The 49,194-nt window shown below is 65.1% G+C and carries 34 protein-coding genes, 3 tRNA genes, 2 pseudogenes and 1 riboswitch (1 of these 40 running past the window's edge); of the genes and pseudogenes, 22 read left to right on the top strand and 17 right to left on the bottom strand.

Annotated features, from left to right (window positions below; all coding sequences use genetic code 11):
- Positions 1-1,308, top strand: a pseudogene (locus tag DFR29_RS23485) (DUF11 domain-containing protein); the annotation flags it as partial.
- 327 nt (positions 1,309-1,635) lie between these two features.
- On the opposite strand, the gene DFR29_RS23480 reads toward DFR29_RS23485, so the two are convergent.
- Positions 1,636-2,505: a spore coat protein U domain-containing protein gene (locus tag DFR29_RS23480; protein WP_279571534.1), complete on the bottom strand. Its 870-nt coding sequence runs from the start codon at positions 2,503-2,505 to the stop codon at positions 1,636-1,638.
- A 639-nt stretch (positions 2,506-3,144) separates the two neighbouring features.
- Here DFR29_RS23480 and DFR29_RS23475 point away from each other — a divergent pair.
- The 3 genes from DFR29_RS23475 to DFR29_RS23465 are packed head-to-tail and all read left to right on the top strand — an operon-like array spanning position 3,145 to position 8,080.
- Entirely contained in the window at positions 3,145-4,623 is a 1,479-nt protein-coding gene (locus tag DFR29_RS23475) for a PAS domain S-box protein (RefSeq protein WP_208113693.1), read from the top strand.
- A gap of 14 nt (positions 4,624-4,637) precedes the next feature.
- Positions 4,638-5,000, top strand: a complete 363-nt coding sequence (locus DFR29_RS23470) for a response regulator (RefSeq protein ID WP_208113692.1) — start codon at positions 4,638-4,640, stop codon at positions 4,998-5,000.
- Positions 4,997-8,080 (top strand): GGDEF/EAL domain-containing response regulator, encoded by a 3,084-nt coding sequence (locus tag DFR29_RS23465; RefSeq protein ID WP_166654289.1) that lies wholly within the window; start codon positions 4,997-4,999, stop codon positions 8,078-8,080. Before DFR29_RS23470 ends, DFR29_RS23465 begins: the two co-directional genes overlap by 4 nt.
- A gap of 147 nt (positions 8,081-8,227) precedes the next feature.
- Here the strand turns inward: DFR29_RS23465 and DFR29_RS23460 are convergent, their stop codons facing one another.
- Positions 8,228-8,707, bottom strand: a complete 480-nt coding sequence (locus DFR29_RS23460) for a hypothetical protein (protein WP_133821073.1) — start codon at positions 8,705-8,707, stop codon at positions 8,228-8,230.
- A gap of 182 nt (positions 8,708-8,889) precedes the next feature.
- Positions 8,890-9,579 carry a hydrolase gene (locus tag DFR29_RS23455; protein WP_133821072.1) on the bottom strand — a complete coding sequence of 230 codons (690 nt, stop codon included), beginning with the start codon at positions 9,577-9,579 and terminating at the stop codon, positions 8,890-8,892.
- A 240-nt stretch (positions 9,580-9,819) separates the two neighbouring features.
- Between DFR29_RS23455 and DFR29_RS23450 the strand changes: the two genes are divergently transcribed.
- Positions 9,820-12,870, top strand: a complete 3,051-nt coding sequence (locus DFR29_RS23450) for a sensor histidine kinase (protein WP_166654288.1) — start codon at positions 9,820-9,822, stop codon at positions 12,868-12,870.
- A gap of 427 nt (positions 12,871-13,297) precedes the next feature.
- On the opposite strand, the gene DFR29_RS23445 is transcribed toward DFR29_RS23450, so the two are convergent.
- The 3 genes from DFR29_RS23445 to DFR29_RS23435 all read right to left on the bottom strand — a co-directional run bounded on the left by DFR29_RS23445 (position 13,298) and on the right by DFR29_RS23435 (position 15,590).
- On the bottom strand, positions 13,298-14,212 hold the full coding sequence (locus tag DFR29_RS23445; RefSeq protein ID WP_133821070.1) for an alpha/beta fold hydrolase: 915 nt from the start codon (positions 14,210-14,212) through the stop codon (positions 13,298-13,300).
- A complete protein-coding gene (locus DFR29_RS23440; protein ID WP_133821069.1) occupies positions 14,209-14,712 on the bottom strand; it encodes a cupin domain-containing protein in 504 nt (167 codons plus the stop codon). Before DFR29_RS23440 ends, DFR29_RS23445 begins: the two co-directional genes overlap by 4 nt.
- A gap of 248 nt (positions 14,713-14,960) precedes the next feature.
- Complete coding sequence (locus DFR29_RS23435) at positions 14,961-15,590, bottom strand: response regulator (protein WP_133821068.1); 630 nt, start codon at positions 15,588-15,590, stop codon at positions 14,961-14,963.
- A gap of 170 nt (positions 15,591-15,760) precedes the next feature.
- Between DFR29_RS23435 and DFR29_RS30575 the strand changes: the two are divergent.
- A pseudogene (locus DFR29_RS30575) lies at positions 15,761-16,147 on the top strand (helix-turn-helix transcriptional regulator); the annotation flags it as partial.
- A gap of 214 nt (positions 16,148-16,361) precedes the next feature.
- Positions 16,362-16,949, top strand: coding sequence for a LysE family translocator (locus tag DFR29_RS23425; protein WP_133821067.1), 588 nt, complete (start codon positions 16,362-16,364; stop codon positions 16,947-16,949).
- Between the two features lie 162 nt (positions 16,950-17,111).
- On the opposite strand, the gene DFR29_RS23420 is transcribed toward DFR29_RS23425, so the two are convergent.
- The 4 genes from DFR29_RS23420 to DFR29_RS23405 all read right to left on the bottom strand — a co-directional run bounded on the left by DFR29_RS23420 (position 17,112) and on the right by DFR29_RS23405 (position 20,916).
- A complete protein-coding gene (locus DFR29_RS23420) occupies positions 17,112-17,435 on the bottom strand; it encodes a hypothetical protein (RefSeq protein WP_133821066.1) in 324 nt (107 codons plus the stop codon).
- A 262-nt stretch (positions 17,436-17,697) separates the two neighbouring features.
- A complete protein-coding gene (locus tag DFR29_RS23415; RefSeq protein ID WP_208113691.1) occupies positions 17,698-18,513 on the bottom strand; it encodes an AraC family transcriptional regulator in 816 nt (271 codons plus the stop codon).
- A gap of 34 nt (positions 18,514-18,547) precedes the next feature.
- Complete coding sequence (locus tag DFR29_RS23410) at positions 18,548-18,850, bottom strand: hypothetical protein (RefSeq protein ID WP_133821064.1); 303 nt, start codon at positions 18,848-18,850, stop codon at positions 18,548-18,550.
- 131 nt (positions 18,851-18,981) lie between these two features.
- Positions 18,982-20,916: a right-handed parallel beta-helix repeat-containing protein gene (locus tag DFR29_RS23405; RefSeq protein WP_133821063.1), complete on the bottom strand. Its 1,935-nt coding sequence runs from the start codon at positions 20,914-20,916 to the stop codon at positions 18,982-18,984.
- Between the two features lie 473 nt (positions 20,917-21,389).
- On the opposite strand from DFR29_RS23405, the gene DFR29_RS23400 reads away from it, so the two are divergent.
- Both DFR29_RS23400 and DFR29_RS23395 read left to right on the top strand, forming a co-directional pair.
- Positions 21,390-22,151 carry a 2OG-Fe(II) oxygenase gene (locus DFR29_RS23400; RefSeq protein WP_133821062.1) on the top strand — a complete coding sequence of 254 codons (762 nt, stop codon included), beginning with the start codon at positions 21,390-21,392 and terminating at the stop codon, positions 22,149-22,151.
- Between the two features lie 84 nt (positions 22,152-22,235).
- Positions 22,236-22,961 carry a DUF72 domain-containing protein gene (locus DFR29_RS23395; RefSeq protein ID WP_133821061.1) on the top strand — a complete coding sequence of 242 codons (726 nt, stop codon included), beginning with the start codon at positions 22,236-22,238 and terminating at the stop codon, positions 22,959-22,961.
- A gap of 27 nt (positions 22,962-22,988) precedes the next feature.
- On the opposite strand, the gene DFR29_RS23390 is transcribed toward DFR29_RS23395, so the two are convergent.
- Positions 22,989-23,468, bottom strand: coding sequence for an MgtC/SapB family protein (locus DFR29_RS23390; protein ID WP_133821060.1), 480 nt, complete (start codon positions 23,466-23,468; stop codon positions 22,989-22,991).
- A gap of 252 nt (positions 23,469-23,720) precedes the next feature.
- Between DFR29_RS23390 and DFR29_RS23385 the strand changes: the two genes are divergently transcribed.
- Together DFR29_RS23385 and DFR29_RS23380 are read left to right on the top strand one after the other, a co-directional pair.
- A complete protein-coding gene (locus DFR29_RS23385; protein ID WP_133821059.1) occupies positions 23,721-24,617 on the top strand; it encodes a LysR family transcriptional regulator in 897 nt (298 codons plus the stop codon).
- A gap of 153 nt (positions 24,618-24,770) precedes the next feature.
- Positions 24,771-25,511, top strand: coding sequence for a type 1 glutamine amidotransferase domain-containing protein (locus DFR29_RS23380; protein WP_243746155.1), 741 nt, complete (start codon positions 24,771-24,773; stop codon positions 25,509-25,511).
- A 173-nt stretch (positions 25,512-25,684) separates the two neighbouring features.
- Here DFR29_RS23380 and DFR29_RS23375 read toward each other — a convergent pair whose 3' ends face one another.
- Positions 25,685-26,665, bottom strand: coding sequence for an asparaginase (locus tag DFR29_RS23375; protein WP_133821058.1), 981 nt, complete (start codon positions 26,663-26,665; stop codon positions 25,685-25,687).
- Positions 26,666-26,800: 135 nt separating this feature from the next.
- A complete protein-coding gene (gene gcvP / locus DFR29_RS23370; RefSeq protein WP_133821057.1) occupies positions 26,801-29,671 on the bottom strand; it encodes an aminomethyl-transferring glycine dehydrogenase in 2,871 nt (956 codons plus the stop codon).
- A gap of 39 nt (positions 29,672-29,710) precedes the next feature.
- A riboswitch (glycine riboswitch) is annotated at positions 29,711-29,806 on the bottom strand.
- A gap of 335 nt (positions 29,807-30,141) precedes the next feature.
- Here gcvP and DFR29_RS23365 point away from each other — a divergent pair.
- The gene (locus DFR29_RS23365) at positions 30,142-31,287 is read left to right on the top strand and encodes an ATP-binding protein (RefSeq protein ID WP_133821056.1); all 1,146 of its coding nucleotides are present in this window, start codon (positions 30,142-30,144) and stop codon (positions 31,285-31,287) included.
- 30 nt (positions 31,288-31,317) lie between these two features.
- Positions 31,318-31,872: a response regulator gene (locus DFR29_RS23360; RefSeq protein WP_133821055.1), complete on the top strand. Its 555-nt coding sequence runs from the start codon at positions 31,318-31,320 to the stop codon at positions 31,870-31,872.
- Positions 31,873-32,144: 272 nt separating this feature from the next.
- Here the strand turns inward: DFR29_RS23360 and DFR29_RS23355 are convergent, their stop codons facing one another.
- Both DFR29_RS23355 and DFR29_RS23350 read right to left on the bottom strand, forming a co-directional pair.
- Entirely contained in the window at positions 32,145-35,987 is a 3,843-nt protein-coding gene (locus tag DFR29_RS23355) for an EAL domain-containing protein (RefSeq protein WP_133821054.1), read from the bottom strand.
- A gap of 76 nt (positions 35,988-36,063) precedes the next feature.
- Positions 36,064-37,821, bottom strand: a complete 1,758-nt coding sequence (locus DFR29_RS23350) for a cation:proton antiporter (protein ID WP_133821053.1) — start codon at positions 37,819-37,821, stop codon at positions 36,064-36,066.
- 350 nt (positions 37,822-38,171) lie between these two features.
- Here DFR29_RS23350 and DFR29_RS23345 point away from each other — a divergent pair.
- From DFR29_RS23345 to DFR29_RS23335, 3 genes are all read left to right on the top strand, one after another.
- Positions 38,172-38,247, top strand: a tRNA-Ala gene (locus DFR29_RS23345).
- A gap of 43 nt (positions 38,248-38,290) precedes the next feature.
- A tRNA-Glu gene (locus DFR29_RS23340) sits at positions 38,291-38,366 on the top strand.
- A 79-nt stretch (positions 38,367-38,445) separates the two neighbouring features.
- Positions 38,446-38,522, top strand: a tRNA-Asp gene (locus DFR29_RS23335).
- A gap of 117 nt (positions 38,523-38,639) precedes the next feature.
- Here DFR29_RS23335 and DFR29_RS23330 read toward each other — a convergent pair.
- Entirely contained in the window at positions 38,640-39,137 is a 498-nt protein-coding gene (locus tag DFR29_RS23330) for a DUF1249 domain-containing protein (protein ID WP_133821052.1), read from the bottom strand.
- Between the two features lie 172 nt (positions 39,138-39,309).
- The gene (gene ppsR, locus DFR29_RS23325; protein WP_133821051.1) at positions 39,310-40,125 is read right to left on the bottom strand and encodes a posphoenolpyruvate synthetase regulatory kinase/phosphorylase PpsR; all 816 of its coding nucleotides are present in this window, start codon (positions 40,123-40,125) and stop codon (positions 39,310-39,312) included.
- A 325-nt stretch (positions 40,126-40,450) separates the two neighbouring features.
- Here ppsR and ppsA point away from each other — a divergent pair, with 325 nt between their 5' ends.
- The 6 genes from ppsA to DFR29_RS23295 all read left to right on the top strand — a co-directional run.
- Positions 40,451-42,826, top strand: a complete 2,376-nt coding sequence (gene ppsA, locus DFR29_RS23320) for a phosphoenolpyruvate synthase (protein ID WP_133821050.1) — start codon at positions 40,451-40,453, stop codon at positions 42,824-42,826.
- A 69-nt stretch (positions 42,827-42,895) separates the two neighbouring features.
- On the top strand, positions 42,896-43,354 hold the full coding sequence (locus DFR29_RS23315; RefSeq protein WP_133821049.1) for a YaiI/YqxD family protein: 459 nt from the start codon (positions 42,896-42,898) through the stop codon (positions 43,352-43,354).
- Between the two features lie 227 nt (positions 43,355-43,581).
- The gene (gene lexA / locus DFR29_RS23310; protein ID WP_133821048.1) at positions 43,582-44,217 is read left to right on the top strand and encodes a transcriptional repressor LexA; all 636 of its coding nucleotides are present in this window, start codon (positions 43,582-43,584) and stop codon (positions 44,215-44,217) included.
- Between the two features lie 4 nt (positions 44,218-44,221).
- Positions 44,222-44,845 (top strand): translesion DNA synthesis-associated protein ImuA, encoded by a 624-nt coding sequence (imuA, locus tag DFR29_RS23305; RefSeq protein WP_133821047.1) that lies wholly within the window; start codon positions 44,222-44,224, stop codon positions 44,843-44,845.
- A gap of 521 nt (positions 44,846-45,366) precedes the next feature.
- Positions 45,367-46,854: a Y-family DNA polymerase gene (locus tag DFR29_RS23300; RefSeq protein ID WP_166654287.1), complete on the top strand. Its 1,488-nt coding sequence runs from the start codon at positions 45,367-45,369 to the stop codon at positions 46,852-46,854.
- Positions 46,851-49,194, top strand: the 5' portion of a protein-coding gene (locus DFR29_RS23295; protein ID WP_133821045.1) for an error-prone DNA polymerase. The gene runs 920 nt beyond the window's last position; 2,344 of the gene's 3,264 nt are visible here — the first part of the coding sequence; it begins with the start codon at positions 46,851-46,853; its stop codon lies off the right edge, out of view. Before DFR29_RS23300 ends, DFR29_RS23295 begins: the two co-directional genes overlap by 4 nt.

Genomic DNA, 49,194 nt, shown 5'->3' with positions numbered 1-49,194 from the left:
GTGACGAACACGGCCACCGTCAGCGGCGGCGGCGACCCAAGCTGTCCGGCAGCCACCCGCTGCAGCGACACCGAAGGCCCGACGACGATCGATGCGCCGCAGCTGACGCTGACCAAGACCGCGAGCAGCGGAACCTGGGGCATCGGTATTGCGGCCAGCTACGCACTGCAGGTGACGAACACCGGAACGGCAGCGACCACGCTGGCAGCGACCATCACCGATCTGATTCCGGCAGGCCTGACGATCGGCACCTTGCCAGCCGGCTGCAGCGCGACCGGCCAGACCGTGACCTGCACGGTCGCCGCCGGCCTTGCCGCAGGCTCGAGCACGATCTTCGTGATTCCGGTGACACCGACCGCGGCAGCCGGCACCAGTTTCACCAATACGGCCACGATCAGCGGCGGCGGCGATGCCACCTGTCCGGGCGATGTGCGATGCACAGGCACGGCGGTGATCACGCTGGGAGCGCCTTCGGTCACAGTGAGCAAGACGTCGAATCCAGCCAGCGGCACGACCGTCACCGGTGGCGACGGCATCAACTATCAGGTGCAGGTGCAGATCGCGGGTGCTCCGCTGAGCCAGGCCCTCACCTTCAGCGATGCGCTTGATGCACAGCTGACGCTGGTCTCGGTCAATGCCGGCGTGTTCAGCTGCGTCCCCGCGAATCCACTGGTGTGCAGCCTTCCGGCCGGCACGGCGGCAGGGACTTATACGGTCGACTATGTGGCCCAGGTGGCGGCTATGGCTACGGGCGCGGTCGGCAACGTCGTCACTGTCACCAGCAATGGCGGCGACCCTGACCCGGTCTGCGCGACCTGTTCGACCACGCACCCGCTGGGCAGCGCCGACACGGAAATCATCAAGACCGTGGACAATGCCAGTCCCCTGGTCGGCAGCACCGTGAACTTCACGATCATGGTCCGCAACAACGGTCCCGACACCGCCACCGGCGTGGTCGTGACCGACGCACTGCCGTCGGGCTTCAGCTTCCTGGGGGCGAGCGGGACGCAGGGCAGCTACGCAGCACCGCTATGGAGCGTCGGCACACTGGCCAGCGGTGCCACGGCGACGCTGTACATCCAGGCGCGCGTCAACGCGACAGGCAGCTACACCAATGTGGCTTCGGTCGACGCGGACCAGAACGACCCCATCGGCACCAACAATGTGGACGATGTGATGCTGACGCCGCGGGCCGTACCTAATGCGGTGCCGGTACCGGCCGCCGGCCCCTGGATGCTGACGTGGCTGGGGCTGCTGATCGCACTGGTGGCGGGTCTCACCCTGTATCGGCGCCGCGTCGCCGATTGAATGGCGGCCCGGCAATTCCGACGGCAGGGCATCGGTTCACGGCGGGCGCTTTCTCACGGAGCGCCCGCCGCATATTGCGGCTGCAGCCGTTGCACTTCTAAATAGGGTGGAAAGAGCATCGTCATGCGTTCGGCGGTCATCCGACCACGGTCGCCGCGCTGGCTGCGCGCGAGGCACTTCACCCATAGAAAAATAGTAGAACTTATAGGGTCACAAGGTGGGCAACGGGGTAAGCACGTCGATGGACAGTTTGCTGGTCGCATACGGGGTCGAAGCCGGGCGAGGCCGATAGATCGCAGCAGCCTGCAGCTACCGCGACACGCACCTTCAGAAGTCGATGCTCAATACCACCGTATCCGAATAGCTGCCGACGTGGCCGTTCTGTCCCGCGGGTATCCGCCCGTAGATCGGCAGGCTGGAAACCGTTCCGCTGCCGCTGACCGTCGACGAGGTGCCCGTTCCGTCGCCCCAGACCAGGGTGCGGGATGCGTCGGTATACAAGTTGTATTCCAGGCTGTACGCGCCGGCAGTCATCCGGCGTTCGTTGAGCCGGCCCTGGCCACCATTGAGGGAAATGGTATACGCGATATCTTTGTCGCAATTGATGGATAGGTTTCCAGCGCCATCCAAGCTGCTTCGGTCAAAGGGATCGTAGTTGCCGAAGTTCAGTCCCTGCGCGTTGACGCTGGGGGTCGCCTTGCCGGCAACAATGAGTTCCATTACGCCGCATTCGCGCATGGTCAGCGTGTTCAGCCGCGCCAACACCTGCTGCCTGCTCCTGTCGTCGTCCAGCCGTTCGCCGCCGAGCGTTATGGCCTTGCGCACCAGTTCGAGCAGATATTCGCCGTCAAACGGCTTCTCGACGAAGTCCATCACGCCCGAACGCACGGCCGCAACGATGAACGGCACGTCGACGTACTCGTACAGAAATATCGCCGGCAAGGCCACCCGGCGTTCATTGAGACAAGCCTGAACGTCCAGGCCGTTCGTGCCGGAAGCGCTCGCGTCCAGCAACAGACAGCCAAAGCAATCCAACCCAGGCCGCTCAAGAAAGGCCATGCCGGAGGTGTAGAACTCGACGGCCAGTCCTGCGGCTTTCAGGATCTGGCTCAGCATTACGCGGACGGGCTCATCGTTTGTCACGACGAAGACCAATGCCGCGCGATTACCGCTACGAACGTCTGCTGCCTTTTGCATCGGCATTGACCTGAAGCAACCATGAGCCCGTCAGAACGCAACCTACGGCTGCCGGATGAGGAGGTTTGGCGGCCTTTCGGCCCCGACAACCTGGCTTCCCGATCGAATCGACAGATCCTCTCTGCCTGTCAGGCGTCAGCGCTGCCAAAAAGAACTGGCCACAGTCTTCGATCCGACTCAAGTCTTTGAAAATATTTATATTTATTGAGAATTTATACCAACTTCACAACAGCCAGGAACAACCTGGACGCCGGCCACAGCAAAAAAGCCGCTCAGACAAAAATCCAGAGCAGAAAGCGCATTGCGGCATATCTGTCTTTGCATCATGCGCTCAGGGTATGGGGAGCACAATGGGCGTGGAGCAACCAGCGACGGTCTTTTCTGTCCTGGCAAAGGAGGCGAGCGTTGTAACTCAATGTCCCGTCTCGCAATGCATTCGCGCGAGGCTCTTCAAGGGGCTTTTGGCGCGATTGACGCACGCGCTTCCGCAAGCATCGCCCGGCGCTCCGGTAGCCGACGAAGGGGCAATCTGGCGACGGTTTCTGCGAGGCGACGGCGCGCCGTCCTTCACAATTACAACGTGTCGGACGCGCTCAACACGGCGCATACTGAAATTTCAAACCCTGCCTGGACAACAAAGTGCACACCGGCTTGCAGCGTGAGGCGGTCCTGGCGCGTTTCAAGGATCTGCTCGAGTCCATTCCCGACGGCATCGTCGTGGTGAGCCGTGCGGGCACTATCGTGCTCTGCAACCGTCAAGCCGAACGCCTGTTCGGCTACGAAGGCGGTGAACTCCAGGGCAGGCCCATCGAGACCTTGCTGCCACCCGCAAGCCGCGATGCGCATGTTGCTCACCGCTCGATCTATTTTGCCGACCCCGGTCCCAGGGCGATGGGTCGCGAAATCGAACTGTTCGGCCTGCGCAAGAACGGCACTGACTTCCCGGTTGAAATCAGCCTCAGTCCCATAGAAACGGAAGACGGCACATTGGTGATAAGCGCGATCCGGGACATCAGCGACCGCAAGAAGGCCGAACTGAAGTTTCGCGGCCTGCTCGAGTCCGCACCGGATGCGATCATCATCGTCAATCGGGCGGGCGACATTGTCATCGTCAACACGCAGGCGGAAACCCTGTTTGGCTACGACCGCGCGATGATGACCGGGTCAAAGATCGAGATGCTGCTGCCCGAGCGATTTCGCCATACCCACCCGCAACGCCGCGACGGCTTCTTTGCCGATCCTCGCATACGTCCCATGGGCGCCGGGCTGGAGCTGTACGGGCGCCGCCAGGACGGAACGGAGTTTCCCATCGAGATCAGCCTGAGTCCGCTCGAAACCAAAGACGAAACCCTGGTATCGAGCGCGATCCGCGACATTACCGAGCGCAAGCGCATCGAGCTGCGGCTGCACCACGCCAGCCGGATGAAGAGCGAATTCCTGGCCAACATGTCGCACGAACTGCGCACGCCGCTGAACGGCATCATCGGTTTCTCGGAACTGCTCGTGGACGGGAAGGCAGGCCCGCTCAACGACAAGCAAAAGGAATTTCTCAACGACATTCTGCGCAGCGGCCAGCATCTGCTGCACCTGATCAATGACGTGCTGGACCTGTCCAAGGTTGAAGCAGGCCGGATGGAACTCTATCCCGAGTCATTCGATGTCGCGAAAGCGGTCGATGAGATCTGCGCCGTGGTATCGCCGATGTCGAAACACAAGGGCATCATGGTCACCGTGGAAGTGCTAAAGAATGCGCAGATTGCCGTGCTGGACCAGCAGAAATTCAAACAGGTACTTTATAATTTATTGTCCAATGCGCTGAAATTTACCGACGAAGGCGGCTCCATAACGGTTCGCGCCGAACGGGAGGGATTACGCACGCTGCGCCTTAGCGTGCGCGACACGGGCATCGGCATCGACGAGTCCGACCTGGAGAAGATCTTCCACGAATTCACCCAGCTGGATTCGGGCAGCACGAGGCGGCACGAGGGCACGGGCCTGGGATTGGCGCTCACGCGCAAGCTGGTCGAGTTTCAGGGCGGAACGATCGGCGTGGCGAGCCGCTCTGGCGAGGGCAGCGTGTTCACCGTCGAACTGCCACAGGGCGAGCCTGCCGAATGAACGCGTGCATCCTGGTGGTCGACGACAACGCGACCAACCTCAAGCTGGCATCCGAGGTGCTGCAGATCGAAGGCCATGAGGTGCTGCACGCGGCCGATGCCGACGAGGCGCTGGCGTTGCTCGGCAGGAAACGACCCGATCTTATTCTCATGGATATCGCGCTGCCGGGTATGGACGGACTGGAATTGACCCGGCTTCTGAAGGCCAGCCTTGACCTGCGCAGCGTGCCGATCATCGCCCTTTCGGCCTTTGCCATGAAAGGCGACGAGGAAAAGGCACTGGCGTGCGGCTGCGACGGCTATATCACCAAGCCGATCAACACACGCACGTTCCCGACGCAGATCCTCGCCTTCCTGCGCAAGGACCCAGCACCGTGAAGCTGCTCATCGTCGATGACCACGAGCTCAATCTCAAATTGCTCCGCGCGCAGCTGGAGGGCGAAGGCCACGTGGTCGAGCAGGCCATGGACGGTGTCGAGGCGCTCGATCTGCTGGAGCGGGAAACGTTCGACGGCGTCGTCTCCGACATCCTGATGCCCCGGATGGACGGCTACCGCCTGTGCATGGAAGTGCGCAGTCGTGCCGCGATCGCGCGCTTGCCGTTCGTGCTCTATACCAGCACCTACAATTCGCCCGGCGATCGCAAGCTGGCCGAATCCCTCGGCGCGGACGCCTACCTTGCCAAGCCTGCGCCGATCGGTCGGATCATCGCGGCGCTGCTGGCCGCCGGCGACGCGTCGCGTGGCGACGCGATGAAGCGCAGCCCGTCCGTCGGCGAGCCTGCCCCGCTCATGAAGCAGTACAACGAGGTGCTGATTCACAAGCTCGAGGAAAAGGGACTGGAGCTCGAGCGAACGCACGAGGGCTTGCTGGAAACCCAGGCACGTCTGTCGGGGCTGATTGCCTCCGCGATGGACGCCATAATTGCAGTCGACGAGTCGCACCGCATCGTGCTCTTCAATGCCGCCGCAGGACGCATGTTCTGCTGCGATGCGGATCAGGCGATCGGCCGGCCACTCGGCGATTTCATTCCGTCGCAGTCGCGTGATGCACATAGCGGCCACATGGCTGCATTTGCCCGGGAAGCAGACGTCGGACGGCCCATGGGTCCGCGCGAAGTTACTGCATTGCGAACGGACGGCACCGAGTTCCCGATTGAAGCCAACATCTCGCGCCTGCCCACCTCGCGCGGCCACCTGTTCACGGCATTCATCCGTGACGTCACCGACCGCCGGCTTGCCCAGGCAGCGTTGCAAGACAGCGAAGCAGGTCTCCGGCGCGCGCAGGACATGGCCAAGATGGCGCATGCGATCGTCAATGCGCAGGGCGAGGTGGAAGAACGATCGGAGTCGTTCGCGACGCTGCTCGGCGAGGCAGCGGATCGACTGCCGCGCACTGTGGCCGAGTGGATGGAATTCGTGCATGAGGACGACCGCGCCGGCTTGCAACGAGCCGTGGACGAGACCCGTCGCAACAGCCGCCGCTCCGATTGCGAATACCGGCTCCGACGCGCAGGCGAATGGAGGCGGATGCTGCATATCCTCGAACCGCTGGAGGCTCGCGCCAACGCAAGCGGCCTGCGGACGTTCAATACCATCCAGGACGTCACTGCCGAACGGCAGACCCAGGACAAGGTCCGGCAGTTGAACCGGGGCTACGCGGTGCTCAGCAGCATCAACAGCCTGATTGTGCGCGCCACCGATCGCGACGAACTGTTTCGACAGGCTTGCCGGATCCTGGTGGATACGGGACAACTCGCGAAAGCCTGGATCGGCCTGGTCGATGAAGGCATTGCTCCCCTGCGCATCCTCGCCTGGGCCGGCGCCCGCGACGAATTCTTCGAGGACATGCAGCATCGGCTTGTCGTCAATGCCGCCTCGACAGGCGGCGTAGTGGAGCGCGTGCTCGCCGGCCGCGCACCGATCGTCTGCAACGACATCGCGAACGACCCGACAGCTCCCGAACGAACGAAACTGCTGGATTCGGGGTCGCGTTCTTTCGCGCTTCTGCCTCTGGTCATCGAAGAGCGCACTGTCGGAGTCATCTCGATTCATTCCCCCATCGTGAACTTCTTCGACAAGGAAGAGACCGAACTTCTGCTGCGCCTGGCAAGCGACATTTCTTTTGCGCTCGATCACCTGCTGAAGACCGACCGCATCCGCTATCTCGCCCATCACGATGCGCTGACCGGACTGCCTAACCGGACTTGGTTTGCCGAGCTCCTGTCGCAGCAACTGGCCAAGACGTCCCAGAGCGCCCCCGTCGTCTGCGTGGCGCTACTCGATCTGGTGCGCTTTCGCCGCATCAACGAAACGCTGGGGCGGCGCGCGGGCGACGACCTGCTGGTTCAGGTCGCAACGCGGTTGCGCGACCAGCATCCGTTTGCTGCACGACTTGGCCCCGACCTGTTCGCCTTACGGATCGGCGATCGGCCTACCGCTCCGGAGCTTGCTCGCGATTTCGAACAAGTGGTCCGCCACTGTTTCGAGAAGCCGTTCTATGTCGGTGGCGAAGAGGTCCGCATGGGCTGTCGCATTGGTGCTGCTGTTTCACCAGGCGACGGCGACGACGCCGAATCGCTGCTGCGCAACGCCGAATCGGCCTTGCGCAAAGCGCGCGCCACCGTCGAGTCCTTGGTCTTCTACGCAGTGGGCATGAATACCACCGTCAACGCGGCGTTGGCGCTCGAGTCCAGGCTTCGGCGAGCTATCGAGCACGAGGAGTTCGTCCTCCAGTACCAGCCCAAGCTGCGTTTCGCCGACCGGCGGATCTGCGGTGTGGAAGCACTGATCCGCTGGCAAGAGCCCGGACAGCCGCTGGTGCTGCCGGCACGCTTTATTTCCGTACTCGAGGAAACCGGCTTGATCAGCACCGTGGGCAAGTGGGCGCTTCGGCGCGCACTCGACGATGCCAGGATCTGGCGCGATGCCGGAGCCGCCCCGATCCGGGTGGCGGTCAACGTATCCGCGCTGCAATTGAACCAGCCCACTTTCCCCGAGCAGATCGCGCGCCTGATCGCAGGAGACGATGGCAACACCCTGGAACTCGAAATTACCGAAAGCGTCATCATGGACGACGTCGACCACAAGATCAGCATGCTCGAAACGATCCGCAGCCTGGGCGTCAGCATCGTGGTGGACGACTTCGGCACGGGCTACTCGTCGCTCGCCTATATCTCACGCTTGCCCATTACGTCGCTCAAGATCGATCGCGCCTTCGTCATGGGCATGACCACTGGCCCGCAGGGCTACATCCTCGTATCGAGCATTATCGCGCTCGCGCATGCCCTCAAGCTCAAGGTCATCGCGGAAGGCGTCGAAACAGAGGAGCAGGCGCGTTTGCTCAATTTACTGGGCTGCGACGAGGCCCAGGGCTACCTGTTCAGCGAGCCTGTGAACGCCGGCCGATTGCTCGACATGCTGCTTGCGGATGGGGCTCCGGCGGGAAACCCGGCATAGGTCAGACACGATCCCGCTTTCATCGGTCGAACGTCGCGAACAACGTGTTCGAACGTGCTCCCGCCAAGTCCAGCCATTCCAGCGTGCAGCAGTTCCATTGCCTGACAAGCGGTCCGTGCAGGAACTGCTGCCGCGCCCGGCCATTGCTCAAGCCGCTCGCCACGCACCCCGCCGCCGCCGCATCCACGCCGCGCCCAGGCATAGCAGCACCGCCAGGAACGCCAGCATCGCCGGGCTGGCAGCGGGAACCGTTTCCGGTGCGCCGACCATGAATACGATATCGACCTCGAACGTGGTTACCAACGTGTGCGTGGCGCTGCCTTCGGTCACGTCGACACGGTAATGGCCGCTCGGGATGCCACGCATATCGACCGACAGGTCCCAGGGGCGGAAGGCGGAAAAGCAGACTGTCGGTTCTGGCGACAAGTGCACAGTGATGACATTGCCGGCGAGGCTGACACTGGCCTGCTCGGGAATGCAGCTGCTGGGGGACATGCCTACCAGCGTCAGTCGCGGGGCAATCTCCGGCGCGTAGTTCCAGCTCTGCACCGTCCAGTAGGCCTGGGCATCGCCGAGGAACAGGAACGCGCACAATGTCATCAGCAGGCGGGCAAGCAAGGGTTTCATGGACGGCTCCGTTGTCGTTTTCCACCAGAGCAGACGCGCAGGGACGGCGAATCCCCCTACCTGCAAGCCAGACCAGGCCGGTGTGCGCACGCCGCCTGAGTCCTCTTCACGGCGTCGCTGCCCTGCTCCGGTCCACGCCACCCGCTACGACGGCGCTGCGACCCACACCACCCCATAGCGCTTCATTCCGGCACGGTATACGCCGGAAACTGTGTCGGCGGCGCGCCGTGCACCATGGTGTAGGCGTATTCCACGCCGATGCCGTAGACACCGCAGTGCGCCTTGGCCAAATCCATTACCGCGTCGTAGGTGCCGCGATGCGCCCAGTCGCGCTGCCATTCGAGCAGCACCGACAGCGCCGTCACCGGCCTGGCGCCGGCCTGCAGCATCCGCTTCATCGCGTTGTCATGGGCCAGCGCGCTGACGTCGCCGCAGCAGTCTTCGACGACGTAGACCTCGAAGCCGTCGTGCAGCGCCTGGATCGTGGGCAGCGCGACGCAGGTTTCGGTCCACAGGCCGGCCAGCACGATTTTCTTGCGGCCAGTCCTGGCAATGGCGGCGACGAAGTTGGCGTCGTCCCAGGCATTCATGCTGGAACGTTCGATCGGTTCGTTGCCGGGCAGCACGGCGGTGACTTGCGGCCAGGTATTGCCGCTGAAGGATTTCGACTCGATCGTCGACAGCACCAGCGGTACGTCGAAGACGCGGCTGGCCTTGGCCAGCAGCACGTTGTTGTTGATGACGGTCTGGCGGTCGAAGTTGCAGACGCCGAACAGCATCTGCGGCTGCAGGTCGATCATCGCCACGACGCAGTTGGCGGGCGTGAGCAGCCCTTTCTCGCTCAGTGTAGGACGGGGTTCGGTGCGGGGCATGAGGCTCTCCTGGGTGGGTGCGGCGGGTGGACTGCCGCAGTGTCCGGCGAACCGGTCCGGCGCGATTGCATCTGCGTGCCGAATGCGGAGCGGCCACTGAATTCACGCAGCACGCGTCGCGCTGGCATGCGGAGCCTTGAGGACCTATAAGACTCCACTGGCCAGCGACGGGGCGGACAAGTCCTGGCCCCACGAATGTGCCAAAGCCAGGCCAGGGACACGTTGCGAGGGTCATGCCGGATGAAACACGGATCGCTGATTGCCTGGGCCTTGCTGTTGCTCGTGCTCGCCGACGCGGCGTTCGCACTGAACCCGCAATGGAAGATCTCCCAGTACGGCCACACCGCGTGGCGCCTGGAAGACGGCCTGCTGCCGGCATCCACTTATCCGATCGCCCAGTCGCTCGACGGCTACCTGTGGATAGGCACCCAGGCAGGGCTGGTCCACTTCGACGGCGTGCGCTTCGTGCCGCTGGATCCGGCGCTGGGCGAGCTGCCCGATGCGTTCATCACCTCGCTGCGGGCCACGCGCGACGGCGCGCTGTGGATAGGCACGGGGCGCGGGCTGGCCCGGCTGCGCAACGGTGTGCTCACGCGCTTTCCCGAGGCCAACCGGAGCATCAGCGCGACGTTCGAAGACAGCGACGGCGTGCTGTGGTTTACCAGCAGCGCGTCCAATCCGACCGGTACGCCGCTGTGCCGGGTGGTGGCCGAACGCGTCGAGTGTTTCGGCGCGGCCGACGGCCTCGACCTGCCGCCGAACAGCTGTTGCATCGGTTCGCTGCTGCAGGACAGCGACGGCTCGCTGCTGTTGAGTACCGATATTTCCGTGCTGCGCTGGAAGCGCGGCTCGAAGAGCACACAGATATACAACACCGCAAAAGCCACAGCCGGCATCCCGGGCGTGCTGGTACTGGCGACACGCGGCACGGCACCAGCCTGGGTAGGCGTCGACGCGACCGGCCCCGGCCTGGGCTTGAACCGCCTGGGCACCGACGCCTTTTCGCCCGTCGCCGTGCCGGGACTGGACGGTACGACGCTGTCGGTGCGCGCGCTCTACGTCGACAGCCACGACACGCTCTGGATCGGCACGCTGAACGACGGCATCTGGCGCCTGCGCGGCAATCAGTTCGATCACTTCCGCAGCGAACAGGGCTTGTCCGGCAGCAGCGTGTACTGGTTCTACGAAGATCGCGAAGGCAACCTCTGGGTGTCGACGTCCGGCGGACTCGATCGCTTTCGCGACCTGCCGGTCATCACCTTCTCCCACGACGAAGGGCTCAGCGCCGATGAGGCGGTGACGCTGCTGGCCACGCGCGACAGCGGCGTCTGGGTGGCCAATCCCGGCGCCATCGACCAGGTACGCGACGACGGCATCCGCGCACTGCGGCAGGGAGCGGGGCTGCCCGGCAACCAAGTCACTGCGATGCTGGAAGACCACGCCGGTCGCCAATGGATCGGCATCGACAATGCGCTGTATATCTACGACGGGAAGACATTTACGCCGGTGCCGGGACTCGACGGTGCAACGATCGGCATGGTGTACAGCCTGGCCGAAGACACAGACCGGAACATCTGGGCGCGCGTATCCAAGAAGCTCGTGCGCATCCGGGCGGGAAAGGCGCTCGACGAAGTCGTCGCGACCAGCACCAAGCTCGCTGCCGACCCCGCCGGCGGGTTATGGCTGGGCCTCAGAACGGGCGGGCTCGCGCGCTACCGCGACGGCGCGCTCGAAACCCTGCCCCTGGCCGACGGCGCTGACAGGCCGGTGCTGCAGCTGACGCTGGGGCGAGACAGCACGCTGTATGCGTCTACCGAGTCGGGCTTGCTGATCCATCGCGCCGGCCGGCAGCGCCTGCTGCGCGCGCGCGACGGGCTGCCCTGCGACGGGGTGACCGGCGCGCTGGAGCAGGACACGCAGGCGCTCTGGCTGTATACGCGCTGCGGGTTGGTGCGAATCGCGCTCGCCGACCTGCAACGCTGGTGGCAAGGCGAGACAGAGAGCATCGCCAGTACGACACTGGACCGGTTCGACGGCGTGCGTCCCGGCCGCGCGCCGTTTCGCAACACGGCGCAGACGGCCGACGGACGGCTGTGGTTCGTCAACGCCGTCAACCTGCAGACGGTCGACCCGACGCAATTGCCGCCGGTGCGCACACTGCCGGCGCTGATCGAGCGGGTCCAGGCCAACGAAACGGGGTTCGCACCCGCGGCCTCGCTGGTGTTCGGCCCGCAGACGACGGCGCTACAAGTGGATTACACCGCATTGGCGCTGGGCACGCCGCAGAAGGTGGCGTTCCGCTACCGCCTGCACGGCCTGTCGTCCGACTGGCAGGACGCCGGTTCGCGCCGCCAGGCGTTTTTCACCGCACTGACGCCGGGCGACTACCGCTTCGAGGTCGCCGCACGCTATGCGCAGGGGCCGTGGAGCGAGACGCCGGCCACGCTCGCATTCCGTGTGCTGCCCGCGTGGTACCAGACCTGGTGGTTCCGCGTTGCCCTTGCCTCGCTGGTATTGCTGGCCTTCTGGCTCGCCGTCGCGTGGTATTTCGGCCAGGCAGCCCGGCGCGCGCGCGCGCGCATGGAAGAACGCATCGGCGAACGCGAGCGCATCGCACGCGAGCTGCACGACACGTTGCTGCAGGGCGTGCAGGGCCTGTTGCTGCGCGTACACGCCGTGTCCGAAAGCCTGCCGCCGGCGCAGGCCACGACACGGGATGCCATCGAGCAGGCGCTGGACCGCGCCGAGCATATGCTGGTCGAAGGCCGTGACCGCGTGCGCGGCCTGCGCGCCCATGCCACGGGCGACATCGACCTGGCCAGCGAATTGCGCAACCTGGTGGCCGAGACAGGCGACCGCTGCGCGGTGGCAATCGCCCTGCTGATCGAAGGCGGGGTCTATCCGACCCAGGCCGCGGCCAGCGAAGAGATCTATTTCATCGCCAGCGAAGCGGTAGCGAATGCCGTAGCGCATGCGGCGGCGACGCGCATCGATGTCACGCTGTCGTATTCGCCGCGCAAGCTGCGCCTGCGCGTGCGCGACGACGGCTGCGGCGTACCAGCGCAGTGGCGCGAGGCGGAGAGCGAACCCGGCACCGCCGGTCATTTCGGCCTGCAGGGCATGCGCGAACGCGCGCGGCGCATCGGCGGAACCTTGCTGCTGCACTCGTCGGAGGGCGGGGGAACCTGCATCGATTTCCAGATCCCGGCCAGGCACGTGGCGGCACCGCGAGAAGGTTTGGTGAGACGGATTCTTGCTGCGCTGGGGATTTCGGCGCGTGCTCGGCTGTAAGAGCGCCTGACAACGTGGCGGACTACCGGACCTTGAGCCCGTCCCTTCACATGGGTGAAAGGCACTCGTCCGCAAGGGAAGGTGCTGACTGAATTGACCGGCCAACGGGCTGGCCGCCAGTACAAAGCAATTCGATGGCGTTGTAGATAGTCCGCGCCAAATACGAACGGCACCGCGCTACACCATCCCTGGCCAACCGTCCGGCCCGTTGGGCGTGAAGGGCAGCCAGAACCTGCGGTTCTGAAGGGCTGCCTTTCCCCCCTGGAAGCGGACGGCCATTTCTCGCCCCATTTACCATCTGCTGCTTTTTGCGGCGGGTTTTCGCACGGTATTGAAAACCCGGCCATCGACAATCGTCTGTCGCCCATCGTCGCAGCTGCCCCGTAAATTCGCTTCCACGGAACAGCTGCGCCGACAGTACGACGGATCAGTCGCCCAGGAATTTCACGAGCGCCGGAATGACCTGGTCCGGCGCTTCTTCCATCAGCCAGTGTCCCGAACCCTTCACGACCACGCCGGTCACGTTCGTCGCCACCAGGCGTGCCTGCTGGATCAGGAACTCGCCGGAGGCTTTCTCGCCGGTGAGGACGAGCATGGGCATGGGCAGCGCTGTCTTGCCCAGCGCAGCGAAGTCGACGGCATCCTGCTCGAAGGCGCGGAATACTTCGAAGCCGGCACGCATGGCGTTCGGCTTGGCATAGGCGGCGGTATACAGGCGGCGGTCGGCCTCGGGAACCGAATGCTGGGGATCGGCGGCGAAGTCGTTCCAGAAGTGTTCGAAGTAGATGCGTTCGCGCCCGCTGACCAGGGCCAGCGGTGTCTTTCCGTAAAAGTGGAAATGCCACAGGTCGCGCAGCAGCCAGACGTCCTTCCAGTTGCCGATGCCGGGCAGGAAGGCGTCCATCAGCGCAATGCGATCGACATCCTGCGGAAATTTCGCCGCATAGGCATAGGCGACCATCAGGCCGATGTCATGGCCGACGATGCGCACCTTGCCCAGTTTCAGCGCTTCGGCCAGGGCGTGCACGTCGTCGGCCATCACGGCCTTGGTGTAGTTGCTCTGGTCCAGCGACGAGGCGCCGAAGCCACGCAGATCCGGCGCGATGACGCGATGGTTCTTCGCCAGCTGTTTGATCAACGGCCGCCACATATGGCTGTTCTGCGTATAGCCGTGCAGCAGCACGACGGTGCTGCCCTGCCCCGCTTCCAGATAGTGCAGGCGCACGCCGTTGGCTTGCGCGAAGCGGCTCGCCGGTTCTTGCGCCAGCGCAGGCATGCACAGCAGCAGGGCCGCCAGACAGGCCAGCGAGGACAGCCAGCGTTTGAGTGTGTCGAGCTTCATGGGTTACTCCCGGTTGTATGGGTTTCTTTTGCCGAAGGGATAAGCCCGGTGGGGCCTATCCCGCTGAGGTGCAGGATCACTTCGCTGTCGCCGGTTTCGGCGAAATGCAGGCCGCCGGCCGGTTCCGTGTAGAAGCTGCCGGCGGGCAGTTCGCGCAGCGCCGCGGCATCGAAGCGCGCGCCGTAGCCGATGCGCCAGGCGCCGGCTACGACGGTGCCGACGCGCTCGTCGGGATGGCCGTGCGCGGCAATGCGCGTATGCGGCGGAATGCGCAGCATCAAGGTATACAGGCCGGGCTTGGACGGATCGCCGTGCACGACTACCGACTGCACCGCAGCCATGCCGGAGGTGCCCGGGCCGCCGCCGGCGGCGCGGGAGAAATCGAATTCGCCCGGTGCCAGGCGAAGTTCGCCGCGGCCCGGCGCCTCGGCCTGCGCGACAGGCGCGCTGCAAAGCCACAATCCTGCCAGCAGTACCAGGCTGCAACGGCATCGGTACATGGAAATACTCCTCTTTTCCCGGTTTGGACAAGGCAAGGCGGCAGCACGAGCGGTACCGGGCAGGCACCTTTCGCTATTACCACCTTTGGATAAAACAACAGGTTCTGTGCCGGCACCGGCCAGACCAGCCACCGGTGTCACCGGGCAGACTGCCCACGGCGCAGCGGCGCGGCTAGTACGCGAGTGCGCAATCGGCAGGCCGAAGCAGGAGACCGCATCGCCGCCGTGTCATGGCAGCCGCTATCCGCTCAGAACTCCAGGATGCCGCGCCGGATCGCAATGGTGACCGCGTGAGTGCGGTCGCGCGCCTGCAGCTTGGCCAGGATGTTTTTCATATGCGCCTTGACCGTGTCCTCGCTGACATGCAGCGCCATGCCGATCTTCTTGTTCGCATTGCCGGCCGCGACCAGGCGCAATACCTCGATCTCGCGCAGCGACAGCGCATCGGCTGCCATGTGCTCGGCCAGTTCCACGGCCACTTCTGCCAGGATGCAGCGGCGGCCCGCGTGCAGGTTGCGTATCGTGTCGACCAGTTCGCGCCGCAGCATGCTTTTGAGCAGATAGCCGCAGGCACCGGCCTTGATCGCGCGCAGTGTCTGCGCATCGCCTTTGTACGTGGTGAGCACGGCGATGCGTGCCTCGGGGAATTCGCGCCGGATCGCGACGATGGCATCCACGCCGCCCATGTCGGGCATCTGCAGATCCATCAGCGTGACATCCGGGCGCAGCGCGCGGAAGCGTTCGATCGCCTCGCCGCCATCAGCGGCCTCGCCCACCAGCTGCATATCGCCCTGGGCCTGCAGCACGGCGGCGATGCCTTCGCGCAGCAGCGGGTGATCGTCGACGACGAGGACGCGGATCGGCGCCGGCTCACTCATGGATTGGCCTCGTAGGCAACGCGACCAAGCGTCGGCGACTGCATTGTGGGCCAACACGCCGCGGGTATCGAGCGGCAGCATCGCACGGCACGCGGTCTGTGCGACTACCCGAAAGAGTGAGTGCCGGCCTGCGCGGAAGAAGATTCCGGCAACGGCCCGGGCGCCGCAGCATGCCGGCCACCATGCCGACACCTGCACGCTACCTTTCCCCTCGTACAGAAAGCGCTGCGCCGTGCAGCGAAGCACCGGCGCGCAGCGGACTGCAGCCGGCGGCGCTGGGCCGTGTACTGGCCTATATCGATGCGCATATCGGCGAACGCCATACCCTGGAAGACATCGCCCGCGTGGCCTGCGTCAGCCGCTTCCACTTCGCACGGCTGTTCCGCTGCAGCCTGGGAATAAGCCCGATGGCCTTCCTGTTGCAGGCGCGCATCGAACGTGCCCGGCAGCTGCTGGCGGCGCGCACCACCAGCATCGCGGATACCGCGGCAATGCTAGGCTTCTTCGACCAGAGCCACTTTACGCGCACCTTCAAGCGCCTTGCCGGAATCACGCCGGGCGAATACGCCGGACAGCAGGAGCGGCGTGCCGCCGTGTCGTCGACTCCCGCCGCCACTGGCGCGGCGGCACAGGCGGTTCGTCCGCATCGGCCCGCGATCCAGGCGATCGGCGCAGCGGTGCGCGCGCCAGGGCAATTTTCTTCAATAGCGCGGCGAGCGCCGCCGCTACCTTCGGCACCTGCATTTTCATTGCCGGAACCGAAGGAACCTCATGACCATCCTGCTTTCCATGGCCGCGTTCGCACTGGCGGCATCGATCTCGCCCGGCCCCGTGAACCTGGTCGCCCTGAGCGCCGGCGCCCAGCACGGCCTGCGCGCCGGCATGCGGCACGTCACCGGCGCGACGTTCGGCTTTACCGTGCTGCTGCTGTTGACCGGCCTGGGCCTGCACGAATTGCTCGCCCGCCTGCCCTATCTGACGGCCGTCATCCAATGGGCTGGCGTGGCGTTCCTGCTGTTCATGGCCTACAAGCTGGCGGCCGACGATGGCCGCCTGGGCATGGACAAACCCGCCCAGCCGCCGTCACTACTCTACGGCGCAGTGATGCAATGGCTCAATCCCAAGGCCTGGCTGGCGGCGCTGGCCGGCATGGGCGCCTATGCAGCCAACGGCGATGCCGCCCAGGTGTGGACATTTACCGCGATATATTTTGTTATTTGTTACATTTCGCTGGCCAGCTGGGCCTATGCCGGTGCGTTTCTTCGCCCGTATCTGCAGGAGCCACAGCGCATACGCCTGTTCAACCGCCTGATGGCCGTGCTGCTGGCCGCCAGCGCCGCTTTCCTGTTGCTGGCGTAGGTACTGCATCGGCCCGGCCGAAGACCGTCGCGATGATCGCTTCAACTGCTGGCCGGCGAACCTGCGGCGCTGCGGCGCCCTGGCAGGCCTTGCCGTGTCCACCACGAAAAACGCCCCGGCGCAGGGCCGGGGCGTTCGGTTGCGCAAGCGCGACCGGCGGGCTTACTTGATCACGAATTCCTGGCCGTCGATCTTGCAGATGTCGATGCCATATTCCTCGTACGGTTCCTTGCCGGAAACTTCGTAACGAAAGTCGTATTTGCAGACCGAAGTGCCGGTGATGCTGACCGTGACCGTGCCGCCGGTGGCGACTTCGCCGTCGAGCACGCTCTCGCCCCACTCGCCGCTGGAAGACGGGCCGCCGTACAAGGCTTCCAGCGTGCCGCCGGTCTTGTTGACAACGGTGAACGAGACATCGCGTGCCGCGCCCGCAACGCTGGAAAACAACGCCAATGCCGCTGCGGCGGCAATGATGATCTTACGCATGATAGGTCCCCTGTTTTGGCAAAATGCCGTGGGCAGAATAGCCGTCGCGCCGCCTGCCCGGCAATCGTTCGTCAGTGGGCAATGAAAGGAAAGCGCCGAGATGAACGATGCCCGGCAACGCAAGACACGGCCGCCAAGTGCTGCAGGCTTCTTCTAGCGCGATTCCTCACCGCGCCCTATCACGGCAACCTGCGCCGCGCTTCGTCATGCGCAGCCATCGCGGCCAAGTTCCGCACAGCGGAATCTGCGCCGATGCCTGCCGTCAGGACTGATACTGGCCCGGCGTTGCCGCGAAAAAACGCTTGAACGCGCGTTGGAAATGCGCCTGGTCGGCAAAGCCGGCTTCCAGCGCCACATCGACAATCGGCCGGCCGCGACGCAATTGCGCCTGGCCGTATTGCAGCCGGCGATTGACCAGGTAGGCGTGCGGCGTCATGCCATAGCGCTTGTTGAACGCGCGGATCAGGTACGAAGCCGACAGATCAGCCGCCGTGCAGATCTCGTCCAGCGTCAGCGAGCGTGTGCAGTTCTCGCGGATAAATTCCGCCGCCCGCTGCAGCTTGGCATTGCAGTCCTGCGGCAGTGCCCGGGACGGATTCAAACCCTGCTGCAGTTGCGTGAAGTAGGCCACCGCTGCCGCGTGTTTCTGCAACGGCTCGGCAGCGCTGTCCATCAGCAGCGCGCCCAGCCGCTCCAGCCCGGCATACAGCGCCGCATCGGTAGTCAGCATTGTGGAAAACGCCGAGAAATCCTGATTAGCGCTGAAACCGAGGCTGTGCTGCAGCGCGGTGAGCCAGGGCAGGTCTACATACAGCATGCGATACGACCAGCTCGCGTCGTCGATGGGATTGCAGGCATGGACTTCTTCCGGATTCATCACTACCACGGCGCCGGCGCCGACCTGCTCGCGCGCCTTGCCGTTGAGATAGGTGCTGCGTCCACCGGTGATGGCGCCTATCGAGAAGGTGTCATGGGAATGCGGGGAATAGCACACCGAGCGTCCGTCGGCGACGAACCGCGCCTCGATGAAGGGCAGCCTGTCGTCGCGCCAAAACAGGGGTGTTGCGCTATCCGGCATGGCCATTCTCTGGGGTGGTGGCGGAGACGGCGTCCTATTGCGACGCCGCCAGGCTCTTCTCGCGCCGTTCGGCAAATCCGGACATCGCTCCAAAAAACAGGGCGAGCGAGCTGCGCTCCATATACGCCAGCCACAGCGGCAGCGCCTCGCCGCCGCTGCGCCAGCTCGACTGAGCCAAGGGCATATCGCGGTCGAGCGTGAAAATTGCAACCAGCTCCGCGGTACAAAAGAGCACGGTAACCGCGATGCGCCAGCGGCGCGAAGCGATGGACAGGATCAATCCGCGGCCGACGAAAACACAGGCAATCATCACGATCAGCCAGATGGCCACCTGCATTGCCGGCTCCCGGTTTGCGCCAACCGCCAGTGTAGCCGCTCCGCCGTGGCTGCTGCTCTGGCAACAGCACGGCTCGCCGTTGCCTTCGCGGCCGGCTCGCCCTGCCCTCGCGCCTGCCAGGCGCCGATGGACTACTGCCCTGCCTGGAAGCCATCGCGGAACAGGCCGTCGTTCGATTCGATGACGAGATACAGGTGTCCCAGCTGTACACGCCGGGGATCGCCGATGGGCAGGCCCAGGGTTGGCCCTGCCCCCAGCAGCCCCGCGCTGGTGGTAACTACCGAGCCTGACAGCACCGTGTCCATGCCGTGGCTGTTGCGCCAGCTCGCCCAGTTCATGTTCATGGGCGAACCGCCGCATTCGGTGTCGTGCATGGCCAGGGTATTGCTGGTTTCGATCAGGTTATGACCGATGCTCAATTGCGTAGCGAAATTCGCCGGCACGGCACTCAGGCAGGAATGCCAGGAATACGCCGTGGCACTACCACTGGTGAAAATGTTGTGGGCAATGCGCGTGCCGCTGCTGCCGCTGTTGAACACGCCCCAGCCGAAGCGCAGGCCGATCAAGGTATTGTGGTGTACGTCGTGGTTACGCATGACGCAGCTTGCCGCGGTGCATTGCAGGCCGAGGCGGATGCCGGCGTTGACCAGCAGGTTGTGGTGGATATGCAGGTCTTCGGAACTGTCCTGGGCCGATACGTGGATACCGTGCGGATTCGGTGCGGCGAATGCGATGTAGTTCTCGCGATAGGTATTGCGCTGGGAATTGTCCTTGTCGTGGATGCCGCCGCTGATCGGGCCGACGCGGATCTGGTTGTTTTCGAACAACGAATCGCCCGCATCGAACAATGTGGCGGCATAGGCGCCGTTGCTGGTCATCTGCAGCGGGCCGAAATCGCTGTCCTGTACCAGCAGGCGATGGCGCGAGGCATGCACGCCGTCGCCATAGCCGTGAATGAAGGCCGGGTTTTCGTTGCTTCCCAGGCCGCCTTCGCGGCCGTCGGCAAAGCGCACGTTGCGCACGATCAGGCCGGAGCGGCTCGGGTCGCTGAAGATGCCGTACTGGCGCACCTGGGTGAAATCCAGGTCTTCGAACCGCGCGGCGGGAAAATCGTTGATGCCGACATTGATCCAGCTCTGATAATCCTGGTCCATCACGACCACTTCGTCGGGATAGGCGATGAATTGCTTGGCGCGGTTGTCGCGCACGGCGAAACCGCCGCTGAGGTAGCGGCCTTTGCGCAACATCAGCACCTGGGCCGGCGTGCTGCGCGCCAGCGCATAGGCCACGCTCTGGTAGGGCTGGGCCAGGCTGCCGCGGTCGGGCGCATCCACGCCACCAGGGGCGACGAAGACGAAGGCGCTGCGCGTCGCTTCGACAGTCACGCTCTGCGTGAGTATTCGCGGCGTGGGCGAGCTGTCGCGGATTTCCAGGCCGATGACGTAGCTACCTTCGGCAGCGGGCGTGAAACGCAGGGTGCCGTGGCGAAAATCGAGCTGCAGGCCCGCCGGGTTCTGGTTGCCGCCATTGAAAGTAAAGCCGGTGATGCGGAACTCATACGGAAACTGGCCACCGACGACGCCGGGGCGGCTTTCGTAGGGAAGGCCCGGATAGGCCGCCGCGCGCAGCGCCAGGTTGCCGAACATCAGGCTGAGCGGGCTGTTCGGCAAGGTCGCCGGCACCACCACACGCGGCCCTGGTACGTAGCGGCAGCGCACGAATAGCGGCGATGAGTCGGCCGGAACGCTGGCGCTTGCCAGTTCGGACACGGCACAGACCTGGCCAGCAGGTTGGCTGACAACCTGCAGATCCAGCGCCGCTCCGGCCAGTGCAGTCTGGGCGAAAGTGTAGTCATCGTTGAGGTTGGCCGTCAGGGTGGAACTGCCCTGGCGCAGGCGCAATTCGCCGCCCAGGGCGAGGCCACGTATGCGCACGACGACCGGAACCTGCGCGCTGATGCTGGTGACCGGCGCGGGCGGCGCCTCAGCTACAGTCGGAGCAGGCATGGCAGCAGCCATGCCGCTGCCGGCGAGCAGGACTAGCTTGAGAATGACGCTGGATGGCATGAGCAGACGCTCCCGTTGAATTTCTTGTTGTGTTTTTCTGGCGGCAATTCCACTGGTGCACACCTTTCTTTTGCTACATCGCTGCAGGCCGCACCGGCTGAGCACCGGACATTCTTCAGCAGTGCAGGCCCGACGGCAGCGCCGTGTATCGGCGCGACACGACCGGCTGCCCGGTCGGCGCCCGCCGCGACCGGGTGTGCCCGGCGCAGCAAAACGATGACCAGGCCGTGTTTCCCGCGCTTGTCCGCCTTGTGCCAGTACGCGCGCGAGCTGCTGTCACGTATCCGCGCCCTGTTCCGCCGCACCGAGAACACCGCCAATGCGGGCAGCTCGAAAACCCGGCCGGTGGGAGCGACGATGCGCGGCTGCCACGGCGCGGCACGTTGTTGCGCTAGCAACGCAAGAAACGGATGGCCGCAGCCGCCTGGCATGCCCTACCCTGGCTGCCTGTTGCACTCACTACGGCGATTTTCATGAGTACAGTTTCAGCGAGCGCCAGTGGCGCCGGCTTGCCGCAGGCAGTGCCAGCCCTGGCTGACCGCATTGGCGCACTGCCCTGGCCCAGCCTGCAGGCCGAACTCGACGCGCACGGCAATGCGCTGATTCCGGCCCTGCTCGGCGCCGACGAATGCACCCAGCTGCTGTCGCGCTATGCGGACGACACCTTGTTCCGCAGCCGCGTCACGATGGCGCGCCACGGCTTCGGTCGCGGCGAATACAAATACTATGCGTATCCCCTGCCCGATCCGGTACAGGCCTTGCGCGCTGCCTTGTATCCGCCACTGGTCGGCATCGCCAATCGCTGGAACGAAGCCATGGAAATTCCCGTGCGCTATCCGGATTCGCACGCCGACTTCCTCGCCCGCTGCCATGCCGCCGGACAGTCGCGCCCGACACCGCTGCTGCTGCGCTACGGCCCCGACGACTACAACTGCCTGCACCAGGATCTGTACGGCGAACACGTGTTTCCGCTGCAGGTCGCCGTGCTGCTGTCGCGGCCCGGCGAGGATTTCACCGGCGGCGAGTTCGTGCTGACCGAACAGCGCCCGCGCATGCAGTCGCGGCCGGAAGTCGTGCCGCTGCGCCAGGGCGATGCGGTGATCTTCGCCGTCAGCAACCGGCCGGTACATGGCAGCCGCGGCAGCTACCGGGTGAACCTGCGCCACGGTGTCAGCCGCCTGCGCTGGGGCCGGCGTTTTACACTCGGCGTCATTTTCCACGATGCGGGCGCCTAGAGAGGACACGCAGACAGCGGCAGGCGATGGCGCCGCCGGCGTATTTGCGCGACCATCGCCGCGGTCCGTCGCAGGAGCAATGCCATGCCGCTACGAATTCTGGCCGGTGCCAGCGGCTATTCGTTCAAGGAATGGAAAGGCGCGTTCTATCCACAGGTGATCAGGCCCGAGGCGATGCTGGCCTATTACGCCGAACGCCTGCACACAGTGGAGATCAACAGCAGTTTCTACGCCCTGCCCAAGGCCGAGATCGTCGCGCGCTGGGCTGCGTCGGTGCCAGAGGATTTCCGCTTCTCGATCAAGGCACCGCAGGCCATCACCCACCGCGCCCGCCTGAAGGACACTGCGGCAGACGAACTGGCGCAGCTATATCGCGTGCTGGAAGTACTCGGCGACAAGCGCGGCCCGGTACTGTTCCAGCTGCCGCCGACGATGAAGAAAGATCTGCCGCGATTGCGCGGTTTCCTGCAGCTTCTGCCGGCCGATCACCGCGCCGTGTTCGAGTTCCGCCACGACAGCTGGTTCGACGACGAGGTGTACGCCTGCCTGCGCGACTGCGCAGCGGTGCTGTGTCTTTCCGAGCGCGAAGACGCCAGCGCACCGCCGCTGGTGCAGACCGCAGACTGGGGCTATGTGCGACTGCGACTGGAAGCGTACGGCGAGAGCGATCTGGCCGAATGGCTACAGCGTTTTCGCGCCACGCACTGGAACACGGTGCATGTGTACTTTCAGCACAATGTCACCGCGCCAGGCTATGCGGCGGATCTGCTGCGGCTGGCGGCGAAGAAGCGTTCGAAGGCCGAAACGTAGTTGGGGTAAGCCGCAGGCGCCTCCAACCTATGTGTCTGCGCGCTTTTCCTTGTTTTTGTGCGGCTTGTGCTCGACAAAATTCAACACCGTGAGCACCAGCAGGGTGAGCAAGGTGATGGCCAGGGCCAGGAAGTAATAGCCGAAGCCGACCGCCACGCCGACGATGGACACCATCAGCAGCGACGCTGCCGTGGTGATACCGGCGACGGTCTCGCCGCCCCGGGTGGCAAAGATGGTGCCGGCACCGATGAAGGCCACGCCGGAAACCACGGATTCGACCAGGCGCAAAGGATCGATGGTGATCCCTTGCTGCGAACGGTAGTGCGTGTCGAACAGCAGCAGCTCGCCCAGCTCGACCAACAGTGCCGCCGCGCCGGCGACCAGCATATGCGTACGAAAGCCGGCAGGCCGGTCCTTCATTTCGCGCTCGTAGCCGACCGCGCCGCCCAGGACCATGGCATAGGCGACGCCGACAACCAACCACAATTCCCGCGTTAGATTCTCCATACTGCCGACGATGTCGACTGCGCTGTCAACTTGGCGTCAATGGAAAGCGGCAGGTATGCACGCCCAACGGCGAGGTCGCGGGCGTATGCCCGGGGAATGTGTGACGGCGCAGTTACCGCCACCGATGGTCTGCGCAAGCAAGACCAATGGCACTGACCCGCGCAGCCTGGCCGCTGAGCGGTGCGGTCAGCTTGATGCTGTTATTGAGAAAAACTACAGTCCAGGCAAACCATCGTTGCCGGTAGCGCAAGAATGAAAACCACGCTGGACGAGCTGCAGGCGTTTGCCACCGTGGTCGATACCGGCTCCATCACTGCGGCGGCCGAGCAGATGGGCCAGACCGTGTCCGGCGTCAGCCGCAGCCTGAGCCGGCTGGAGGAAAAGCTCGCCACTACCCTGCTCCGCCGCACCACGCGGCGGCTGGAACTGACCGAGGAAGGCGCGCTGCTACTGGCGCGGGCGCGGCAGATCCTCGACGCGGTGGAAGAAGCCGAAGACCTGCTGTCGGTACGCCGGCAGCAACCCGCCGGCCGCCTGCGCGTGGATACCGCAGCGCCGTTCATGCTGCACGTCGTGGTGCCGCTGGTGGCCGGGTTCCGCCAGCGCTATCCGGATATCGAACTGGAACTGCATACCAGCGATCTGTTCACCGACCTGCTGGAACATCGCACCGACGTGGCCTTGCGCATCGGCAGCCTGCGTGACTCGACCTTGCATGCGCGGCCGCTGGGTACCAGCCGCCTGCGCCTGCTGGCCAGCCCGGCCTACCTGGCCGCGCATGGCAAGCCGACGTCGGTGAAGATGCTGCACAAGCACAGCTTGCTCGGCTTCAACCAGCCGGAATCGCTGAATCATTGGCCGCTGCGCCATGCCGGCGGCGAACGCCTGCATATCAAGCCCAGCCTGTTCGCCTCCAGCGGCGAGACCTTGCGCCAGCTGGCCCTGGCCGGCGCGGGCATCGCCTCGCTGTCGGACTTCATGACCTGCGGCGACCGCGAACGCGGCGACCTGGTGCAGGTGCTGACGCGCGATACGGTGGAAGTGCGCCAGCCGGTGAACGCGGTCTACTACCGCAATACCGCGCTGGCTTTGCGCATTCGTTGCTTTCTGGATTATTTGAACGAGCAGATCCAGGGCGGCTGGAACTGAACCTCACGCAACGGCGACACGCTGTCCGCTTGAATTCTTGCCGGCGCGGCAACGATCTATTGCCCGGCCGCGGCTGTTTCGCTGTCGCACTGCCGGCTACTGTGCGCAGCCTTCAGCGCTATGCCACGCCCCTTCCCGCAAAGGACCAGCCCCATGAATTCCCTGCTCGCTTCCCTGTTGCTCGGCATGAATACCACCGCTACGCCGCCAGCCACGCCACCCAAGCCCGTGCTGATCGTGCTGACCAGCCATGGCAGCAAGGGCAAGACCGGCAAGCCGACCGGGTTCTATCTCGGCGAGCTTACCCACCCGCTGGCCGTGCTGGAAGCCGCAGGCATTCCGGTCGAAATCGCCTCGATAAAGGGCGGCGAACCGCCGGTGGACGGCGTCGATCTGGACGACGCCACCAATGCGCACTACTGGAAGAATGACGAATTCCGCACACGTATCCGCAGCACGCTGCCGCTGGCCGATGCAAAGCCGGAGCGCTATTCGGCGATCTTCTTCGCCGGTGGCCATGGCGCGATGTGGGATTTTCCGGACAGCCCGGCGGTGCAGCGGGTCACGCGCACGATCTACGAGCAGGGCGGCGTGGTCGCCGCCGTGTGCCATGGCCCCGCAGCACTGGTCAACGTGACCTTGAGCAACGGCGACCACCTGGTCAAGGGCAAGCAGGTCAGCGCCTTTACCGACGACGAAGAACGCGCGGTACAGCTCGCCGACACGGTGCCCTTCCTGCTTGCGAGCAAACTGGCCGAACACGGCGCGCTGCACCAGCCCGCGCCGAACTGGACCGCCAAGGTCGTTGTCGACGGACGCCTGGTCACCGGGCAGAACCCGCAGTCGGCCACTGGCGTGGGCGAAAAGCTGCGCGATCTCGTGTTGGCAAAATAAGCGCACGCGCCTTCGTAGGGTACGGTGAGCGAACGCAAAATTTCGACGCGAGGTATTGCTGTCAGGCCATGTCGCAGGACCGTGCGGCGCAATTCGCTGCGCTCATCGGCGCCCTACGAATCGACTTCGTCGGGTGCGATGAGCGAACGCGAATTACACCGTGAGGTGCCTGCTCAATAGCGATCGAACAGATCCTGCAGTTGCGCCGTCGTCGCGCCGCGCGCCAGGCCCAGCAGCAACAGCAGCCGCGCCTGCAGCGGCGTGAGGTTGTCGGCGCTGACAAAGCCACAGCTGTCGTCGTCGACTTCGCCGTTGCGCACGGTGGTGCCGTTGGAGACGCGGCTGGCGCGCACGATGCGCACGCCGCGGGCCGCCGCAGCCGCCAGCGCTTCGCGCCAGTCGGGGCGCAGGTTGCCGTTGCCCACGCCAGCGAAGACAAGGCCGTCGGCACTGCGGCTGGCGGCGTCGATGAGATCCGGGGCCAGGCCCGCATATGCCGTCAGCAGATTCACCCGCGGTGCCTGCGCCGGTACGGCAAAGCCGCCGCGGTCGCGCGTCGGGCGCTGGTATATGAATACATTTCTGTCTTTTACCAGGCCAAGGCGGCCGTACTGGTCGGCGCTGAAGGCGCCGGGCACGCTGTCGCGCTTCTGCAGGCCGCGGGCAGCCAGCAGCACGTCGCCGAAGACCACGACCGCGCCCAGGCCGCGGCAGGCCGGATGCGCCGCAGCGGATACCGCGTGGTAGATATTCATTGGCCCGTCGGCACCCAGCGCCGTGGCCGGACGCATGGCACCGGTCAGCACCACCGGCTTGTCGCTGGTAGTGGTCAGATGGAGGAAATACGCGGTTTCTTCCAGCGTATCGGTGCCGTGCAGCACGACCACGCCGTCGATGTCCTCGCGCGCCAGCACGGCCTGCACGCGTGCCGCGAGTTTCTGCCAATGGCCGAACTCGATATAGGCGCTGTCGATGGCAAACAGCTGCTCGGACTCGACCGTGGCCAGGCCGTCCAGACCCGGCACGGTGGCCAGCATGCCCTGTACGTCGATGGCACCGGCGCGATAGCCGAGCTGGCGGGTCGGGCCGTCCGCGGCACCGGCAATGGTGCCGCCGGTGGCGATCAGGGCGATGCGCGGTAACGCTGCGGACATGCGGCGGAAACTCCTGGGGAAAAGCGGATCAGTGGTGGCGTCGTCGAGCCCATTCGGCAACAAGGCTCCTTGCGGAGCCTTGTTGCTTTTTTACTTTGTTTCTTTTACTGCATCAACGGCCAGCCGCACCGCGTACTAGGCTTCCGCTTCTTCCTTGTACGCATCCACCGGAATACAGGCGCACATGATGTTCTTGTCGCCGTAGACGTTGTCGACGCGGGCCACCGGCGGCCAGTACTTCTGCTGGCGCAGCGTGGCCAGCGGGAACGCAGCGAGTTCGCGCGGATAGGCGTGGTTCCACTCGCTGCCGCAGACCATGCCGGCGGTATGCGGCGCGTGCTTGAGCGGGTTGTCCTCGCGGTCGAGCTTGCCCTCTTCCACTGCACGGATTTCCTGGCGGATCTCGATCATCGCGTCGATGAAACGGTCGAGTTCGTGCTGCGATTCCGATTCGGTCGGCTCCACCATCAAGGTGCCGGCCACCGGGAAGCTCAGGGTCGGCGCATGGAAGCCGAAGTCGATCAGGCGCTTGGCTACGTCTTCGGCGCTGATGCCGGTGGTGTCCTTGAGCGGGCGCAGGTCGAGGATGCACTCGTGCGCGACCAGGCCGTTGCGGCCCGTGTACAGCGTTTCGTAGTACGGCGCCAGACGCTTGGCGATGTAGTTGGCGTTGAGCAGGGCGACCTGGGTCGCCTTGCGCAGGCCGGTCGCGCCCATCAGCGTGACGTACATCCAGGAAATCGGCAGGATCGAGGCCGAACCGTAGTTGGCCGCGCTGACCATGCCGACCGCGCCTTCGCCGCCGAGGGTGCGCGGCAGGAACGGTGCCAGGTGCGACTTGACTGCGCAGGGACCGACGCCAGGGCCGCCACCGCCGTGGGGAATGCAGAAGGTCTTGTGCAGGTTCAGGTGGGAAACGTCGGAACCCCACTTGCCCGGCTTGGCCACGCCGACCAGGGCGTTCATGTTGGCGCCATCGGTATACACCTGGCCGCCGTGCTGGTGCACGATTTCGCAGATCTGCACCACGTCTTCCTCGAACACGCCGTGGGTCGAGGGATAGGTGATCATCAGCGCGGCGAGGCGGCTGCTGTACTTCTCGGCGGCGCGGCGGATGTCTTCCACATCGACGTTGCCGTTCGCATCGCACTTGGTCACCACCACCTGCATGCCGCACATCTGTGCCGAGGCCGGGTTGGTACCGTGGGCCGATTCGGGAATCAGGCAGATGTCGCGGTGCGCTTCGTTGCGCGAGCGGTGGTAGGCGCGGATCGCCAGCAGGCCGGCGTATTCGCCCTGGGCGCCGGAGTTTGGCTGCAGGCTGACCGCGTCGTAGCCGGTGCATTCGACCAGCATGGCTTCCAGGCCGTCGATCAGTTCCTTGTAGCCCTGGCTCTGGGTGGCCGGCGCCAGCGGGTGGATATTGCCGAACTCGGGCCAGGTGACCGGAATCATCTCGGCGGTGGCGTTGAGTTTCATGGTGCAGCTGCCCAGCGGGATCATGGTGCGATCCATGGCCAGGTCCTTGTCGGCCAGCGCACGCAGGTAGCGCAGCAGCTCGTGTTCGCTGTGGTGGGTATTGAACACCGGATGCTGCAGGAACTTGCTGGTGCGCTTGAGGCCGGCCGGCAGCGCTTCGGCCGCGGCGCCGTCGAGGGCATCGATGTCGGCGATGTTGGCGCCGAACAGCTGCGCTACGGCGATGACGTCTTCGCGCGTGGTGGTTTCGTCCAGGCTGATGCCCAGGCTGGCCGCATCGATGCGGCGCAGGTTGAGGCGAGCGGCCTCGGCCTTGGCATGGATCGCTGCGGCGTCGACGCCGACCACGTGCAAGGTATCGAAGAAATCCGGTCCCACGGTGACGCCGGCGGCACGCAGCGCGGTGGCCAGGATGGTGGCCAGGCGGTGTACGCGCGTGGCGATGCGCACCAGGCCGTCGGGGCCGTGGTAGACCGCATACATGCTCGCCATCACCGCCAGCAGCACCTGGGCGGTGCAGATGTTGGAAGTGGCTTTTTCGCGGCGGATATGCTGTTCGCGCGTCTGCAGGGTCAGGCGGTAGGCCGGCTTGCCCTGGCTGTCGATGGACACGCCGATCAGGCGGCCCGGCATGGAGCGCTTGAAGGCGTCGCGGCAGGCCATGAAGGCCGCATGCGGACCGCCGAAGCCGAACGGCACGCCGAAACGCTGGCTGTTGCCGACGACGATGTCGGCGCCCCATTCGCCCGGTGCAGCGATCAGGGTCAGCGCGAGCAGGTCGGTGGCGACAGCGACCAGGCCGCCACGGCCGTGCACGGCCTGGGCCAGCGCGGCGTAGTCGTGGATCTGGCCGAAGGTGTTCGGGTATTGCAGCAGTGCGCCGAAGGCATCGACGCCGGCGGCTTCGCTGTCGTCGCCAATGTGCAGCTGGATGTCCAGCGGCTCGGCGCGGGTCTTGAGCAGTTCCAGCGTCTGCGGGTGCACGCCGCTGGAGACAAAGAAGGTGTTGGACTTGGACTTGGCCGAGCGCTTGGCCAGGGTCATCGCCTCGGCCGCGGCGGTAGCTTCGTCCAGCAGCGAGGCGTTGGCGATTTCCATGCCGGTGAGGTCGGCGCAGAGGGTCTGGAAGTTGATCAGCGCTTCCATGCGGCCCTGGGAGATTTCCGCCTGGTACGGCGTATACGCGGTATACCAGGCCGGATTTTCCAGGATATTGCGCAGGATGACGTTAGGTGTGTGGGTGCCGTAATAGCCCTGGCCGATAAAGCTCCTGAACACCTGGTTGCGCTGGGCGATCGCGCGGATCTTGGCGATGGCTTCCACTTCCGAGATCGCGCCGGGCAGGGCCAGCGGGGCAGCGGACTTGATCGAAGCCGGCACGATGGCGTCGGTCAGGGTCTCGAGGGAGTCGTGGCCGACAACACCGAGCATATGCGCGATTTCGGCATCGTTGGGGCCGATATGGCGTTCGATAAAGGCGTCGTGGTGCTCGAGTTCGCGCAGGGAGGGTGTGCTGTTCTGGCTCATGATGGAGACGTCCGAATACGACGCGCATGCCGCACGTCGGGGCGCCCCTCTGTCCTTTTGCCTGAGAGTTTGGAAGCGCGGACGCTTCGTGCCCCTTCGGCGCCGGATCCAACCGGTCTCTCCAGAGTGTTCGCGCGCGGTGGTTGGGGAGCCTGAGCGATTACGGGCGTTGCGCCTTCGGCAGCGGGGCGGAGCCCGCTTCTCCCACCGGGTGCGTAGCCGGCGAGTATAGCGGCCGGGCCGGCCCAAGGCGACGGGGGCCGAAACACCCTGCCCGGCCAACGGCAGGGCCGTCGTGACCGCCGCCGCCCGGCGGGCAGAAAATCCCGACCAGGCGGCGGCAGGGCTTATCCGTCCCCTGCGCCTGCAACGGTCAGGCACACGGGAATTTCACTTTCTACGCATTTCCTTTTCTGGACAAATCGCTAAAACTCGGGTCATTGCACTCGTCGCAAACCGGGCCAGCGTCCATGCCACAGTCGAGTACGCCACGCCTGCACGCCGCACTGGATGCCGTCGGTACGCCACTGCTGCTGTTGCAGGGCAGCCAGGTCGCCCATGCCAACCCGGCCGCGCTGCGCCTGGCCGAAAGCCTGGCAGGCGGCCAGGGCGATCCGGAGCTGCGCCTGCGCGAACTGGTGGATCGCTGCCGCAGCGAGCACGGCAATGCCCTGCCCGGCCGCTCGCTGCTGTTGCCGCTGGCCGGCGAGGATGCCGCGCTGGCCCTGCTGCTCGACTACGAGCCGCTCGCTCCCGCGGCGCAGCCGGACGGCAGCGAACTGGAACTGGCCCTGGCTCGCCTCAACACGGTGCAGGAACAGCTGGTGCAATCGGAGAAGATGGCCTCGCTGGGCCAGCTTGCCGCTGGCATCGCGCACGAGATCAACAACCCCATCGGCTACGTGCATTCCAATCTCGGCACCCTGCAGGAATACCTCAACAACCTGTTCGGCCTGATCGAGTGCTGCGACAGCGTGATTTCGCAACAGGGCGTGATGACGCCCGAGCGCCGCGCCGAAGTCGCCGAGCGCAAGCGCGCCATCGATTTCGGCTTTCTGGTGCAGGACTTGCCGCAACTGCTGGCCGAGTCGCGCGAAGGCATAGACCGGGTACGCCGCATCGTGCAGGACCTGCGCGATTTCTCCCGCGTCGACCGGCTGGAAACCTGGTCGCTGTACGACCTGCACCGCGGCCTGGACTCGACCCTGGGCATCGTCTGGAACGAGGTCAAGTACAAGGCCGAAGTGCGCAAGGAATACGGCAACCTGCCGCTGGTCGAATGCCTGCCGTCGCAGATCAACCAGGTGTTCGTCAACATACTGGTGAACGCGGCCCAGGCGATCGAGCAGCGCGGCGAGATCGTGGTGCGCACGGGGACGCTCAACGATACAGTGTGGATCGAGATCGCCGACAACGGCAGCGGCATTGCGGCCGACAACCTCAAGCGCATCTTCGATCCGTTCTTCACCACAAAACCGGTCGGCAAAGGCACCGGCCTGGGCCTGTCGATCTCCTACGGTATCGTGCACAAGCACCATGGCGACATCGCCGTGGAAAGCCAGCCGGGCCGCGGCACCACCTTCCGCATCGTGCTGCCGCAGCGGCAGGCAGCCTGAGTCCTGCGCCAGCGACAAGGAATCGCATCCATGTATCGCGTACTTATTGTCGACGACGAACCGAACATCCTCACCGCGCTGCGGCGAAATTTGTCCAATATTCCACCCAGCATGCTCGACGGCGAGCGGCTGGAGCTGATTCCCGCCAACAGCCCCGAGGACGCGCTGCAGCTGGCAGTGGCGGAAAATTTCGACCTGGTGATTGCCGACCTGCGCATGCCCGGCATCAGCGGCGTCGACCTGCTGGCCGAGATCGCCGCGCGCCAGCCCTACGTGGCGCGCATCCTGATGAGCGGCTATGCCGACCTGGAAGCGATCATCACCGCGGTGAACCAGGCGCGCATCTTCCGCTTCATCCCCAAGCCCTGGAACGACAACGACCTGCGCATGGCCGTGGTGCAGGCGCTGCATTACCGCGCCATCCTGCTGGAAAACCAGCGCCTGGCCGATCTGGTACGCGCCCAGCGCGGCCAGCTCGAACGCCAGGATGCGGAATTGCGCCGGCTGGAAATGGAACATCCGGGACTGACGCGGCTGGAGCGCGACGAGTCCGGCGCAATCTTTATCGACGAGGATGATCTGTAGCGAAGCCGCAGGCGATCGCCGCGGCGTGTTCGGTTCCTGCGCGCAACCGGCTTGATGGGATAGCCATTACGGAGTTCCGCCATGCCACCATCACGCCCGCCATCCTTTGCGCCATCGCCGCCGCCGCGCTGTCGTGTACTGCGGATTTCGTCGTCACGCGCATGCTGTTCGATCCTTGAAGCCAGCACCGCAGGCTGCGATCAGGGTTTCGCCATGACGCGCGCGGCCGGCACAGTGCCCGCACTGGCCGGGCGCTCTTTTCCACCCTTCCACTAACCCGTCGCCGCCATGCGAAATGCCTCGCGCACCATGCGGCGCAGTTCCTCGTCGTCCCAGGGCTTGGCCACGAAGCGGTAGACGGCGCCACGGTTGACCGCTTCGGTCAGCGAGGCGAAATCGCTGTAGCCGCTCAGGATCAGGCGCACGGTGGCGGGATACATGTCCTTGACCCGGCTGAGGAATTCGGTACCGCTGATATCCGGCATGCGCTGGTCGGAAATGATCACCTGCACCGGCTGCGCGGCGAGGATCTCGAAGGCCTGGCGCGCGCTGGTCGCGGTCTCGATGCGATAGCCGTCGCGGCGCAGCAGGCGCACCAGTGCCCGCAGCACGTTTTCCTCGTCGTCCAGCAGCAATAGCGTGCCGCCACCGCCCCGCTCCTCCAGCACGCCGTTCATCGCATCCTGGCGCAGGTAGCGCCGACGCAGCACGTCGAAGGTCTGCGCCTCGGGCATGGGCACGCAGAAGTAGTTGCCCTGGAACTGGTCGCATTCGTTGCGCCGCAGGAACGCGGCCTGGCCCAGGGTTTCCACGCCTTCGGCGCTGACCGTCATGCCCAGCTGATGGCCTAGGGAGATGACGGCCCGGCAGATGCCGGCCGAGCCCGGGTCGGTGATGATGTCGCGTACGAAGGACTGGTCGATCTTCAGCTTGTCGATGGGAAACCGCCGCAGATAGCTCAGGCTGGAATAGCCCGAGCCGAAATCGTCCAGCGACAGGCTGACACCCAGCGCCTTGAGCGAACGCATCGCGACGATGACGCGCTCGACTTGCGCCATCACCATGCTTTCGGTCAGCTCCAGCTCCAGATAGCGCGGCGGCAGACGCGACACTTCCAGCGCGCGCTGTACGCGTTCGAGAAAATCGGGCCGCTGCAGCTGCACGGCCGATACGTTCACCGCGACGGTGAATTCGGCCAGGCCGCTGTCGAGCCAGCCGCGCGCGCGGCGGCAGGCCGATTCCAGCACCCATTGGCCCAGCTCGACGATGATGCCCAGTTCTTCGGCCACCGGAATGAAACGCCCCGGCGCCAGCAAGCCGTGCTGCGGATGATTCCAGCGCACCAGCGCCTCCACGCCGCGCACCTGCCAGTCGTGCGCACCGATCTGCGGCTGGAAATGCAGCACCAGTTGGTCGTTGAGAATGGCCTCGCGCAGACCCAGGCCGAGTTCGCGCTTGTCTTTCAGTGTCTGCGAATAGTCGTTGGAGAACGAGGCCACGGCGTTACGGCCATCGTCCTTGGCCTGGATCATGGCCGCTTCGGCCTGGTGCATGAGTTCGCGCGCCTGTGCGCCGTTCTCCGGAAAGCAGCTCACGCCGACGCTGCAGGTGAGATAGATCTGCTGCGTACCCAGAGTGATGGGCTGCTCGATCAGCTGGCGCAGCGCTTCGCCCAGCTCCTGCTGGTCGGGTCCGTCCAGGCTATCCACGCGCACCAGCAGGAATTCGTCACCGGCGATGCGTGCGACGCGGCCCTGCTCGCCCAGCGACTGCAGCAGGCGCTGCGCCACTGCATGCAGCACCTGGTCGCCGACGACATGGCCGCGGGAATCGTTGATCAGGTGAAAGCGGTCCAGGTCCAGATAGAACACGCTGACGCGCCCTTCGCGCAGTGCGGCCGCGGCGAGCGCGGCATTGAGAAACGCCTCGATCTGCTCCGTGCGCGGCAGGCCGGTGGTGGCGTCGTGGCTGGCGTAGTGGGCCAGTTCCTTCTCGTAGCGGCGCCGCACGGTGATATTGCGCGCGACGGCGAAGATGCGCTGGTCCGGCGACAGCGCCGCCGCCCATTCCAGCCAATGTACTTCGCCCTCCGCATCGACCCAGCGATTGACGAAGGCGTCGACGCGGCCCTGGGCCAGCACCTGGGCGGTGAAGGTCGCGGTGGCCGCGACATCGTCGGCATGTACGTAGGCGCGCCAGTCGCTGTGCAGCACCTGGGCCGGGCTGCGCTTGAGCAGCAGATGCGTGGCCGGGTTGAACTGCGACAGTCGCCCCTGCGCATCGACAATGACGAACAGTTCCGGCGACAGGGAGAAGAAGCGATCGCGCTCCAGGCGCGCCTCTTCCGCCTGCAGGCGCTCGCTGATGTCGCGGAATACCACTACTGCACCGGCGACTTCGCCGTCGAAATTCAGCGGCGAGGCGATCAGGTCTACCGGCATGGGCCGGCCGTCGCGCCCGGCGAACTGGGCGTGCTCGGCGATGCGCGCATCCTGCTGCATCGCGCGCATGGCCGGGCCGCCAAGGGCCGAAGCGGCACTCAGCTGCAGCGCCTCGCCGGCCTGCGGCAATTCGCTGCCATCCCAGCCCAGCATTTCGCGCGCGGCCTGGTTGACGAAGGTAAGGCGGCCGCTGCGGTCGATCGCGTACAGGCCTTCGCCGATGCTCGCCGCCATCGCCCGCACGAAGGCCAGCTGCTGCGCCACGCCGCGCTGCGCCTCGCCCAGATGCAGGTGCATCCAGCAGCGCTGCACATTGCTCACGGTGAGGCGGGCGAACTGCTGCAGCAGCACCTCGTCATCGTCGTCGAACACGCCGTCGCGCAGGCCGAACCACTCCAGCGTACCGATGACGATGCCGCGGTCCGAACGCAGCCCCATGCCCAGCCAGTGGCCGTTTTCCGTGGCGGCTTGCCCATCGTCCGGCACGGTTTGCCAGCTCTGGCGTTGCGGCTCGGCCAGGCCCATCGCCTGGCTGCGCAGCGCGGACGGCAGGCGGTCTGCCTGGCAGAACCGGGCCGGCCGCGTCACCACGCAGATCACTTCGCGGCCGCGCTGCTGTACCGCGGCAGGTTCAAGGCCGACGCGGACGAAATCGACGCCGTCGATCTGTGCCATCGAACGCGCCAGCTGCAGCAGCAGCGCGTGTACGTCGTTCAAGGCGGCCGCGGCGAGCGCTACCTGGTTGAGGTCGAGCAACTGGTCGCGGCGCAGCAGCGATTGTTCGTAGGTGCGGCGCAAGGCCTGCTCGGAGGCGCGAAAGCGCGTGACATCGCGCGCAATCAGGAACAGCCCGCTGGTGCGGGCGCGATCGCGCAGCGGCACCAGGATCAGTTCGAGTTCGCGCGCGCGGGCACCCGGCCGCGGCACCGTCGCCTCCATCGACTGGGCCGTGCCGCGCAGCACTGAGGGCAGGCGCACCTGCAGCGCGGCATAAGTGGAGTCGTCGAACAGCTGCTGCAGCGGCACGTCGTCGAGTTCGCCCTTGCTGCGGCCGAAGACCAGGCGTGCGGCCTCGTTGGCGCCGCGGATGCGGCTTTCCGCATCGAGGTAGAGCACCGCGTCCGGATGATTGTCCAGCAGCGAGCGGTACAGTTCCCTGCCCTGCTGCAGCAGCGCCACGGCTGCATCGCGCTGGAATACGAGTTCGGCAATCGTCGCCGCGACGCGGGCCATGGTCTGGGCAGAAGAATCCGCCTCACGGCGATCATTCAGCGCAATCAGCAACTGGCCCATGCGCAGGCCGTCGACTTCATGCAGTGGCTCTACCCACAGGCTGCTGTAGCCGTCGGCAATGGCCAGCTCGCTCCAGCGCACCAGGGAAGTCGTCGCACTGCGCAGATCGAACCAGCCTTCCGCGCGTGCCAGCTCGCTGGACTCGGCCAGGGCCGCGAACAGCGCCGCGGTGACTACGTCGCTGCTGCCGCTCCAGCAGCAGGTCCGTCCGTCCTCGCGCACGACCACGCCGATGGCCGCGGTCGGAAATTCCAGCCGCAGCAGTTCCGCCAATTTTTCCAGCACGCGTTCGCGCGGCGCGCCCAGCGCCAGCAGGCGCAGGATTTCATTCTGCCGCCGCAACCATTGCGCACCGTGATGCAGGCGACGGGAATCGCTCATGCCTGAGATCGCTCTCCGGGGAAATGCAGCAAAGCGCACGATGCAAAGAAATATACACGCTCACCCTTGCCAGGATTCAACCGTCGCTGCGCGAAGACTGCATCACGTCGCGCAGCGCCGCCTGCAGGCGTGCATGAACCTGGATGAAAGAGCGCCAGAGAAACGCCGCCAGCGCCGCCGCCACCAGCAGCAACAGCAGCAACACTTCGCGCGAAGGCAGGATGGCCGAGCCCAGCGCCATGACGAGCACAGCCAGAATCACCAGCACAGCCAGTGGAATCATTTTGCCCAGTACGCGGCGCAGGGCGAAGGTGCGTGCACCGGCAGCACCGTCGCGTATGCCCAGTTCGGCCAGCACCATGCCCAGCGCATCCGCCTTGCGATAGGCCGCGATCAGCATGGGCATGGAGACGAACAGTGCCAGCGACCACAGCAGGCTGCGGCGCAGGGTTTCGCCGGCCGTCCATTGCGGCAGCCATTCCAGCATGCGTGGCTTGAGCCAGGCCGCGCCGAGGAATACCGCGACCACCAGCGCCATGTTGATCACGATATGCAGCACCAGGCGGCGCAGCATGTGGGCGATCGCGGCGTTCTCTTCCACCGGCCCGAGGCCGGCGATCCAGTGCGCGTAGGCGATCATCAGCGAACGCACTTTGCGTGGCAGCAGACTGTGCAGGCGATCGGCAATGCGGTCGGACGAGCGCAGCAGGATGGGCGTGACGAAGGCTGTCAGCACCGAGGCGGCGACCGCGATCGGATAGAGGAAATCGCTGATTACGCCGCTGGCCAGGCCGACACCGGCAATGACGAAGGAAAATTCGCCGATCTGCGCCAGGCCCAGGCCCGCGCGCAATGCCGTGCGGCCGTCGTTGCCGGCGATGACGCCGCCGAAAGTCACGGCCAGAGTCTTGCCGATCACCACGACGGCGGCGACCAGTACCACCGGCACGATGTACTGGAACAGCAGACCGGGCTGGATCAGCATGCCGATGGCGACGAAGAACAGCGCGCCGAACATGTCGCGCACCGGCTCGACCAGATGCTCGACGCGCTTGACCGACGCTGCCTCAGCCACGATCGCGCCGGCGACGAAGCCGCCCAGGGCCACCGAGAAACCCGCCTTCGCCGCCAGCAGCGCCGCGCCGAAGCAGATAGCCAGCGACGTCACCAGCAGCATCTCGCTGCTGCCTTCGGCCGCGACATGGTCGACCAGCCGCGGCAGCAGCAACAGGCCCAGTATCAAAGCCACTACGATGAACAGACTGAGCTTGCCGACCGTGGCCAGGGCCATGCCGGGCTCCACCGAACCGGTGATGGCGATACCCGACAGCACCGCAATCAGCACGATGGCAAAGATGTCCTCGATCACCAGGATGCCGAAGACCAGCCGGGCAAAGCGCTCCTGCTTCTGGCCGGCCTCGTGGATTGCCCGCAATACCAGCATGGTCGAAGAAATCGCCATCATCGCGCCGAGGAACAGTGCATCCATGGTGCGCCAGCCGAACCAGCGGCCGAGTTCGTAACCGGCCCAGAGCATCAGCATCACTTCCACGCCGGTGGCGATCAGCGCCGCCGCACCGACTTCGCGCAGGCGGGCCAGACTGAATTCCAGCCCCAGCGAGAACATCAGCAGCACGACGCCGAGATCGGCGAAGCCGCGGATGCTTTCTTCGTCGGTGATCAGGGCGAAAGGCGGCGTATGCGGCCCGATCAGCAGGCCGGCCAGGATATAGCCCAGCACCACCGGCTGGCGCAGCTTGTGGAAGATCAGGGTCGTGCACCCGGCGACGACCATGATGACGGCGAGATCGGTGAGAAATTCGATTCCGTGCATGGCCTACGTGTACCGTGCTGCCCAGGGCGACAGCAAGCGTCGATTACAGCGGCCGCTGTCGCCACACGGAACGCCTGCGATCGGGCAGGCACGGTGTCGAATCCTGCCTTTTGTTCTCTGTCAGCAGCCTCTCGTACCTGTAGAGGTGATCGGCCCCGCATGACGTGGCTGCGAAAACGCCAGGCGAACAGCGCCACGACGCCGGCGTCGAAGGCCGCTTGATCACTGCATAGACAGTTTTTGCTCACAACTTCGCCAAATGCCGCTCAATGACGGCGGGCGCAAAAAAAATTTCATCAAAGGGGTTGACGGTCGAGGTCGCCCTCCCTAAGATTCCGCTCCTCCGCAAGGGGGCCATAGCTCAGCTGGGAGAGCGCTACAATGGCATTGTAGAGGTCGTCGGTTCGATCCCGACTGGCTCCACCAGGATTCATACGCAGTACGTTTTTCAACAGTCAGAAGAGGTTACGTCCCCATCGTCTAGAGGCCTAGGACATTACCCTTTCACGGTAGCGACCGGGGTTCGAATCCCCGTGGGGACGCCAATCAAAAGGAATGCAGGATGCATTCCGCTCCAAGTGAAAGTTGGAGCAAAATCAACAAAAGGAATTGTTGTAGTTTTATGGAGTGGTAGTTCAGTCGGTTAGAATATCGGCCTGTCACGCCGAGGGTCGCGGGTTCGAGTCCCGTCCACTCCGCCAACTGTCAAGGAACCCGCCTACGGCGGGTTTTTTGTTGTCTGCGTTTTGCCGCCTCGCGGCTGAAGATGCAGACGGCTCCTGCGATGAAACAACAGCGGAAATTTCAACGCCGGCGGATCAGCCCTGGCGGCGCTGCAACGGCTGCTGGCTGTCCGGCGGCATGGGTCTGAGCGTACCGACGGAATGCCCCTGCTCGCCAAGGTATTCCAGCCAGCGCGTGAGGAACTGGTTCATGCGCAGGCGATGCTGGAATACCGTCTGCGCCGGCGGATACGGCCCCAGCACATCGATCAGATGACGGCCCGGATGGCAGTGGGTGGCCTCAGCAAGGCGTGCATCCTGGTACAGGCGCAGCCAGGCTGAGGGGGAAAGTTCGCCGCTGGCACTGTCGCGCAGGCAATAGTTGAGGCGCAGTTCCACCGTATAGCGGTGCTGTTCGATCAGATCGAGGCGCACGTCCAGGCCATCGTCGATGCTGGACAGATACGTCCCGGCGGACAGGCGCTGCGGCGCGAACAGCCGCACCAGGCGCCGATGATTTTCCGCGTACAGGCCCATCAGGTAGGCAAAGCGGCCCGGGAACAGATTCAAGCGTTTGTCGGCAACTGTCGTCATGCGCAGAATCATAGCAGCGGGCCGTGACACGACCAGACTGCCCAGAATCGGCCGGCGCTGTTAGGATGGGGCTCCACTGCCCGCAGCCGGCGCGACGGATTTTCCGCCCCGGTGCCGGCGCCTTCCCGAGTGCCCCGGCCCTTGCCGCACGCTGTTGCGCCGCACGGCGCGCTCAGAACATGTGCCGCTCTATGCCCAGCGCCGAGAGGATCTTGCTGGCAATTTCCTCGATCGAGGTATGCGTGGTGTTCTGCACCGGAATGCTTTCGCGCTTGAACAGCTTGTCGGCCTGGGCCAGTTCCCAGCGGCATTGTTCCAGCGTGGCGTAGCGGCTGTTGGGACGGCGGTTCTCGCGCACCTGGGCCAGGCGCACCGCGTCGATGGACAGGCCGTACAGGCGATGGCGGTACGGCCGCAGCTGCGCCGGCAGTTCCATCTTTTCCAGATCGTCGTCGGTCAGCGGATAGTTCGCCGCCTTTACGCCGTAGTGCAACGCCATGTACAGGCAGGTCGGCGTCTTGCCCGAGCGCGACACGCCGACCAGGATCATCTCTGCATCGGCATAGTTGGTCGACACGCCATCGTCATGCGACAGGGCGTAATTGGTCGCGTTGATGCGCGCCTCGTACTCGGCGAAGTTGACCAGGCCATGGGCCTTGTTCACATGCCGCGAACGCATCGTGCCCAGCTCGGCTTCGAGCGGGCCGATGAACGGCGCGAACACGTCCACCATCAGCGCACCGCTGGTGGTAAGCACTTCGGTCAGGGCCGGATCGATGACGGTATTGATGACGATGGGCCGTTGCCCGGTCTGGGCATGGCAGGTCTTGATGCGGATCGCCGCAGCGGCGGCCTTGATCTCGTCGTCGACGAAGGGAATGCGGAAAGTGTCGAATTCGATGCCGTCGAACTGGGTCAGCACCGAATGGCCTATGGTTTCGGCGGTGATGCCGGTACCGTCGGAAATGAAGTAGATCGTTCTGCGCATGGGCGTCCTGGCAACGGCAACGGAACAAAACGGCGGCCTTGTCCAGCCGGGCCCGGCAGGCGAAGCGTCTGGGCAGGCCGGAAAACGGCGCGAGGCGTGGAAGTGTAGGCGATGTATCTGCGATGTCGCAGCGCACAACTTGTTTCATCGCGCGCGAACCCGGAAAATTGACCGTCTTTTCTGACGCCGACGCCCGTCGGCGGATCTGCACCACCGCGCTACCGCCCTGCCCTTGCCGCTCGCCGCGGCCAGCGGCAATGGTCGCGCCGCCGGCAGGTTGCGCAGGGCCCGGTGTCGCATCCTTACCGCAATCCGGAGATTGACCTTGAGCGACCTGGTGCTTTGGCTGGACAACCTGCGACTTGCCGATCTGGGCAAGGTCGGTGGCAAGAATTCGTCGCTGGGCGAAATGATCGGCAACCTGGCCAAGCTCGGTGTCTCGGTGCCGGGCGGCTTCGCCACCACGGCCGATGCATTCCAGCAGTTCATTGCCCAGAGCGGCCTGGCCGATCGCATCCAGCAGCGCCTGGCCGGGCTGGACGTGGAAAACGTCGATGAACTCAACCGCGCCGGCGCCGAGATCCGCCGCTGGGTGATCGAAACGCCGCTGCTGCCCGAGTTCGATGTGGCAGTGCGCGGCGCCTACGCCAAACTCTGTGCCGATGCCGGTGGCAGCGACGTTTCCGTCGCCGTGCGCTCTTCCGCCACCGCCGAAGACCTGCCCGATGCATCGTTTGCCGGCCAGCAGGAAACCTTCCTCAATGTCACCGGCGCGGACGACGTGATCCTCAAGGTGAAGGAAGTCTTCGCCTCGCTGTACAACGACCGCGCGATCGCCTATCGCGTCCACCACGGCTTCAAGCACGAAGACGTGTTTCTTTCCGCCGGCGTGCAGCTGATGGTGCGCTCCGACGTCGGCGCCTCCGGCGTGCTGTTCACGCTGGACACCGAATCGGGTTTTCGCGACGTGGTATTCGTCACCGGCAGCTACGGCCTGGGCGAAATGGTGGTCCAGGGCGCGGTGAATCCGGACGAGTTCTATGTCTACAAGCCCACGCTGAAAGCCGGCAAGCCGGCCATCCTGCGGCGCCAGGTCGGCGCCAAGCAGCAGCGCATGGTGTATTCCAGCGTAGCGGGCGAGCGCGTGCGCATCGAGGAAACGCCGGCGGCCGACCGCACGCGCTTCTGCCTCAGCGACGAAGACGTGCATGAGCTTTCCCGACAGTCGCTGGTGATCGAACAGCATTACGGCCGACCCATGGACATCGAGTGGGCCAAGGACGGCATCACCGGCAAGCTGTATATCGTGCAGGCGCGCCCGGAAACGGTGAAGTCCCGCGCCCGCGCCACGCAGATCGAGCGCTATCAGCTCAAGGGCAGCAGCAGCGTGCTGACCGAAGGCCGCGCCATCGGCCAGAAGATCGGCGCCGGCACGGCCAAGGTGATCCGCTCGCTTGCCGACATGAGCCGCGTACAGCCCGGCGACGTACTTGTCGCCGACATGACCGACCCCGACTGGGAACCCGTGATGAAGCGCGCCGCCGCCATCGTCACCAACCGCGGCGGCCGCACCTGCCACGCCGCCATCATCGCGCGCGAACTGGGCGTACCGGCCGTGGTCGGCTGCGGCAATGCGCTGGACACGATTCCCGACGGCGCCGAAGTCACTGTCTCCTGCGCCGAGGGCGATACCGGTTTCATCTACTCCGGCAAGCTCGATTTCGAGCGCATCACGGCTGACCTGGATGCCATGCCGCCGGCGCCGCTGAAGATCATGATGAACGTGGCCAACCCCGAGCGCGCCTTTGACTTCGCCATGCTGCCGCATGCAGGCGTGGGCCTGGCGCGTCTGGAAATGATCATCAACAGCCATATCGGCATACACCCCAAGGCACTGCTGGAATACGCCAGGCAGGATGCGGAGACCAAGCGCAAGATCGACGAGCGCATTGCCGGCTACAGCGATCCGGTCGCGTTCTACGTCGACCGCCTGGCCGAAGGCATCGCCACCATCACGGCGGCATTCGCGCCGCATCCGGTCATCGTGCGCCTGTCCGACTTCAAGTCCAACGAATACGCCAACCTCATCGGCGGCGCACGCTACGAGCCGCACGAGGAAAACCCGATGATCGGCTTCCGCGGCGCCGCGCGCTACGTCGACCCGAGCTTCCGCGACTGCTTCGCGCTGGAATGCCGCGCGATGAAGAAGGTGCGCGAGACCATGGGCCTGGACAACGCCTGGGTCATGATTCCGTTCGTGCGCACGCTGGAGGAAGGCCGCAAGGTGATCGAGGTGCTGGCCGAGAACGGCCTCAGGCGCGGCGAGAACGGCCTCAAGCTCATCATGATGTGCGAACTGCCGTCGAATGCCCTGCTGGCCGAGGAATTCCTTGAAATCTTCGACGGTTTTTCAATCGGCTCGAACGACCTGACCCAGCTCACCCTGGGCCTGGACCGCGATTCGGCCATCGTTTCGCACCTGTTCGACGAGCGCAACCCGGCGGTGAAGAAGCTGCTGTCCATGGCCATCCAGACGGCCCGGGCCAAGGGCAAGTACGTCGGCATCTGCGGCCAGGGCCCGTCCGACCACCCCGACCTGGCACTGTGGCTGATGGACCAGGGCATAGAATCGGTGTCGTTGAACCCGGACACCGTAGTCGACACCTGGCTGAAACTGGCCAAGGCCAAGAGCGCCACCTGATCGTGTGCGGCGCAGGCGGCCCGGTGCCGCCTGCGCCGCTGCGAACGCCATCGCACAGCAAGGATAGAAATGCGCCTCTGGGTCGATGCCGACGCCTGCCCCAACGTGATCAAGGACATCATCTTCCGCGCCGCCGACCGGGTCGGCGTGGAAACCATCCTGGTCGCCAACCAGTACATCCGCACACCGCCCTCGGCGCATATCCGTTCCATGCAGGTTCCCGGCGGCTTCGACGCAGCCGATACGGCCATTGTCGAACGCGTGGAACCGGGCGACCTGGTCGTCACTGCCGATATTCCGCTGGCTTCCGCCGCGATCGACAAGGGCGCCCTGGCGCTTAATCCACGAGGCGAATTGTATACAGCCGACAGCATCGCCCAGCGCCTGAGCCTGCGCAATTTCATGGACGAGCTGCGTGGCGCCGGCGTCGACACTGGCGGCCCCGCCGCCTTCCACGCGCGCGACCGCCAGGCCTTCGCCAACCAGCTCGACAGCTGGTTGGCGCGGTACAAGAAAAGCCAACCTTAGAAACGTAGGCTGGGGTAAGCCGCCAGGCGCACCCCGACATCGAGGTGTCCCACCCGGCAAAAGCCCATGCCGAAGAAATCTCCACCGTCACGCGGTGAGAAATTTCTTCGGCATTTTTTGTTGCGGAAATACCTCGATGCCGGGGTGCGCCTGGCGGCTTACCCCAGCCTAGGCCGGCTTCGCAGGGACACTTGCGCACCTGTGCCGATATACGTACATTCGTACGTATGCACTCCGACCTCACCCAGAACCAGCAGCGGGTACTCGACTATATCGCCGGGTACGTGGCCGAGCACAGCCAGGCGCCCAGTCTGCGCGAAATCGCCGAGGCACTGAGCCTGCGCAGCCACAGCTCCGCCCAGGACTATGTCGAGGCGTTGGTGCGCAAGGGCGCGCTGGAGCGCCTGCCGCAGCATCGGGGCCTGCGCCTGGCCGGAGCTGGCCAGGCGCGCCAGCGCGCCAACGCGCGGCCCGCCTTGCGCGAACTACCGCTGGTCGGCCGTGTCGCTGCCGGCACGCCCATCCTCGCCGACAGCAATATCGAAACCAGCTATGCCATCGATGCCGCGCTGTTCCGGCCGCGTGCCGATTTCCTGCTGCGTGTCGTCGGCCTGTCCATGCGCGACGCCGGCATTCTCGACGGCGACCTGATCGCCGTGCACCGCACGCCGGATGCCGACGACGGCCGCATTGTCGTGGCCCGGCTGGACGACGAAATCACGGTCAAGCGCCTGCAGCGCCGGCACGACCGCCTATTGCTGCTGTCGGAAAATCCGGATTTCGCGCCGATCGAAGTCGATCCGCGGCGCACCAACGCCTTCGCCATCGAAGGTCTGTATGTCGGCGTGATTCGCCAGGGGTAAGCCCATGTCTGCTGCAGGTTTGCACGAAGTCTTGCGTCATCCCGGCGTCTGGCGCCGCTCCTCCAGCGCCGGCCCGCTGCTGCGTACCCAGGCCACCGGCTGCGCAGAGCTCGATGCCATCCTGCCCGGCGGCGGCTGGCCAGTCGGTGCCCTGTCGGAAATCCTGTTCAGCCAGGACGGCCTGGGCGAACTGAGCCTGCTGATGCCGGCACTGGCCGACCTGACCCGCCGCCGCCGCCGCGTGGTGTTCGTCGCCCCGCCGTATATCCCGTATGCACCGGCCTTGCGCGCCCACGGCGTCGATCTGAGCCAGGTAACGCATATCGAGGCCGACGGCAGCGACAACGCCTGGAGTACCGAGCAATGCCTGCGTTCCGGCGGCTGTGGTGCCGTGCTGACCTGGCTGCACAAATCCGACTACGCCCAGTTGCGACGCTTGCAGCTGGCGGCAGAAACCGGCGGTTCGCTCGGCTTTGTGTTTCGTCCGGCGGCGATGGCGCATAACCCCAGCCCATCTGGCCTGCGCCTGCTGGTCGACAGCGTCGGCGAGGACACGCGCATCGAAGTAGTGAAGTGTCGCGGTGGTCTGGATACCCGGCGCGATACGCGTTTGCGCTGGAACGGTTGATTTTTTTTGCAGTCCTCCGCGCGCGACGGTGACGCCGCCGGCAGTCGGCGTCCTGGCGCGGCGCGCGCGGGGGTCTGTAAATCAGTACACCGGGTTTTCAAGGAAGACACGCGCACAGGGATGTGCGACCCGATGTCCTTCTCCATGCCTGCCGCCGCTGCGCTGCAGCGGCCTGGAATTGTGCCGCTCCAGTCCCTGGCTTGGTATCGCACCGCAACGGCTTGTAGTGATGCAACCGCAACGAATTGCACTGCAGCAACGTGTGTAGGATGCAATGAGCACGACGAATTGCACCGCAGGCGCGACCAGACGGCACAGGCCACGCCGGCCAGGCCAACCCTCCATGACGGTCCGCTGCATGCATCAACGCCGCCCGCCGAAGTTTTCACGCCCTGTACAAGCCTTTCCTCACGGCGATGCGGTAGTTCACTGAACAACGGATTCGCCATACCCGCCGCCAGTCCTGTGCAGCGGAACCGATTTCCTTCAACCACCGCGGCAGCGCGTTTCGAGTCTCCGTCGTGCTCTGGGCCTGTATCCATTTTCCTGCGCTTCCGCTATGTGCGGTGTTTGCCGAACTGGCCACCTCGGCGCACCCCTGCGCGCTGTATGAGGGGCCGCGGCAACGGCCGCTGATCGTCTATGCGAATGCAGCGGCGCAAGCACGCGGCATTCATCCCGGCCTGGTCCTGGCGGCGGCGCGGGCACTGTGCAACCAGGCCGATTTCCGCCGGCGCGAGCGCGATGCGGAACAACACAGCCTGCAACTGCTGGCTACCTGGGCCTATCGCTTCAGTGGCCAGGTCAGCCGTGCCGAACCCGACACCGTCTGGCTGGAAGTCGGTGCCAGCCTGACCTTGTTCAAAGGCTGGCCAGCCCTGCTACGGCAATTGCAGCAGGAATTGCAGGCGCTGGGTTTCGGGGCGTATCGCCTGGGCGTGGCACCCGTCGCGGCAGCAGCGCGGGTACTCGCCCTCAGCCATGACCAGATTGCCCTGCGCCAGCGCAGTGCCATGCTGCAGGCGCTGGAGCAAGCACCGCTGGCACTGAGCGGACTGCCTGCAGCCGCGATCGCGCAATTGCACGGCATGGGCTTTCGCCAGCTGCGCGACATCTTCGTTCTGCCGCGGGTGGAACTGAGCCGGCGCATAGGGCCGCAACAGGTGCACTGGCTGGACGTACTGCGCGGCGATGCGGTGGAAACGCTGCCCCTGTACCAGCCGCCGGACCGGTTTTCCCGGCGCATCGAACTGGACGGGCTGGTTGAAAACTGGCAGCCGCTGCTGTTTCCCCTGCGCCGGCTGGTGCGCGAACTGGCCTTGTATCTGCACGTGCGCGACAGCGGCGTGCAGCGCTTCGAACTACACCTGGAACACGAAGACCGCGCGCTGACCCGGCTGCCAGTCGGCCTGGCCAGCGTGCAGCGCGAAGCCGACGCGCTGTACGAATTCTGCCGCGGCCGCCTGGAGCGCGCGGAAATTCCGGCCGAAGTCAGCGCGTTTGCCCTGGTGGCGGAAGACCTGCCGCCGTTCCGCCCGGGCCACCGCGATCTGTTCGAACCGGTACGCAGCGAAGGTCTGGACTGGCCGGCCCTGACCGAACGCCTGCGCAGCCGCCTCGGCGACGACGCCTTGCGCGGCCTTGCCTGCGTTGCCGACCACCGGCCCGAACGCGCCTGGCGTTTTACCGAAACAAACTTTGCTGATAACGCTACAAGTAAAAAGACGCGAGTCTCGGCAAACCCGTCGACGCGGCCGCCCGCCGCGGCCATCACAGACAACGCGCCTTCGCCGACGCGGCCATTATGGCTGCTGGCACAACCGATTCCGCTGCGCCAGCCGCTGGCACAGATCCTGGCTGGTCCGGAGCGCATCGAAAGCGGCTGGTGGGACGGCGGCGATGCGCGGCGCGACTACTACATCGTGCGCTGCGCCAACGGCCAGCGCGCCTGGGCCTTCGTGCCTGTCGACGAGCACAGCGGCTGGATGCTGCATGGCTGGTTTGCATGAGCGAGCAACCCATCGACCTGGCCGCCCGGCGGCGCCAGCGCGAGGCCGCCAAGGCGCGCGAACAGGAAGGCGCGCCCGCGCCGCCTGTTCCCGCCGACGTGGCAAGCGTCACGGCTAGCGTCGGCACCGAGGACGAGCCGCACTACGCCGAACTGCATTGCCTGTCCGACTTCAGCTTCCAGCGCGGCGCATCCAGCGCCGACGAACTGTTCGGGCGCGCCGCAAAACTCGGCTATGCCGCGCTGGCCATTACCGACGAATGCTCGCTGGCCGGCATCGTGCGTGCGCGCAATGCCTCGCGCGAACACGGCCTGGCGCTGATCGTCGGCAGCGAATTCCAGCTCGACGCCGGCTTGCGGCTGGTGCTGCTGGTGGAAGACCAGCAAGGCTATTCCAACCTTTGCTGCCTGATCACCACCGGGCGCCGGCGCAGCGCCAAGGGCGACTACGCGCTGAGCCGCTGCGACCTGGAAAACCTGACGGCTGGCCTGCTCGCCCTGTGGCTGCCGCCAGCCGCGCAGGCAAGCGCAGCACAGGCCACAGCCCAGGCCGCATGGCTGAAGCAGCATTTTCCACAACGCTGCTGGATTGCGCTGGAACTGCACCGCGACGGCAGCGATGCGCAGCGCCTGGATTTTCTGCAACAGCTGGCGCAGCAGCAACAACTGCCGCTGGTGGCTGCCGGCGACGTGCACATGCACCAGCGCCGCCGCCGCGCCCTGCAGGACGTGATGACGGCAATCCGCCTGAACATCACGGTAGACCAGGCCGGCCACGGGCTGTTTCCCAACGGCGAGCGACATTTGCGCCCCTGGCCGGCCTTGCAGCGCATCTATCCGGCCGAGACCTTGGCGGAAAGCCTGCGCATCGCCCGGCGCTGCCGCTTCAGCCTGGATTCGCTGCATTACGAATACCCCAGCGAAGTCGTGCCGGTGGGTATGCGCGCCATCGATCATCTGCGCGCGCTGACCTGGGCCGGCGCGCAATGGCGCTGGCCCGGTGGCATCGAAGCAGCGAATGGCAAACAGCTGGAAAGCGAACTCGCGCTGATCGCCCAGCTCAAGTACGAACACTTCTTCCTGACCGTGCACGACATCGTGCAGTGGGCGCGCGCTCAAGAGCCTCCCATCCTCTGCCAGGGCCGTGGCTCGGCGGCGAATTCGGCCGTGTGCTACTGCCTGGGTATCACCTCGATCGATCCGGTCAAGAGCAGGCTGCTGTTCGAACGCTTCATTTCCGAAGAGCGGGACGAACCACCCGACATCGACGTGGATTTCGAGCATGAGCGGCGCGAAGAAGTGATCCAGTACGTATTCGACAAATACGGCCGCGATCGCGCCGCACTGGCGGCGACCGTGATCATGTACCGGCGCAAGAGCGCCGCCCGCGACGTGGGCCGCGCGCTGGGCCTGGGCGATGACCAGCTCAACCAGCTCAGCGAGGCGTATTCCCACGCCCATGGCGATATTCCGCTGGCGCAGCGGCTGGTCGAATGCGGCTTCGACCCCACCAGCCGGCTGATGCGCCAGCTGATCGTGCTGGTGGAAGAACTGCGTGGCTCGCCGCGCCATCTGTCGCAGCATGTAGGTGGCTTCGTCATCTCCGAACACCCGCTGCATACCCTGGTGCCGGTGGAAAACGCCAGCATGGCCGACCGCACCGTGATCCAGTGGGACAAGGACGATCTGGAATCCATGAAATTGCTCAAAGTGGACTGCCTCGCCCTGGGCATGCTCACCTGCCTGCGAAAATGCTTCGATCTGCTGCGTGTGTACGAAAAGCTGGACTGGGAGCTGGCCGATGTGCCGGCAGACAACGAGGCCACTTACGCAATGATCCAGAAAGCCGACACGATTGGTGTATTCCAGATCGAATCGCGTGCGCAGATGTCGATGCTGCCGCGGCTCAGGCCCAGGGAGTTCTACGATCTCGTGGTCCAGATCGCCATCGTGCGGCCCGGCCCGATCGAAGGCGGCATGGTCCATCCCTACCTGCGCCGCCGCAAGGGGCTGGAGCCGATCGAGTATCCGGCTTCGACCAGGCAGAGCGCGGCGCAGAACAAGGACAATCGGCAGCGCATCGAGGAAATCCTCAAGCGCACCTGCGGCGTGCCGATCTTCCAGGAACAGGTGATGAAGCTGGTGCAGGTCGTTGCCGGCTTCACGGCCGGCCGCGCCGACCAGCTGCGCCGCGCCATGGGCTCGTGGCGCAACGACGGCACGGTGGCAAAGTTCCAGCAGGAAATTTATGCAGGAATGGAAAAAGAAGGTTATCTCGAATATGCCGATGGCCTGTTCAAGCAGATCAAGGGTTTCGGCAGCTATGGCTTTCCCGAATCGC

The organism is Tahibacter aquaticus (genome assembly GCF_004363655.1).
Classification (GTDB): domain Bacteria; phylum Pseudomonadota; class Gammaproteobacteria; order Xanthomonadales; family Rhodanobacteraceae; genus Tahibacter; species Tahibacter aquaticus.
This window is presented reverse-complemented; position numbering and strand designations above follow the sequence as displayed.

Excerpts from the sequence above, each read along its gene's own strand:
- DFR29_RS23480 (WP_279571534.1), bottom strand. The coding sequence starts at position 2,505 with ATGCAAAAGGCAGCAGACGTTCGTAGCGGTAATCGCGCGGCATTGGTC.
- DFR29_RS23460 (WP_133821073.1), bottom strand. The coding sequence starts at position 8,707 with ATGAAACCCTTGCTTGCCCGCCTGCTGATGACATTGTGCGCGTTCCTG.
- DFR29_RS23455 (WP_133821072.1), bottom strand. The coding sequence starts at position 9,579 with ATGCCCCGCACCGAACCCCGTCCTACACTGAGCGAGAAAGGGCTGCTC.
- DFR29_RS23450 (WP_166654288.1), top strand. The coding sequence starts at position 9,820 with ATGAAACACGGATCGCTGATTGCCTGGGCCTTGCTGTTGCTCGTGCTC.
- DFR29_RS23445 (WP_133821070.1), bottom strand. The coding sequence starts at position 14,212 with ATGAAGCTCGACACACTCAAACGCTGGCTGTCCTCGCTGGCCTGTCTG.
- DFR29_RS23440 (WP_133821069.1), bottom strand. The coding sequence starts at position 14,712 with ATGTACCGATGCCGTTGCAGCCTGGTACTGCTGGCAGGATTGTGGCTT.
- DFR29_RS23435 (WP_133821068.1), bottom strand. The coding sequence starts at position 15,590 with ATGAGTGAGCCGGCGCCGATCCGCGTCCTCGTCGTCGACGATCACCCG.
- DFR29_RS23425 (WP_133821067.1), top strand. The coding sequence starts at position 16,362 with ATGACCATCCTGCTTTCCATGGCCGCGTTCGCACTGGCGGCATCGATC.
- DFR29_RS23420 (WP_133821066.1), bottom strand. The coding sequence starts at position 17,435 with ATGCGTAAGATCATCATTGCCGCCGCAGCGGCATTGGCGTTGTTTTCC.
- DFR29_RS23415 (WP_208113691.1), bottom strand. The coding sequence starts at position 18,513 with ATGCCGGATAGCGCAACACCCCTGTTTTGGCGCGACGACAGGCTGCCC.
- DFR29_RS23410 (WP_133821064.1), bottom strand. The coding sequence starts at position 18,850 with ATGCAGGTGGCCATCTGGCTGATCGTGATGATTGCCTGTGTTTTCGTC.
- DFR29_RS23405 (WP_133821063.1), bottom strand. The coding sequence starts at position 20,916 with ATGCCATCCAGCGTCATTCTCAAGCTAGTCCTGCTCGCCGGCAGCGGC.
- DFR29_RS23400 (WP_133821062.1), top strand. The coding sequence starts at position 21,390 with ATGAGTACAGTTTCAGCGAGCGCCAGTGGCGCCGGCTTGCCGCAGGCA.
- DFR29_RS23395 (WP_133821061.1), top strand. The coding sequence starts at position 22,236 with ATGCCGCTACGAATTCTGGCCGGTGCCAGCGGCTATTCGTTCAAGGAA.
- DFR29_RS23390 (WP_133821060.1), bottom strand. The coding sequence starts at position 23,468 with ATGGAGAATCTAACGCGGGAATTGTGGTTGGTTGTCGGCGTCGCCTAT.
- DFR29_RS23385 (WP_133821059.1), top strand. The coding sequence starts at position 23,721 with ATGAAAACCACGCTGGACGAGCTGCAGGCGTTTGCCACCGTGGTCGAT.
- DFR29_RS23380 (WP_243746155.1), top strand. The coding sequence starts at position 24,771 with ATGAATTCCCTGCTCGCTTCCCTGTTGCTCGGCATGAATACCACCGCT.
- DFR29_RS23375 (WP_133821058.1), bottom strand. The coding sequence starts at position 26,665 with ATGTCCGCAGCGTTACCGCGCATCGCCCTGATCGCCACCGGCGGCACC.
- gcvP (WP_133821057.1), bottom strand. The coding sequence starts at position 29,671 with ATGAGCCAGAACAGCACACCCTCCCTGCGCGAACTCGAGCACCACGAC.
- DFR29_RS23365 (WP_133821056.1), top strand. The coding sequence starts at position 30,142 with ATGCCACAGTCGAGTACGCCACGCCTGCACGCCGCACTGGATGCCGTC.
- DFR29_RS23360 (WP_133821055.1), top strand. The coding sequence starts at position 31,318 with ATGTATCGCGTACTTATTGTCGACGACGAACCGAACATCCTCACCGCG.
- DFR29_RS23355 (WP_133821054.1), bottom strand. The coding sequence starts at position 35,987 with ATGAGCGATTCCCGTCGCCTGCATCACGGTGCGCAATGGTTGCGGCGG.
- DFR29_RS23350 (WP_133821053.1), bottom strand. The coding sequence starts at position 37,821 with ATGCACGGAATCGAATTTCTCACCGATCTCGCCGTCATCATGGTCGTC.
- DFR29_RS23330 (WP_133821052.1), bottom strand. The coding sequence starts at position 39,137 with ATGACGACAGTTGCCGACAAACGCTTGAATCTGTTCCCGGGCCGCTTT.
- ppsR (WP_133821051.1), bottom strand. The coding sequence starts at position 40,125 with ATGCGCAGAACGATCTACTTCATTTCCGACGGTACCGGCATCACCGCC.
- DFR29_RS23315 (WP_133821049.1), top strand. The coding sequence starts at position 42,896 with ATGCGCCTCTGGGTCGATGCCGACGCCTGCCCCAACGTGATCAAGGAC.
- lexA (WP_133821048.1), top strand. The coding sequence starts at position 43,582 with ATGCACTCCGACCTCACCCAGAACCAGCAGCGGGTACTCGACTATATC.
- imuA (WP_133821047.1), top strand. The coding sequence starts at position 44,222 with ATGTCTGCTGCAGGTTTGCACGAAGTCTTGCGTCATCCCGGCGTCTGG.